The following is a 57,671-nucleotide window of genomic DNA, read 5'->3' as shown; positions in this document are numbered from 1 at the left end:
CGTTTCCCACTCTCAATAAAAATCGGCCCAGCCAGCGTAGCCTGGCTCGAGTCGGAGATTGACGAATGGATTAATTGTAAATTAGCTAACCGCTAAGATAAGAGAGATAACTTATGTTTCCCTTGCTGAATTATTACGTTCTCACGGATGTAATTTATGCATTGAAGGATGGTGACTTATCTTACGGTGAAACACTTGGATTTACTCTTGAAGAAATAAACGAAATCAGTCAGTTACCACTTGATGTACTATTGAGCATCTGCCACTCTCCCGCATCATTTATTACAGTCAAAATTCACCATGACATTTTACGCAAACAGCTGGAAAGAGCACGTACTGAAACCCAGCATCATCAGCAAATTAATCGGGCGATCCGGTTAGGTGGATCTATAGCATTACTAAAGCATTATTTTGGTCTTACTTCCAACGATGTCTGTTTCAACCGCAGATTACAGGGCATCTCTGTACCGTATGGACGCTCACCTCTTCCTGATGAAACCATGGATGCCACAATATGGTGCCGATGGAAGGCGTTAAAAGGGAAAAGTCCTGATGCTAATGAAGCAATTAACATCATGATGCAGATCACCGAAGAGTTAGCCTCAGAGCCCAATCCCCCCTCACTCACTGTTGTGTGTAACCGAATCACATTTTGCGAGCAGGGAAGGACAGACAGGAGGACATGATATGCCTGACGAAGTTGATCGCGACCAGGAATTCAATGAGCAACGTCTGGAGGAAATGATTGAACAAAGCCGTTTCAAACCAGCAGCAACACCTTCCCTGTATCACTGTCAGTTCTGCGGTAGACCAATTCCTGAAAAGCGGAGGCACACTCTGCCAGGAGTAACAACGTGTAGAGAATGCCAGGAATTGCTTGAACGACGTAAACGCTAATGTTAACAGTAAGGCGTGCAGGGAATTAAAACCCCGCACGTCTTTATATTTCACTATTAGTACAAACACAATCATCGATTATATCCCCCTCCCCTTACACTACTAAAATTCATCCCCGAAAAACTCTTAGCATTTCATTTTCACTTTATCATTCCAATTTATATTAATTAAATCCATCCTGATAGTGTTTCTGCTCATCGACCTGACAGTTAGGCATTTATTCAGCCTGGTCGAGCACCGTTCTTTAATAATTTATATCAGGCTATCACACAACCTTAATTCAGTGTGCCGCTGAATGTTCTCGCTGACCCGTTGAAATCGGAATGCAGAATTGGGATGTGACCCATTAATTATTATTTTGATTAGAGACTATCCAGATAAAACCAAGTGACATCATTTTGTCGGTCTTGAATTTTCAACAGACACGCTGAAATAAAACATCTACTGCCAAAACATTAGAGCCGCATTTACCCGAATCAAAAGCCCTGTAAAGAATATCTCATGAAACCCTTTATTATGGCTTCGGAAATCCGGCGCAAAGTGCTCACAATCTCGAAACCACAAATTACCCCTTCAAGTTTCCCTCAGCATGCATGGTTCTTTGGCTATGTACGCTGCCCGCATTCCCGAGGCTACTATGCTTTCCACATCTGCCTTTCTGGCGGTGGCCATGCAGTGTGCCACCAGCATTCATCCGTCCACAGCACTCGACGTCGTAAGGGTGGAGTCCAATTTTAACCCTTATGCGATCGCCGAAATTATCCCAAAGGGCTCAGGCACCTTCGGTCACAATAAAATCATTTCTCATCAGCCCACCAGCCGGGAAAGAGCCGAGCGAATCATAGGTCGCCTTGTGGCGCAGAGCCGCCGTTATTCTGTGGGGCTGATGCAAATTACCAGCACCAATTTCCATCATTACGGTGTGACAGCCTCTGAGCTGCTTGATCCCTGTACCAATTTGTCTGTTTTCGAACACATCCTCAACGACTGTTACCGACGCGGCGGCTCGCTGAAAAGAGCACTGAGTTGCTACTACTCCGGCAATTTCCGTACCGGAGAACAGCCGGAAGCGGCTTTTTCCGGAACCAGCTATGTGCAACGAATCGGTTACGCTGCTGCTCCCCACTATGCCGTACCCGGAACCCACGAGGATAAATTGACACCCCCGCCGTTCCTGAAGCCTACGCCTGCAGGTGACCAGTTACGTCCCTGCGTGATCTGGCCGAAGGGCGTGGTTCGTGGCGTCCCCTCAAAATTCCGCCAGAAGAAAATTGCCATAGAAAAGATCTCTACGCCGTCATTGCGCCGGAGCCTCTCCCTGTCACCCCGTGAGGAGAAAGAATAATGACACTTTGCTGCAAACTTAAGGCCGCTTTCAGTCCTGTTTCCGCATTTGCACTCATCGTTTGTTCTGTACCTCCGGTTTTTGCCGATGGCTTTCAACGCGCAAATACCGTGATGGAAAAAGTCGCCACCGGCCTTAATGGCCTGGCGGCCATCACCATTACCGTGGCCGTGATCTGGGTAGGTTACAAGACACTCTGGAAAGGCGAAAGCCTGTCCCAGTGCGCCTACATCATCATTGGCGGCATCCTGATTGGTGGAGGCAGTGAAATCGGCGCACTGCTGATGAGCTGAGAGGTTATCTATGGCAAAGCTGCTTAAGGCAATGAGACGTCCGGCGGCACTATGGGGAGTGCCGATGGTGTCTCTACTGGCTGTCACGGGTATCACCATCATCATTGCTGTCTGGACCTCCATCGCTTTCCTCGCCCTACTCCCGATTGAATTTCTGCTGATGAAATCGCTTACCAAGAATGAACCCATGCGGTTCAGCCTGATAGCCGTCTGGCTCAGGGCAAGAGGAAAACCTGCGGCAAACCGTCTATTTGGCGCAACAGCATTTATGCCCATTGAGCATGATGCTGTTGATATCACGGAGTTTCTCAACGTCATGAAATTGAATCAGAGTGCCACGCTCAGGAAATACATTCCGTATTCATCGCATATTCATCAACATGTCGTCCGCTCACCCAATAGTGACCTCTACTGTACCTGGGAACTGACGGGCACTCCGTTCGATTGTGAATCAGAAGAAACGCTCAATATTGACCGTAACCAGTTGCACGGAATTATCCGCTCTTTCGAGGGGATGCCGGTCACCTTCTATATCCATAACGTAAGGGAGCCATTTACCGATTCGCTACATAAGGTATCCGGCAACCCTTACGCTGATGAAGTCAGCCGTCTGTATTATGCCTCGCTGGAGGCTAACCCGTTTCGCCGTAACCGCTTGTTCCTGACTGCCTGCTACCGCCCTTTTGCCAGTCTGGAAAAAGCCGGACACCGGCGTATGAAAGACGGCCAGAAACTGAAAGAGCTTGACGGTGCGTTGCAGGGGATGCTGGAAATTAAAGGTACCCTCGATACCGCTCTGTCACGCTACGCCGCACACTCTCTTGGTACTTTCAGCGAAGAACGGGCGGTATTCTCCTCCCAGTTATCCTTTTACGAGTATCTCTTGACGCACCAATGGCGCAGGATCCGCGTCACCCGTGCTCCTGCATATTCCGTCATGGGATCGGCGGCGCTGTTTTTCTCCGGGGAGTCTGGACAGATAAACCATACCGGCGGCACCCAGTATTTCCGGGGTCTGGAAGTTAAAGAGTTCCCTGAAGAAACAGCGACTGGAATGATGGATTCTCTGCTTTATGCCCCCTGTGATTATGTCATCACACAGTCCTACACCTGCATGTCACGGGAAGAAGCCCGGAAGGCCATCAAACGCACCCGACGTCTGTTAATGAGTTCAGATGATGATGCGGTGTCTCAGCGGCTGGATCTGGATGTGGCGCTTGACCTGCTGACATCGGGAAAAATTGCGTATGGAAAACACCATTTTTCCATCATGGTGTTTTCCCAGACGCTGGATAGTCTGGTAGCCGATACCAGCGAAATCAGCAATGCCCTGAACAACCTCGGCATTATATCGGTTCCCGCCGCGCTTTCTCTTTCAGCCGGGTATATGGCGCAACTGCCTGGCAATTATCATTTGCGGCCCCGCAAGGGTGAGCTGAGCAGTCAGAATTTTGTCGAGCTGGCTTCGCTACACAATTTCTATCCCGGCAAGCGCGATAATGCGCCCTGGGGGGATGCGATGGCCTTACTGCGTGCCCCATCAGGGGATGGCTACTATCTGAACCTTCACAATACGCTGGCGGATAAGGATGAATTCAACGAGAAGAATCCAGCCAGTACCTGCATTCTCGGTACCAACGGTTCGGGTAAAACCATGCTCATGACGTTTCTGGAAAACATGCAGCAGAAATATAGCCGTACGGAGAGTTTTTCTCCCGACGCAAAAACCAAACGACTGACAACCGTTTATCTGGATAAGGATCGTGGCGCTGAAATGAATATCCGGGCATTGCGAGGCCGTTATTACCGTATTACACATGGCGAGCCCACCGGGTGGAACCCATTTTCGCTATCGCCCACGAAACGCAATATCAGTTTTATCAGTCAGCTGATGAAACTGCTGTGTACGCGTAACGGTGCGACCATCACGCCCCGCAATGAACGACGTCTAAATGATGCCATACTGGCGGTGATCGGTAATGAACCACAGTACCGTATTCATGGGATCACCCGTTTACTGGAGAATCTTCCGGAGCCTGCGACCCGAGAAGCCCAGGAGAATGGCCTGAGTATTCGCCTGTCGCAGTGGGCGCAGGGTGGCGAGTTTGGCTGGGTGTTTGATAACGCATCAGACACCTTCGATATCAGTCGCTGCGATAACTTTGGCATTGACGGCACAGAGTTTCTTGACGATACGAATATCTGCGCACCGATCTCCTTTTATCTGCTGTACCGCATTACCAGCCTACTCGACGGACGTCGACTGGTTATCTTCATGGATGAGTTCTGGAAATGGCTACGGGATCCGGTTTTTAAGGATTTCGCCTATAACCGACTGAAAACTATCCGCAAGCTAAACGGGATGCTGGTTGTTGGAACACAGTCCCCGGCGGAGATCATCAGGGATGAAATTGCGCCTGCCGTGATTGAGCAGTGCGGCACGCAGATCCTGGCAGCCAACCCCAGTGCTGACAGGGAACACTATGTCGACGGAATGAAGTTTGAGCCGGAAGTGTTCGACGTCGTGAAAGCCCTGGATCCTCAGGCCCGTCAGTATGTAGTGGTAAAAAATCAATTTAGACGTGGCGACATAAAGCGTTTTGCTGCACGTGTGACGCTCGATCTTTCCGGGATCGGCAGGTACACAAAAGTCATGAGCGGCAGCGCCGACAACCTGGAAATCTTCGACTCTCTCTACCGGGAAGGAATGCAGCCCCATGAATGGCTGGGTACTTACCTGGCTCAGGCACTCTGAAAATCCACAGGAGATTCATGATGAAACGGCGTTTTCATGCATTAATTATTGCGTGTGTGATCATCAGCCCGATGGCACACGCAGGTATCCCTGTTCTGGTGGATGCTGACCCACTACGTGAGCTCGAATGGCTGAAAGAGGCACAACGCTGGATACAAACAGCGCAGCATTATGAGAGCCAAATTCAGGCATATAAAGACCAGTTAGCAACGGCCACCGGTGTACGGAATATTGTTGATTTCGTTGATCAGGCGAAGAGTCTTAAATCAGATCTGGAAAAACTGCGTAAGCCGGGCCAGACACTCAACGACCTGCTACTTTCTGGTGGCATCGCCGGGCAGTTCGATGCGCTATACGCAAAGTACCGGGTTTTCGATACGTGCAACGCGGCGCAGTCCGGAAGCTATGCCGATATCTGCAAACAACAGGTTATCAATAAGGCAATTCAGTTTGAGCAGACTGACGAGATCCAGGATCAGGTCAGCCAAACATTGGGTGAGATCAATAATCTTTCAAACCGGATTGCACTCTCTAAAGACTCAAAGGAGTCGCAGGACCTTGCCAACAGTATTCAGTTGAAATCAGTGATGCTGAACACGCTCACTGATCAATGGGAAATGAGTGTGAAGGCGGCAGAAAAACGCGGGAAAGTGCTGGAGGATGAGCGTCTCAAACAGTGGAACCAGCAGCAGTTAACTGCACCAACCTCCGATTTAAACCGTTAAAGGAGTTTCACATGCGTTTATTAACCCTTTCGTTCCTGTCCATTTTATTCCTCATCATTTGCGGCTGCAGAGACGAAACCAAAACTACCCAGTGGTACAAAGATCATCCCGATGAGCTGAAAACAGTATATGAAAAATGCCTGAAAACCGGCGATGCCTCTGAAAACTGTAAAAATGCCAATGAAGCTCATTTTCAGATTCAACAGTTAAATGCCCCCACTCCCAACCTGAATTCATAGTGAGGTTAATATGCCTGGTGGTGTATTTATCGGTGTTGAAAAACACCTGATAGGGGGAGTCACCGACGCAACAAAGGGACTGATGATGTCATACTCCGCCATGATGCTGGGACTGGCGGCAACGTCAGCGACACTTTATATCATGTGGCGTGGATACCAGAGCCTGGCAGGTAAGTTGTCCACACCCATGGAGGACGTCATGTGGGACATCATAAGAATGGCCATCATCCTGTCCTTTGTGGCCAATGTCAGCGGTTATCTCGACGGGGTCATTGACGCTATCAATGGCTTAAAAGACGGCTTTTCCGGCAACGATAATATATGGCAACTACTGGATAGCTTATGGGATAAAGCGAAGGTATTAGGCAAAACGTTACACGACATGGATAATTCAACGTACATAAAAGACGAGGGCATCACAGCTCAATTTTATGTGTGGCTTGGGATATTCGTTTTAATGACTATTACAGCCTTTGTTGCAATGATCGCAGAGGTCATGGTTTTGCTGCTCAGCATCACAGCCCCCGTTTTCATCTTTTGTCTCATGTATGGCTTTTTACGTCCCATGTTTAACAACTGGCTGCAAAATATTTTCGCAGCCATATTAACGGTTCTGTTTTCTGCATTGTCGCTACGAGTGGTCGTAAATTATTTAAACTCCCGCTTAGATATTGCCACACAAATATCTGCACAATCTAATATTGTGGAGCTAGGCGCTCAGGTCTGTCTCGCCGGGGTCTGCGCGGCAATAATGGTATACCTTTCCGCAAAACTGGCCGGAGCACTAGCCGGGGCGGGAGCGACTGTCTCCATGCAGGGACTGTCCGCCGTGGGTATAGGCGCAGCGGCGTTTGGTGCAGGGAAATTAGCCGCAGGAGCCGGGAAGCAGACAAACCGCGCAATTCAGGACAATCTTCAGGGATGGAGAGATGCCAGTACAGATAAACCCGGCAGCGGCCCGGGATACAGAGCTGCTCAGGCACGTAAGTATGCCATTGAGCAAATGATCGCCAGGAACGAGGCCCGGCGGCTGGCAAAATCAAGAGAAACAACCGTTCAGAAATTTCATCGTTAAACTTGTCATCCCTTGCATACTATTTCCGTCAATCCCCCCGGCGCTAACACTACCCTCTATCCAACCCACTGAGGAAACATCCCATGAAACGCTTGATTGCGCTGATTTTACTGTGCGCGCTTTACGGCTGTGCACAGTCACCCCATCCCCTGGCCTTTAGTGGGCATGGCATCCCGGTAAACACGCCTCAGATTATGGCGGAGTTAAACAATCATGAGTGAACAGTCAATCATTGCTGATTCCCACACCTTTGAGCAGAAAATGATTGAGCGGGACAAACGCGCCACGAAGGCGGGATTTATGGTTGGCGGCGCGGGCTTACTCATTGCCATACTGGCACTCACCACTGTGGTGCTGCTATTACCGCTGAAACAGACAGTTATTGAGCTGTATGCTGTAGATAATCATACCGGACGGGTGGAACACGTCACCCGAGCGTCAAAAACGAGTCTGACAGCGGAAGAAGCTTATCAGAAGGCGATGACCTCAAGTTACGTCAGAGTGCGTGAACGTTACATTTACCCTGCCCTACAGGACGATTATTCAACGGTACAGGTTTATAACAGCCCTCAGGTTAATGATGATTACCTGGCACTGTATGCAGGTAAAGACGCCCCGGATAAGGTGTACCAGAATGAGGCCCACACCGTACATATCGACATCCTGTCTAATCAGATCACCGAAGGCACTGCCCCCAATAACGTCGCCACCCTCCGTTACAAAAAAACTATCCGCCGCCTCGCTGATAGTAGTACGCGTACAGAATACTGGGATGCCCATCTGACATTCCACTCCGACCCCAGTAAGGAAATGAGCGATACAGAGCGGGAAGTTAACCCGTTCGGTTTTACGGTGACCAGTTGGCAGGCAGATCGTGAAATCAGAGGAGTTGAATAATGAAAATTATCATCCTTTTCGCACTGGCGATGTGCGGTATAGCCTGGGGTGCTGCAATACCACAAGCAAGCCGCTACGACGCCCGTCTCCAGCAGGTTGTCTATAACCCGTTTAACGTCACTGTCGTCAATACCCGACCCGGTTTCGTAACCACGCTCATCTTTGACAATGACGAAGCGGTTATCAGTGCTAAACCAGGTTTTGAGGACGCATGGGAAGCCACAACAGACGCAAACCGGGTCAGTATCCGCCCGGTAGCACTGATTCAGGGTGCCCCCGGAGTGGACGGTAATACAGCGCAGGTGGTCATTCCTCCCAACAGTCACGACTGGCATACCAACATGCTAATCGTTACCACTCGGCGGCTGTATAACGTCGAGCTAAACGTCATCGATGAAAAATCATCGCAGCAGCCTGCTTTTCAGGTGAGTTATCGCTATCCCGATGAAGCACACGAAAAAGCGGGCCGTGAGGCCACAGCCAAGGCGCGGGAACGGGAGCAGAAACAACAGCAGACCGATATCCAGCAGGCTCTTAACGCCGCGCAGACGCCACGAAACTGGGACTATCTTAAATATCCGGGGAGCAATAGCACGCGTATCGTTCCGGACTTCGCCTATGACGATGGTCGCTTTACGTTCGTGGGCTTCTCCCCGGCCAAATCCATTCCCTCTTTGACGAAAGAGCTAAACGGCCAGGAGCATGTGGTTAACAGCAGTGTCCGCAGGAAAGGCAACTTCACCGTACTGGTTATTCAGGAGGTCACGCCCCGTCTGGTCCTGCGTTCCGGTGGCGCTGTGGTCGGCCTGGAAAATCGTGGTTTCGGCAGGGTTCAAGTCGCAGATGGTGCCACAGTCTCCCCGCAGGTTGAGCGAGTGGAAAAAACCGCAACCCATTAACAGCTGAGGAACTGTACACATGAATGACGAACATCTACATCCTGTGCCAGATGAGTCCAGGTCCTGTCCGACACAGAAGGATGATGATATTGCTGCGCTTGAGCGCGAGGCCCGCGCAAAGCGTGAAGCTGTGCTTCACACCTGGCAGGATGATGACAATAACGATCCCATACAGCCGACTGTCAATAAACTGAAAAAGCGCCAGCGGGGGAACGCCACCTCTTTTCTGGCATTCGCTGCCGTTGCCCTGATTGCACTGGCGTGGGGGGGTAACTGGATATACCACAATCTTCTTTGGCAGCCCGGTGAAGAAAAACCTCAGGAAACAGTGGCCCCGACAGATCGGACCGATTCCCGACAGCGTACCGATCTGGGTACGCACTATATCGACGCGAAAACACCAGAACCGGCGGACAACAACCCTGGTAGTATGACACCCAACGGATCGGAGGCTCTACCCGACTTAGATAAAGCCCGTTTTCTGGTGCGCCGGGAGGGTTCAGGTTCGGCGGTACGAAATCCGGTACGGACCCGGCATCAGGAAATGGCGCAGGTATCCTCTACCGGGCAGCCGTCAGGGACACAATCTTCTGATACCGGTCAGCCGCTAAACACCTCGTCGCCACAGCCGGAATCGTCCCCGACAGCGGTCCGGCGAATTCCTTATAATCCCGATCTGTACGTGCCGGAAAATACCACTATTCCCTGCTCACTGGATTACCGTTTTGTCTCAGATCGGGCTGGGAAAATCCGCTGCACGATCGCCGAAGACATCTGGAGCGCCAGCGGTAATACAAAGCTGATTGAAAAAGGGACCACCGCCACCGGGATGTACCAGACTGGCGCAGAAACAGGAATGACACATGGACAGGGACGCGCATTCATCATCATCACGAAACTGCGTACCCGCCAGCCCCCTTTCCTTGATATTCCGCTGGTCGATACGAGTGCTGCCGGAGAGCTTGGCGAGGCTGGCGTTGATGGCTGGATCGACTCGCATTTCAGAGAGCGATTTGGAGGCGCATTACTGGTCGGTATGATCCCTGATATTGGGGCATGGGCATCCAACAGCGCCGGTCAGAAAGATCGGAATACCGACTATACAGAAAACAGCCGTCAGGCTATGGCGGATATGGCACGTACCACGCTGGAAAACAGCATTAATATCCCACCGACTCTCTACAAAAATCAGGGTGAAATCATCAACCTGGTCACAGGTCAGGATATTGATTTTTCAGGCATCTACACGCTGAGGATGAAGAGTGAATAATCGAAAGTTTTTGTTTGGTGTTACGGCGACAGACGTCATCGTAAGGGACGATTTCAGCAATGCTGTCGTCAACGACTTACTGTCACACCTTACCGGAATCAAAAGAATAGTCATGACATGCTATCGTGCAAGCGGCGCATTGGCAGAGCTCAGTATTGGCTCAGGTGAAGGACAAACGTTCTGTATCACCATAAGTGAAGGCCCTTTGGATGCACCGCCGTTTTCCTCGGACGATATCCGGCTGGCACATAAGCAGATATCGCTGCCTGACGTCACCGATATACTCATTCTTGTGACGACATTAGCCCGCTACGCCGGACTTTCCCCCTCCGTCTCCACCGATGAAGATTCATCTTCTCTGCTGGAGTTCAGTTCGTAGTAAATAGCCAGTTGACGCAGCTTTGATATTTCAAGGTTGATAACGCTTTTTCCTGTGCTGTTTTCCCGTTCGGAAACAACCGGATTGAGTAAAAATATACGGAAATATCTGACGTTTTTAGTGTCCAGAATCTCATCGATATAATGACCAAACCGTCCTTTCGCCATCAGATCTTTACTGACATACAGGCGAACAGGCTTCCCCTCATGTTTATCAAAGAAATTAATCAGAAAACCCCGACCATACCGATGCATTAGGGTCCCACCACCATAGATGACGCCCGAATACGGATTAGCCAATCCACGCTGTATATGCGTTATATATTCATGTAGATAGACCTGATCATGGTGCATGATCCTGAGTCTCAACGCCCGGAACTCATCCTGAGGGAGCGTTTCTTTCGCTTCCTGCCATGTGTCGATAAGTCGCTGAAGCTGGTTGGTTCGCGTGTAGCGACTCCAGCGGGGCTCTTCATTTGTACCCGTTTTATCATCATCCCCGACCGTTTTTCTTGTGTGAACAGGCGTAACAAGCTTCACGGGATCGGATGGTTCGCCATCAGGATCATCTATTGAAGGGTCAAAGCAGTTGATATAGTCCGTCAGCTTTTGCTTTGCTTTTCGTTCTGTGAAATCAGCCTCTGACTCATCTGGACGCCGGTCCTGATCCGCATCCTCGGTGAATTCGAGCCATTCACATCCGAACTTGTGAGGATGAGGTGAACGGAAGTGCGCAGCCTTGAATTTCTCACCATCTTCAGCTTTGACGTGATAGTTAACACCGCTAATGGTGACATCACAGTTGCGATCGCTACATGAAAAAGTGAACCGCTTCCTTTCTTCCGGCTTCCTGGAAAAAAATTCCGTTCGCGCTTCATCAATGGACAAACAGCGCCCGAGTTCATGGCAATAAGCGAACAGTACTTTCGTCTTCGACATACTCCCTCCATAAATGTATCCGATACAAGGATATCACATGAAAAACATCTCTCTCGATCGCTATACACAGCGATTTTTTGGCGATTTTATTGCTCATCCTGGACTAACAGAAATCGCCGTCAACCGCCCGGGCGAGCTATTTACCAAAATTGATGGTATCTGGGAGCTACACAGTGTTTCGCTGGATTATGAGGGGTGCTACAACTTCGCCAGATGCCTGGCAAAGCATCACGGCGACAATATTGAAGATATCAAACCGGGGCTGTCAGCCACGCTGGAATCCGGTGAACGTTGTCAGGTTATTGTCCCTCCGGCCTGTGAGCGCAACACCGTCTCCATAACTATCCGAAAGCCGTCACAGGTACAAATTCCCCACCAGAGCTACATTGATGCCGGTTTTTATAACAGGGTAACAGGCGCAGAAACCACTCAGACACACGACCAGGAATTATTGGGCCTGTATACCGCCAAAGATATCCCGCGTTTCATGGAGAAGTGCGTGGAGTACGGTAAAACTATCGCAGTGGCCGGGGAAACCAGTACCGGGAAGACAACCTACATGAAGATGCTGATTGGTTTTATTCCTCGCCATTTGCGTATTACGACCATTGAAGATAATCCGGAAATCACCTTTTTTGTTCATAAAAACTATGTCCACCTCTTCTATCCGTCCGAATCAGCAGATGAAAAAGGCTCGATTGTGACGCCAGCCAGTCTTCTGCGCTGGAATTATCGCATGAATCCCGACCGTATATTGTTAACCGAAGTGCGCGGTGGTGAAGCCTGGGATTTTCTCAAAATAACCGGCTCCGGCCATGAAGGCAGTATGACTTCCCTTCATGCGGGTTCAGCAATAGAAGCGGTAGACGGTTTTATTACTCGCTGTTATGAAAACCCACAATGCGCCCGGCTGCCCTACACGTTTATATTACGCAAAGTGCTGGACAGTCTGGATGTTATTGTCAGTATTGATTTAGACGGCAACGTCCGCCGGATGAATGATATCTATTTCCGGCCACTGCACCGTAATGCCTTCTTCGAGGAGATGAAAGCATAATGAAAACCATCAATATACTGTTATTTTTAATGGTGCTTACCGGCTGTTCGTCACCACCCCCACCGGTATCTGTTGAATGGGATAAATCGGGCGAGTCAGTGAATATCAATTTATCGCAATGGAATGACACCCCCGTTATTAATCCTTCCCCAGTCGTTAATGGAAATTGGTTATTGTCCGTTCACTCAACGCAGTTTAACGAGACACTCTGGACCCCCGACGTATTTTACGCAGTTGCGCATTCGACGCGTATTGTTGTTGCTGCACCATCAGGCACAGCATTCTTTACTGCAACAAGCTGGCTTCGCCAGCATGGCGCAAAAGGTGTTATTGAATATCAACCTGCAACTCAGTGCCTGACGTGTAGCAATACCTATATTTATTTTTCACATTAAATATACCGATATCCTGGTACAGAAATTATGGTAAGGACTTCATCATGAAATACGCCACCATTGCGACGGTAATGCTGTGCATTGCCATTGTGCCCCCTGTTTATTGCTTCGCCTCTGACCCATGCGAAGTCGTGCTTTGTATGTACGGGAAAGCGACCGGAAACAGTGGAGGGAGTGAGTGCCATTCAGCTGAAAAAACTTTCTTTAATATCGTCAAAAAGAATAAACACGGATTTTTACCCGGTCATACACTGAATGCCAGAAAAGCTTTCCTCGGAGAATGTGCCAATGCCGACCCGGAGGCGGTGAATAAAATCCTGTCCAGATTTGGTAGGCTCAGAGGATAATAAACCTCAGGCCATTATGTTAGTACGTTTTTTGGGGAGAAATAAATATGGATAAAGAAAACCTTTTTATTTCCAACATCCACTCAATGCATCATGACAGAATATCGGTCGGAGCCGTGTACAGAAAGTTCTCTGAGGAAGCGAATCAGGGATGCGGCCTTTACTATGAGATCTATGAAAGTAGACTGATCAGTTTATTGCGACATCATCTTTCGCGTCTTAATGAACAGGATGCTGACAAACTCAGACGATACGCCGAAAATCAGGGAACGAAAGTCGATGATGAAACCTACCGGGAGGTATTAAAGGCTGAACAGGAATGCCGGGCTGAAATATATCGCAAACAGGTGTGAACCACCGGACATTACACTATGCCTCACAGCGCCACAGACTGACAGACGGCGGGGTTGAGGCTGGCTAATTTCTGGCTTCAATTTCGGAGAAATTGTTAAGCCGTGAAATAAGCCAGTGGAACGCGGACAGAAAATTCAATTTCGCAGAAATTGTTAATTTTCAGGTACCGCATCCATCTGCGCACATTCGCCCACAGCGAATTAAGCAGGCCGGGGGAGCCGCAAAAATTTTGCCGCCCCAGCGAGCAGAAAGGCACGCCCACGTGCCGTTTTTTGTGGGGGGCTTGCCCCGCACACCGTCAAGCCAGGTAATATTTCCCGCCCCAGCGGGGATATTACCGATCAGGCGCGACCAACCCCTTTAAAGCAGCGTTCCCGTTTTTTGGAGCTTGCGAGAAAAAAACAGGCGAAACGCGCGTCTTAAAGGGGTTGGTCGCGCGTAGCGGGCGACGGTGTGCCGCCGTTGACCCTGGGGATTTTGGCGCGGCGTTCAGCCACGACATTACCCCCACGCGCCAGGCAATAAGGGCGTCCAGCCCGCATGAACTGGCGCACATCGTTTCGGGCCGGAATGTCTATCTACCGGCACATGGCTGCACCGCAGCCACCTCTGTTTGCCCCTGCTTTCACCCCAGCTTTTCGCCCAACACCGTGGGGCGAATTGAGGGGGCGATGTCGTGGGGCGAATGGCCGATAAAGGAAGCATTATGGTGTTAAATAAGCTGATCGTTTCACTATCACCGATAGTGGACGGCATGCTGGGACTGCTCGTTTTTATGCACCAGCATCAACCTATTTTGGCGCTATTCTCAGGGCTGACCATGCCATTCTTCGCGTCGATGAAAAGCGATGAACGACTCAAAGCCCCTTTATGGAAAAAGCTGGTGATAGTTTTTTCCATACTGTGCTTTTTGTTTGGCACAATAGCGCCCGTGGTGAACGAATTATTTCAATGGATATACCGAATAAAGATAGCCACCAGCAATACTGTCCTCTCCTGGCTGATACTGATTACCTCTACCGCAGCCGGTTTTGTTTTCCATATTCTTCTGCGCAGGGTGTTAACACCTGAACTCGATAAAGTAAAAAGTCGGTTCGTCAGAAAAACCACTCTGGAAAGGGAATTACGTACTGATGTCCGAACGGTGAAATCGCTGCTACCGGAAACATTGCACTATAACCCGGAGGATTATATTAACCTGAGTAAAGGTATTTTTATCGGCATGAACAGAATGAAACAGCCGATGTACCTGCCGTTAAAAGACTGGCAAAAACAACATGCCGATATCATCGGGACCACGGGGGCCGGTAAAGGGGTGGCTACCGGGATATTACTTTATCAGAGTATTTTGGCCGGTGAAGGCGTATTTGTTATGGACCCCAAAGATGATGAGTGGGCCCCACACCTTTACCGGAAAGCCTGCGAGGATGCAGGGAAACCCTTTGCCCTAATTGACCTGAGGAAACAGGCATACCAGCTAAACCTGATTAACGATATCACCGCTGATGAACTGGAAGAACTTTTTGTCGCGGGTTTCAGTCTGGCAGAGAAAGGACAAGAGTCTGACTTTTATCGCATTGACGATCGCAAAGCAGCCCGAATAGCTGCACAATTTGTCGCCCGTAATACGACCTCAACCATTCGGGATGTGTATAACGGGGAATACGTCCAAAGTATCGCTGATAAGATAAAAGCCTTTTTCGGGAAAATTGAGGAGCTGGCCTTACTCAATGCCATCAATGCACCGACAGGATTTTCCCTCAAAACGATATTTGATAAAGGTGGTTGCTGCTATGTGATTGGCTCGATGCGCAATAGCAAAATTATTACCGCTCAGCGCATGCTGCTGGTTCGGCTGTACCAGTTGGCAGAAAGGCGTGACCGGGTAAACCACACACCCCGCCCTATTGCTATTTACCTTTCCGAACTGAAATACCATTTATCCAAGCCTGCACTGGAAGGCCTAGGTGCGGCACGGGATAAAGGTGTACACATTATTATGGACCACCAATCCATTGCCGATTTAAAAGATTGTCCTGCAGATTTGAAAAGCGATGCCGTAGTGGGTGCTGTCGTGGAGAATGCTAAATTCAAGCTGGTTTATCGTGTCATGGACCCTGATACCGCTGAATGGGTGGCAAGGATGTCGGGCACCATATTAGTCGATGATGAGGTCCGCAAAGCGAAAACAGATGCGGTACTGACAGAGACAATCGATAGAGAACGCACCATCAGGCAGGCCGAGCGTTTCTTTATCGACAGTAATATGGTGCTGAACCTGCCTGATTTTGTCAGCTTTATCTTCACCACCAAAGCCCTCCCTTCTGCTTCACTGATTTCTCCCATCAGGGTTAAAAAAAGGGAACTGGCGATCTGTGCCGTATCGCCCACTGTTGCCGCCACCGCCGCAAGAGTCAACATACCCCTGAATTTTGACGAGGAAGAAATGTCATCCGGGCCGTCATCAACATCAGTTATCACGACAACGCAACCCGACCTTTTTTTTGATAAGGTGGACGAGAAACACACAACAACAACGAGTGCAGGTAGAGAGGATGAACCCTCGTCACTGAACTTTTAGAAGGGGGAATGATGCTTATCACCGCATACCGCGAGCGCCAGACCCGACATCGCGAGAAGATAAAACGACTGCTGAAATTCCTGAAAGAAGAAACGTACAGTGATTTTAAAACATTAATGCTGCTGTTCGGCTTCAGGGATCATAAATCACTGTATTCCCTTCTTTCAAAAGTTGTGGAAATGGGGTTAATACAAAAACACGTCCTGGTATCACGTACGAAGAAAATTTCATTGTGGGGAATAACCAACGACGGGCTGGCGGTCGTAATACAGCCTGATGATGAAATTTTCCCGGCCCGGTTTGAGCCTTCAAAACTCACAGGCTGGACGCTGGAACATCACCTTGATAATCAGATGGCGCGGATCATCCTCGAAAAAAAAGGCGCATGCGGCTGGATACATGGCGATCGCACAACTTTCCTGAGCCGTTATCAGGTCAGTCACCGCCCGGACGGGCTAATTGCCCTCCCCAGCGGCAAGGTGATCGCCATCGAGACCGAGCGCCATCTGAAAACCAAAGCCCGCTACCAGTCGATCATCGCCAGTCATTTACTGGCCCGAACACGTAAAGACTGGATCTACGTTTTTTATATTGTGCCAGACTCGCAAAAAAAACGCGGTCTTGAACGGCTGTTTGGCAGCATCCAGTACGTCATCGTGAATCATCAACACATCCAACTGGAAACCCGCCACAGGAATGTGTTCCGCATCTACACGATTGACGAATTGCAACGTCTCGATATCGCTACCTCAATGCAAATTTAAATTTTACTGAAGTCATGATAATAAGGGATAGCTCTCATTTTATGGTTCTGTCATGCGCCTAGTATAAGAAACTATTGCATTCAGGGGTGATCAGGATAGCTCTGGATACCATTCTTCAGATGCAAGAGATCTGAGGGGGCCTGAATTCTCTGAAACAGCATGTGAGAGAAGTTGCTCTACGGTATGGTTATGACTGTAGCCTATTTTTTCTCAGTTTCGTTCATGAAGAGGCCGTTCACTGAACGTATACTCCGGGGGGAAGTGAAGTTTTTTTATGAAAAAATCATATGAATTACTTACAGTTAAATCGATATTTTATAAAAATATCGATTGATTTCACCTGGCATAAAACTGGAACATAAAACTACTTTTAAAGTTATTGAATTGTCGTAATTTTGTTAGTGATATTTTGCAAAATATTATGATTCCTATATTCGGAAATATGGGCATTAAAGGAGCGTTTAGTTTGGGGGTATGAGTCATCAAAAGCTAAAGTGGTTCTTGGTTTACTGGGAATATCTCCGCATGCTGTAGCAAACCACCTGAGATACGTACGCAACCGTATGGAAGAGACTACCACTACTCAGGCTATCCTGGTCGCCCTTGTAACCGGCGAATTCAGGCCCGAGAAAGAGAGTTAACACCAATCAACGAGGAATACGTAATGACAAATGATACAAGTAAACATCCGAAAGTGGATCATGCCGAAGAAAACGCATTTTTCCCCTCGGACTATTCTCTGAGTCAGTTTACCAGCCCCGTATCTGACCTTAGTGACTACGACTATCCCAAACAGTGCATGGGAGGGAAGAAGGTGCTGGTCATCGCTGCGGATGAGCGTTACCTGATGACTGATAGCGGGGCTCTGTTCTCAACGGGAAACCATCCTGTTGAAACGCTTATTCCAATGTATCACCTGCATGCCGCTGGTTTTGATTTTGACATTGCGACAATCTCAGGTTACATGGCCAAGTTCGAATACTGGGCTATGCCGCATAGGGATGAGAAAGTTATGCCATTTTTCAGCCGGTATAGAGACAAGTTCCAAAACCCTGAAAAATTGTCTGATATATTGAATAGCCTGAACAAGCAAAGTGAATATGCTGCCGTGTTTATTCCTGGTGGCCACGGCGCACTGATTGGGCTGCCGGAAAGCAGCGCAGTAGCCGATACTCTTCGCTGGTTCATGAACAATGACCGCTTCGTCATATCCCTTTGCCATGGCCCAGCAGCATTCCTTTCGCTGCGCAATGGTGAAAACCCTCTTAAGGGGTATTCTATTTGCGCTTTTCCAGATTCAGCTGATAAGCAGACGCCTGATATAGGTTATATGCCTGGCCATCTCACATGGTATTTTGGGGAGGCACTTAAGCAAATGGGGATGAATATTGTTAATAATGATATTAAAGGAAGCGTATACAAAGATCGTAAGGTACTGACAGGTGACAGTCCTTTTGCGGCCAACGCACTTGGTCAATTGGCAGCTAAAGAGCTCCTTTCAGTTTATGCCTCCTGAATATTGTTAATTTGAATGCAAAATACAGAAAATGGCGTAATTGATCTGGCAGCGACAGTTTCATTGATACATGTATCTGTCAGATCATAATTTAGTTTTTTGGCACGTGGCGGATTTGGTGGCCCTGCTTTCTGTTCGCTCCGTGCCAGAAGCAGACATTGCTTGATCATACCCACCAATAGTGGACACGCGACTAATACAATTCAGCATTTAGATTCGCATCGGTCAAATTGACTCTATTCTATAAACATTAACTGGAGGTTGAATAATATCATGTTTATCATTACATGTAGTTGAAGATATCTGATTAGCAATGTCAATATTAGGAATAAAAGCCATGGAAGTTTGTAAAAATAGGAGCAAAACAAACGCAAGAAATGTTCTAAGTATAAGTTCATGCGTCATTTTAATACATGTTACCTTACGATTAACCCCGTCTCTATTTTTTCTAACAGCACAAAGATTTTCAACAATTAAATATTTTTTGTATTCATCTCCAGCCCCTCCCCAAATTTTGACTAAATCTATCGTGTCGATTCTATTGGAAGCAGAAACTTTTAAGGTATTAAAAGCCCATAATGCAGCTCTAAGCAAATTAGCAAGTGCATACACAAAAATTGCGAATGACAAAAAATTAACAAAAGCATTATTTTTATCACTACTAATAATACCGGGAACTAACGAGACTAATACAGGGGCAAGAGCAGTGATTGCTGTTAAATATATGGCAGCTTTACTCTCTGCACCTAATCTTCTTTGATTTTCTAATTCATTGAGTTTTTTTGCCTCATCTAGGGCTAGTTCACTTTCATTATTCCAGTCAGTATTTTTAATATTTAAGATATCGTTATCCAGCTTCTCTTGGTCTTGTCTTATTTCTTCAAGATTAAGTTCAACTAAAACTGGCCAAAAGAATTCTCTGATGTATTCAAAATTCATATCTACCGATCCTCATCAGTTCATCGACTATAGAACTAGCAATAGGAAGACCCGTCTGATTTTCTATCCATGCCCATTGACCGTTAGGATTAATTTCTAAAAACCAAAAAACATCATTTTCGTCGCAAATCAAATCTATTGCCCCAAATCGAAGATTAAGTGATTCGACTAAATCTATGCACTTAGAACTCACTGACGGAGGTAGCTCTAAAGATTTATGTTTTAAGTCAATTCGAGAACCCTTGCGCCAGTCTACCTTAGTTTCTTTATGACTTTGGGAGTAAATTGCCACAGAAAAAACTCTTTTTCCAACTACCGTTACTCTGACATCAAACTTTTTTAGTATCTCATGCTGAACTATAATAGGTACCAAAGAAAGTGAACTCGAATCGGCCTCATCTAGCTGACCTAACCTGTTGGTAAATATTATACTTTCAGTATCATCACTTATAAATAGAGCTTGTCGTAAAGGTTTGCCGATCATTTGAGAACTAGTGCTAGATCTTTTTATTTCTTCAAATGAATTAGTGACAATCGACTCTGGAACATTAAAACCCAAACGTTTAGCGACAACCAGTTGCTTTGGTTTATCTTCAGCTAAAATTATATTAGCAGGCGAGCAAAACCAAAAAGAATCAAGTCGCGAATAAAGACTCTTAAGGAAACTATTCCATTCTCCCTGAATGTAATCAGCAATACTAGGATCAGTTATAGAGGCAGGAACTTCGGGATTCCCAGGTCTACGAAAGTAGGCAGCTTTAACATCGATACCTTTTATCGTGTTTCCATTAATAGATATACTCCAATCCATAAATGATGAATCTGACATAGAACTGTATGATCTTGGCAAGTCTTCTGTATTAAGACGGAAGTACTTGATACCTCGTTTCTTTAACTCAACTACGATATAATCCATAGTTATATCGCGCTTATTAGTCACTAATAATATCATTAAATTACACCTTCCCCTTGGTGATCATAAGTATGCATAGAGAAATCCTCATCTCTTTCTACTGCAACAAATGTTTTAATAGATAACTCCAGAAAATTTCCTTTATTCCAGTTATCATCGTCTCGTTCTTGGATTGTATCTGTTTTCGTCATTAACTCTAATAGGTGATTCATACTTGAATCAGCATCATCCCTTTCAAGCTGCGCCTCTGTTTTAGTGGTTAACTCAAGCATAGAAATTGATGAATCATCATCGCTTTCTTGCCTTACTTTAGTTTTAGTTACTGTCTGTGTAAGAGTATATTTAGATATTATTGGGGTTTCTATCCTATCCTCTTCAACTACCCAAAGGTCTTGCTCATACGAGTACCAACCAGGAATGTTTTCCCCCTCGGTTCTCTCGGTAGCGAATCGAGCCAAAAACGGTAAAGCCGAGCTATTACTTTTCATTTTATGCCCCACTGAGATTTAACGAGCCAAAATATTTAAAGAATTCAATAATTGAGTGTCGAGTGTTTCAGTTGCAGGAATTGGTAATCCGTTCGCAATGCGGTAATTTTTCACAGACAGCCTTGTAGATGGCCCCATTATGCCGTCAATATTCCCGTTGTAAAATCCCTTGTCCAGCAATGCGAATTGAACACGCATGATCAAACGCTTACGTTTCTCTGCACCAGAAGTCAGCCCATTACTTGCACGGTTAACTTCTGAAGTTCCAACAGAATTGGTGGTCGTGGTTATGTTATTGTCGTTAGAGCGAAGTGCACGCACAGAGGAAGAGGACGATGAGGAACTTGTACCTGAACTTGAAGAGCCAGATGAGCTTGGTGAGCTGTATGTTTTAGGATAATAGGGTGTACTTCCACCATAGTACCCGCCACCTGATGATGATCTGTGAGAACTATGGCTCCGATGGGAGCTATGACTGCGATGCCCTGCAATATAGAATGGAACTTCGGTGTTAAGTGGGGCTATCACTAAATCATGTTCATTAAGAGTCATACCTGGCAAATCACTCGCTCCGGTAGATGAATCACTTGCCCATACAGAATTATTGAGTGCCAAAAATCCCGGAAGTAAAGCAGCGAAATTAAATTTTTTCATAAAATTGGTCTCGGTGGTTGATGAAAACGGCCTGTTGAGGAGCTGAAATAACCAGCACAGGAAGACTTCTGAGTGCATTCATCACATTCTTTCGGATAGTAATTTTTCCAATCAGAGATCGACTGAGCAGCAAGCTCCCAAGCTCTTTCAGGAAGATGACACAAAGGATAATTAAAAATTGTTAGAGGTATGCCTGACCTGTGTGCAACGTCTATGGCGGAGGTTATTTTCTCACTATAACTGCTGTGCTCAATGAAGATTGTTGACCAGTTCTTTCGTGCCCAACCGATAGATTCCAACCCCATAAGGGAAATCTGATTGATGTTGGAGAACACACGGCCAACGAACTCTACAATATCATCCAATTCTGTATAGTTAGCCAGTGTCGGAATAACTCTAAGTTCGATATTAATCCCTGAGTTTCCTGCATTAATTAACCCCTTAACCGTTTCATTAAATGCGCCATAACTCCCTACAAGATGGTCATGCACAAGTGGTCTTGATGAGTAGAGCGGGATACCAAAGGTGATTTTTATCTTTTTGCTTCGCTTTGCCATTTCCTGAGTAAAGTTCGTATCAGAAAATTTGCGTCCGTTTGTTAAAACATGCAAAGCAGTATCTGGTGAGTTCTCGATGATAAAATCAATGAAATGTAGGAAATCATCTCCATACAGCAGAGGTTCACCACCGCTGACCCCAACAACTCCATTCAAACCAAATGAAGCTATAGCAAGGGCTGATTGGGTAAGCAGCCAATCATCATTTGCTTTCTTTGGTGGCTGGGAACAAAACAGGCACAGGTTATTGCAGCGTTCCGTAACTAATACAGTATTATGATTGGCTCTGCGGGACAGAATAACGCGTATCATATTGCCATTGTTGATTATCCCAATATCTCCATCTTCAATTGACTCAAATAATTCAGTGCTAATAACAGAGTAATCAAAGCATGGTTGAATGGCATCATTATTGCCTTCAGCAACAACCAGTAAATTGGGCAAAAAGAATAAAGGGTTCACTGGTTTTTGTTTGCATAACCGATAGAACCCCGTGGGCACATTCTTTTTTGAAGCAAAATGAAAGATATCGTTCCTGATAACCTCAGACATATGCCCATCCTTTTAGCATCTCAGCCTTCGGACCACCTTCTGAGATGGAGTTCATCAGATACCTGAACATCCCCTTGTGATACTGACAAAACGTCGACCGACTCCTATCACCGACAGGCTCACCTTGTACACTTATGTTCTGGCATGGGTCTGCACCGCAAAATGGTTGATACGCGCATGTATCACAACCTGGCAGAGCAAAATTGAACGATGAACTCAATACTGCGTTATAGTAAGGACTCTTGGAAAATGATAGCGTCTTAACCTCACCTGCACTGAACTCCGTTTCAGGATTCACCTTCTGCAACATACGGCTCTCATCGCTACCATATACTCGACCGTCATAATTGAAAAGAATACTGTTAAGCACGACCCCACTTGGCGACTTCAAATCCGCATAACCACTAAAACCGGGATTGAAGATCCTTTTCAGATGAATGGAGGCCGAATGTTCCACAACCCTTATCCCTTCAATGTTGATCTTAAGGATTTCATCTATCAACGAGGCATAGAAACTTAAGTATTCGTCCATAGAAAAGGTGAACGATGCTTTTTGTGCAAACCCATAGGGACTAACAGGTCGGATAAACATGTCCTTGAGGCCAAGAGACAAGTGAGCCTGGACAATCGATTCAGGATGCCTGATAAGATCTTTAGTAACTGTAGTAACCGTTGCAACGCGACCAGCGCCTAAAGACCGTTTGATAGCCTCTACTCCTGATACTGTTCTACTGTAAGCAAGCCCATGACCAAGAATTCGATTACTGTTGTGAATAACTTCCTCACCATCAAGCGAAACAGAGAACGTTATGTTCCTGTCTCTCGACCATTCAAGCATATCCTCATTCAAGACAGACAGGCTTGATGCTATCACCATCTCAAAATCGTTGCGTCCCAGAGTTTCAGCGCATTGCTCATAGATAGACTGGATTAAATCGAACCGCAAGAGTGGCTCTCCACCCTGTATCTCTATCTTGTAAGGTGGCGTCGAGAGTTTTTTGATAGTAGAAATGATGTCTGGGATGAGATTAGGATTTAGATCATAACCAGAGGCGTTTACGGAAGCTCTACTGACCTGACAATACTTGCAAGTATGGTCGCAACGTAATGTGGGCACAATCATGAAAATTGGCCTGACTGCCAGTTCATTCATCAATCGTTTTGCAAAAGCAGCACTTAAAGCATAGGGGGTTGTGGCAGATGAGCTTTCATTGGTTATGAAAAGCTTACTTTCTAGGACGTTTGATTGTTCCGCACTTATTTGCTCATCAGCCAGATCAAGCAGGCCTTTCTCATCAATGAAGTGATGAAACCCAGCGAGATTGCTTAAAAACACGTGTCCATTGGGCAATCTGTCAAAATTGAAAGGCATCAATTCCATTAAGAAAGCCTTTCATCGACACTGCGAAGCACTTTATGGACAATAGAATCTCTCAACGCCCCTGTTTTATGCTCTAGTTTTTCTCGCAAAGTGTAATCATTCAGCAGCCTCTGGAATTCATAGAGGCATTCGGGGCTATCGCTTTCAAAAGAGATTGTCCAGTAGGATGGATCCTCACGGAGTTTCCATTGAGTAAGTGGAGTCATCCAGTATAGGCTGTTGCGTATAACCCATTCAGAATAAAGTTCTTTTTCAAACATCCTTTCGCACATTTCCATTACCTTCCAATACGAATAATCACTATCAGCAACCGCTTTAAAGCAGATTTTTCCTATGGAAACAATAATACAACATATCCGTTGATATGTTACAGTAACCGTACATAAGTTCCTTCTTTGGATTGTCTTAATTCCACTACAGGAACATGACTGTTTGGTGCTCGCTCTGCTTCACCAATATTACTAACTAAACCTTTACTGGTTTAGCACCCCAGCTCGCAAAGCCGCATTCCTTTACGGCTTTTGCCACTCAGCTTTAATCCATCAAATAGCGATGTGCTTTCGATGCCGCGCTGGCGGCCCTGAAAATATAGCGTTTGTCGTTCCTCAGTGCCTTAAGCCAGGAAGCGATATAACTTTCATGTTGAACTTCTCCAACTATCCCTAGATCCGCCATCAGGAATGCGCTCCCCAGCTCAGCGATCAACTCTTCAAACGCATAGCCCTCGCTGCCAAATTTCCCTTTCATTTCACGGTTCAGCCGACTTTTTGCCCCACTCCAGTGAACGAGCTCATGCAGGCCGGTTGCATAGAAATTGGCAGCATCGGCAAAAAGATACCGTTCCGGTAAGCGGATTTCGTCGGTTGATGGTGTAAAAAAAGCATTCTGTCCTTTTTCAATAATGGTTGCACCGCTACTATGAAAAAGTGCTTCTGCACGTGGTAATGGCTCAAAGGTCTCTGCCGGAAAAATGGCATCATCACTCAGGGGCAAACCGTCAATTTGTTCAACATTAAACACAGTGAATGTTTTCAGCATCGGAATATAGTCAGTTTCTCCGTTATCATTTTCCTTTTCCAGCGTGGTATAGAAAATCGCGGTAGTGCCGTGCTCTCCCTTGCGCACCTGCCCACCCACCGCTTTTGCCTGTTTGTAGGTCATCCAGCGTGAATCACAGAATCCCTGTTTTGACGCGCTGCACCAAAGCAACATGATATTCATTCCGCTGTAAGCCGTACCGGTGGCGTAATTCGACGGTAAACCGGACATACCGGGAGTTCGCTGCCAAGGACACACCCAAGGTTTAACTCCGGTTTCCAGCGCCGAAATTATGCTGTCGGTAACAGTCTGATAAATATCGGTTCTGGCTGTTGAACGTTTCGTTTTTGAGGAGCCTGACAGATCCAGCGAGGATACGCTGGTCGCCGCTGTCGTGTTAGGGGCACTTATCTGGGTATGAAGGGAAATAGTCATGTTTTTTCTCCGTCAGTGGTGTGATTTTCGTCTTCGTATCGCCTGACGGTTCGCTTTCCTTGCATCGTTCCATCCCGCAAGGGCGCAGCATGCGTGCCATTTACCCTTGCGGGACGGGTTGTGCTGGGAAACGATTAACCGGAAGCAGATACATGAACGGAAATCACGCGGGAGAATTAACTTTCCCTGCATAGACGGGTATAGAGCCCCTTACTCGCCAGTGGTGAAATAGGAGTTGGGGGTTGGGGGTTGGGGTTTGAATTTACAGGTATTAATTCAGATCTGAGCTGCCGGTTAATTTGTATGATAAAAACCAAGGCAATTATTTTTAACCTCAATTCGGAGATAGAAACTTGATGTTAATTAATATAATAACGTTTACGGAAGAACCACATAAAACCGGGCAATTTTAATTCAGGAAAACAAATAAAAAGAGTGACAAGCGTATTCTCTGGAGCGATGAATATCATCAGGAGATAAACAATGATTATCCAGAGTCCCCTTTTTGCAAGCATCATGCTCGCTCTGTCAGTGTTCTCTTCAGCACAGTCCATCCCTCTTGCCCGAGCGTTTCATCCTGAGGTTCCCATTCACCACCCTGCCGTCGTCAACTGTTCCGATACCGCAGAATTACCCGATGAGAAAATCGTCCTGCCGGTATCCCTAGCATCACGAATGCATTCCTGAAACACATCTTCCTGAAGATGGGATCTGGGGCAGAAACTGCGGCACCTCTCCCCGGTTTTATCTTCTCGATTTTGATAGCTGGCTATGACTCAACTGCAGCTATTTAGATATGAAGCAGGGTATTTCTTAAGATTCAACCAAGCGTTAAAGAGCGGACAAACTCGATCAGTTCCCTGCTTTTCCTGAATTTCGGCCAGCAAAGCGTTAGGGTCGTTGTGGCCTCGGGACCGTGCAGCAGGCAATAGCAGACATTAGGCAACGTTACAGAACGCTGGGTTTCTGGCACCAGCGTAACTCCTATTCCCATCGACACCATGCCAATAGCCACCGCAACATCGCGAGTAAAATAGATTTTTGGCGGGACAAACCTGGCCATCTCACAGGCATGTAATGCAGACCAGCCTAGCCCGATCCCGGGCGGATCTTTCTGGATCATAAATGTATCCCCGGACAACGTCTCCAGCTCTATTTTACCGGCACCTGCCTGCGGATGCGTGTGCGGTACTGCGGCGATGAGTGACCTGGTGGCGATATCCACGTAGTCCAGGTTGGCAAAATGCGGAACAGGCGATCGTAGCAGCCCCATATCCAGTTGATGGTCGAGCAGGAGGGTGAGCTGTTCGTCAACGTTGTGCTCCTCAATAACAATCTCAACATCCGGTTTAGTCTCGCGAAAACAGGTGATTAACCGTGTCAGGGCGGGATCAAGAATGGAAGATCCGACATAACCCAGTATGAGTTGTCCTTTATAGCCTTTTCGGAGGCTACTCGCACGGCTCAGCATTTTTTCGTAATGACTGACGGCGCTCCGCGCCTCCGCTGCAAGCTGAGTTCCTTCCACAGTCAGCGCCACATGACGACGATCACGCGTAAATAGCACCATGCCAAGCTGATCTTCCAGCACTCTAATCTGACGGCTTAAGGCTGGCTGCGTGATGTTGAGCCGCAGTGCGGCTTTTCCAAAATGCAGTTCTCTGGCAAGCACCACAAATGCATGCAAATACCGATAGTCCACACGTTCCTCCAATCACTATTTTCGATAACAATCCCACATTAAAAACGTCGTTAATGTGATTAGACGGGGATTTATGTTGCCTCACATACTGTCAGTGATGTAACGGCTCGTCCTGTTATTGCCTGCAGGATGAAGATAAAAGCACGCCGGGCAGGCTGTCTCCCGGCGACTTACTGAGGAAAACGTAATGTCTCAAACACAAAAAGTGACTGACCTGCGCAGTGCGCTGGCCGTACTGCACAAGTTTGATGATGAGCTTATCGAAACCGATGAACCCGTTGATCCAAGTGCAGAACTGTCGGGTGTGTACCGCTACATTGGTGCGCACGGTACTGTCATGCGTCCGACCCGTATCGGTCCAGCCATGCTTTTTAACCGGATTAAAGGCTATACCGATATGCGAGTGCTGATAGGCCTTCTCGCCTCGCGAAAACGCGTGGCCCGGCTACTGGATACCACACCCGATAAGCTGGCCTTTTTACTGAAAGACGCGGTAAGCACCCCGATAAGTCCTGTCGTTATTCCGCAGGAAAATGCCGTCTGTCAGGAAGTAGTCCATCTGGCATCCGATCCGGATTTCAGTATCCTCAACATCCTGCCTGCACCCACGAATACGCCGGAGGATGCCGGTCCTTACTTCACTCTCGGTATGTGCTACGCCGCCGATCCACATACCGGCGATCATGACATCACTATTCACCGCCTGTGCGTGCAAAACAGGGATGAAATATCCATGTACTTCGTTCCCGGTCGGCATCTGGATGTGTTCCGTCAGAAGGCAGAGGAAGATGGGGCCCCACTTCCCATCTCGATCAGCATTGGTGTTGACCCAGCCATTGAAATCGGTGCCTGCTTCGAACCGCCCACAACTCCACTTGGTTTTGACGAACTGTCAGTGGCAGGGAGCTTGCGCAAACAGCCTGTCGAGCTGTGCCAGTGTCTGACCGTGAATGCCCGGGCCATTGCGAACGCCGAAGTCGTTATCGAGGGGGAACTCATTCCTAACTATCGGGTCAGGGAAGATCAAAATACCAACAGTGGGAAAGCCATGCCGGAATTCCCCGGCTATACCGGACAGGCACAGCAAATGGTGCCAGTGATTAAAGTGAAAGCTATCACCCATCGCCGTCACCCCATTCTGCAGACCTGCATTGGTCCAAGTGACGAGCATACCAATATGGCGGGGATCCCCACCGAGGCCAGTATTCTGCAACTAGTAGAGCGCGCCCTTCCCGGCTTTGTGCAGAATGTTCACTGCCCGTCACCCGGTACCGGAAAATATCTTGCTGTATTACAGGTTAAAAAACGTCTGGCAAACGATGAAGGTCGTCAGCGTCAGGCGGCTCTTCTGGCCTTCTCTGCATTCTCGGAACTCAAGCATGTGATTCTGGTTGATGACGATGTGGATATTTTCGATCTCAATGACGTGATATGGGCAATGACGACACGCTATCAGGGGGATATCAGCACGGTGTTCATACCCGGTGTAAGGTGCCATCCCCTCGATCCGTCCTCTGACCCGGCTTTTAGCTACTCCGTCCGCGACCATGGGATCGCCTGTAAAACCATTTTCGACTGTACCGTTCCGTTCACGATGAAAGGCCAGTTTCGCCGCTGCGAATTCATGGAGGTCGAGATCAGTCGTTTCCTCCCGGATAACTTCAAGTACTGAGGACGCCATAATGTCGACATCTGAATGTGCTCCTCGCAAGCGCGTCATCATTGGGATCAGTGGTGCATCCGGTTTTTTATATGGAGTGCAGGCCCTGCATTATCTGCGACAACTTCACGTGGAAAGTCACGTTGTGATTTCTCCTGCCGCTCATCTGACCCGCAGTCTGGAAACCACTCTGTCAGAAGACGACGTTCATGGGCTGGCTGATGTAATTTATCCCTTTGATGATATTGCAGCCGACATCGCCAGCGGTTCGTTCAGGGTATCCGGGATGTTGATTGCCCCCTGCTCGATGAACACCCTCGCCGCTGTTGCGGCAGGCTTTACCAGTAATTTGCTGGTGCGGGCAGCCGATGTGACCCTGAAAGAGCGCCGGGGGCTGGTTCTGATGGTCCGGGAAACGCCGCTGCATGCCGGGCACCTTCGTAACATGCTTCAGGTCAGCGAAACCGGTGGCATCATTTTTCCCCCCGTGCCTGCCTGGTATGCACGCCCTGCCAGTACTGAGAACATCATCGCCCATAGTGTTGCGCGGGCGCTGAGTTTACTCGACCTTGATTGCGACACATTGCCGCGCTGGGGTGAAACGCCCAACCTGAATAACAGGAGTAAATCGCTATGATTACAGGCCCATGGTTTAACGGCTCTGCCGTCGTGATCGGCGGGATGGCAGGCGCCATCATTAGCTCACGTCTACCTGAAAGGTTACGTACTTCAATGCCGCTCATTTTTGGTGCGGCCTCCCTGTGTATGGGGATCGTCCTGGTGACAAGTGTCAGCCATATGCCCGTCATGGTTCTCTCGGTCCTTCTCGGCACACTGGTGGGCGAACTCTGCTATCTGGAAAAAGGGATAAGCCACCTGGGCGGAAAAGCCCGTGGGTTGGTGGAGCTCGTCGTGAAAAGCGATCCCGGAGACAAAGACTCACAGGCTCAGTTTTTACAAAACTATGTAGCGATCATCGTCCTTTTTTGTGCCAGTGGCACCGGTATTTTTGGTGCGATGCACGAAGGCATGACCGGGGACTCGAGTATCCTTATCGCGAAAGCGTTCCTGGATTTGCTGACAGCCCTCATTTTTGCCACAACCCTTGGTTACGCCGTGGCATTAGTCGCTGTCCCCCAGCTTATCATCCAGTTAGCTCTCGCATACAGCGCGATACATATATTACCCCTGACCACGCCTGCTATGCAGGCCGACTTTTCAGCTGTGGGTGGCGTTCTAATGGTGGCGACTGGCCTGCGTATTTCCGGTATCAAGGTCTTCCCGGTAGCCAGTATGCTTCCTGCATTGGTACTGGCGATGCCAGTTTCCTCTTTCTGGACAACCTACTTCTGAGATAGAAAAGTACTTCAGTAAAAGTGGTCAACAAAGCGGCGTACCCCGCATTGATTATGTATTTTCTTCATTCCTGAGGGGGTTTGTCATTCATTCCGGGCATCTTCACGGGCTCTTTGCCGCCCGCACCCGCAGCCCCCGGGTGTTACGGGCATCCAATGTCCGAAACATCCGGAGGGTAATTAACACAAAAAATGGAGATTTTATTATGAATAAAAAGATAAAGTGTCGTGCCGAAATTTTTTTATTAGGTTCATAAGTCATTACTGCAGCGCCCCTTGTTACCTGACCATGAGCATTAACGAAAAATCTGAGCACAATATTTCCCGGTGATTATCGGTATGTTGAGATCTATACCTAGCCTTATATATACCGTTCTTCGTTAAAGCTTTATTGAGTCAATCAGGCATATCATAGAATGAACGTAACTTTTGTCTGGAGAATATATGAATGTACTCACCCGCTGCACCCTACTGCCCTTCCTGTGGCTCTGTGCATCTCAGGTGTACGCCATCCAAAGCACACCGCCAGAACAGCCGTTTTCTACAAGGCAATCCGTAAATTCGGAGCAACACATTCAGGAATATAGTTACTCAGACAAACATGAACCGTTGCAAACAACACTCTTAGGGGGCTGTAATGCTAGCCCGATTCCTGGATGTAATTATCCTACGCAATCAGATTCCGATTTTCACCAGAAGTAATGAGTGTCATGTTTACTAAAAAAATCTAAAGAACTCCTTCAGGTCCTGAGTATACCATCATCATTAATGCTCTGATTTAAATCGAATGATGTCATCTACGTTAACATTCAGAGAGTGAGATTCCGCATCACCGCCCCCCAATATTATGTCCAGGATCACATGCAGAGATGGAAGGCGTAGTTGCAGGGTTATTTTCTATTGGCTCCCAACCAACAAAGACATGGGCACCTTTCTTGAACCGTTATACGTCCAATTTGGCATATCCTGGACGGGGCATAGCACTAAAGCGCCGCTGCGAGCGAGGTGCTGACGTTTAGAGCAGTGTCTCCATTTTAATCTCTTTTGATTGCTATAGACGACAACATATATTATTGATGGCAAATTGATATTACTCAGGCTTTCAAGGACGGCCCATGTACATCCAGCACATAGAGATATCTAATTTCCGAAAACTACTTTCTGTGCGAATTGACTTCGCTAATGAGACCACGCTGCTTGTAGGTGCAAACAACAGCGGCAAATCCTCTGCCATGCTGGCACTTCGGAGATTTTTGGTTTCTAAGGCTTCAGCTTTTCGGCTCCAGGATCTGACTCTTTGCCATCTCGCCAAGCTGGATGAGATTGGTAAAGTGTGGGAGAACGCGCCGGAAAACTTTGAAATACCTACAGCCAAGGACTGGGCTGACTGGCTCCCTGGTCTGGATATCTGGGTGTCGGCAGATCAAGGGGAGTTCCACTACATCCGGGATCTCATACCCAACTTTGCGTGGCGCGGGGGGCTAGTGGGAATGCGTTTTCTGCTTGAACCTGATGATATGAATACGCTGTACACGGACTATCGTAAGGAGCGCATGAGGGTTGTAGAGCTTGAGGGTGCTCTAGAGAAGGAAGATCCACCCGGTAGGCCGCTGAAGCTATGGCCGCAGAGCCTACATGATTACCTGAGCCGTCGGCTGGGAGATAAATTCAAAATACGTTGGTACCGCCTAGATCCGCAACAACTTAAAAAGCCTGACAAGTCGACTAGAATGGCGCAAATGCAGCAATTGAGCCCTACTGCCCAGCCCTTGGAAAGCAATCCTCTCAGTGGATTAATTCGAGTACATGAAATCAATGCACAGCGGGGATTCGGCGACCATTCGGACGACAAACAAGGAGAGCACACTAGACCTAGCGGCGCTCAAAAACTCTCGGAACAACTCAGATCTTATTACTCCCGACACCTTGACCCAGGTGACAGCCCAGATGTTTCAGACCTCGAAGCGTTGCGGGCGATAGAAGCAGCCCAGTCGGCATTCGATACGAAGCTAGGTAGCAGCTTCGAACCTGCTATTAGAGAGGTCGAGGGATTGGGCTACCCCGGCCGTAATGATCCACGCATCAAAGTCGCAAGTCGCCTAGCAACAACTGACGGCATGAACCATGAAGCGGCCGTCCTTTTTGAGTTGGATTCAATCCAGGGTACTCCAGGAGCCCCTCCTCTTCATTTACCAGAGACCGCTAATGGGTTGGGATATCAAAACCTGATATCTATGATTTTCCGGCTGATGGGCTTCAGGGACGAGTGGCTGAGAAAAACCAGAGCCGCCAGCACGGAAGTAATAGACCGTGTCGAGCCCATCCACCTCGTGCTCATTGAAGAACCTGAAGCCCACCTTCATGTTCAAGTGCAGCAAGTGTTCGTGCGGCACGCCTATCAAGTTCTATGCCGAGACGCTTTGCTTGAACGCTACCCAAATCTGAAGACTCAGCTTTTGGTAAGCACTCACTCCAGCCATGTAACACATGAAGTGGAGTACCAGAACCTTAGGTATTTCAGGCGACTTCCAGCCGGAATGTATGGTATCGGTGTACCGGTGTCGACGGTTTCTAATCTCTCTAACGTGTTCGGCGAGGGAACAAAGACGAAGGAATTCGTAACTAGGTATCTGCGGGCACAGCATGCAGACATATTCTTCGCCGATGCCGTCATCTTGGTAGAGGGTTCAGCAGAGCGAATGATGCTGCCGCATTTTTTGCGAAATAAGTTTCCATTCCTTGACCGCTGCTACATCACAACCCTCGATATCGGTGGCAGTCACGCACACCGATTAAGGCCTTTAATTGACGCCCTTGGCATCCTCACCCTAGTTATTACAGACCTCGATGCAGGGCTTAATAAAGCTGCAAAACCGGTGCAAAGAAATTCAGATCAGATTACGAACAATCCGACATTGCGGAGCTGGATGAAACTGATGCATCTGGGCAGCACAGTGGATGAACTGCTTGAGTTACCAGCGAACCAAAAAGAGCACAAAATCGACGACCTGTACTCGGTACGCATCGCCTATCAAACTCCTATTTCCACCCATCTGCCCGCTACTGGTGAAGCAATACAAGCTCTTCCAAATACCTTTGAAGACAGCTTTGTGCTTAGCAACGCTGGTTACTTTGCGGAAAAGACAAACGGTACTGGTCTGATGAAGGCTTTCATAAAAGTTTTGAATGAGGCGCAAACATCAGAAGCCATAGGGGAAGGGTTTTTCAACGAATTACGCGAAGGAAAGAAAGCAGAGTTTGTGTTGCTCGTTTTGGGCGACAAAAACTTTCCCAGCCTCGAAATTCCTGAGTACATCCTTGAAGGCCTCAACTGGCTTGAGTCCAAATTGCGAAGCAAGCAAAAAGAGCTTCTGGTAATTCCGCCCGAGGGCGCAGAGGTGACGTCATGAACGAAGCAGTTGTCGCCGATGCCGACACCATTATGCAGGCTTGCCTGAATCTGGCAGATCCAAAAAGTTTTTTTCTTTACGCAGGTGCGGGGTCAGGAAAAACCCACTCACTCGTCGAGGCTATCCGCGAACTCAAAAGTCGCGAGCGAGAACGCCTGACGTTCGAAGGGCGGCGCATTGCGGTGATTACCTATACAAACGCAGCCTGCGAGGAGATTCTTCGAAGGCTAGAGTTTGATCCACTCGTGGAAGTCTCAACCATTCACGCGTTCGCCTGGCGCCTAATCCAAGGATTCGACAACGAGATCAGAGAGTGGCTAAGGATCAAACTTGCCCTGGACATTGAGAAGATAGAGGGCGAGCTAGCACGCTCGAGAGGCGACAATAAAACATCTCGAGCAAACCGACGGAAGCTACAAAGCAAAATACGCAGACTTGAGACTCTCGACGAGATTACCAAGTTCATCTATAGCCCTACAAGTAACAACAGAGAACGACAAGCACTCAATCACGATGAGGTCATCAAGTTGACCGCAGCATTCGCTCCCAAGCGCCCTTTGTTAGATGTTCTAGTAGACCGCTACCCAGTTGTATTGATCGACGAAAGCCAAGACACCCACGCGCCAGTAATGGAGGCTTTTCTGAAAGTCCAGCAATTGGCGCAGACACGCTTCTGCCTGGGGCTACTCGGCGACACCATGCAACAAATTTACGGCCATGGAGTAACGCACCTTGATAAAGCAATACCAGGTGACTGGCGGAAACCTGAAAAGGTCGTTAATTGCCGCTGTCCTCGTAGAGTGGTAGACCTTATCAACGTGATTCGAAGCACCGTAGACAATCATCAGCAGACCCCAAAGCCTGATGCCATTCAAGGTGTAGTGCGCATGTACTGCATTAGTCAAAACCAAGATCAGGCACCAAATCTTGAGGAAGGCATAGCTCATTCAATGGCTGCAATCACCGACGACGGAGAATGGGCTACCGGCCCTGAAGGCCGAAAGACCTTGATTCTCGAACACAAGATGGCTGGACGGCGGATGGGGTTCGAGAAGCTTTTCACGCCCCTCTACGCGGTTGAGCACCTTCAAACAGGCTTGTTGGATGGAACCCTGCCCGCACTTCGCGTTTTCAGCGAAGGCGTTCTTCCCATCCTTACCGCAAAGGACGATCATTTCCTTCTGCTTGAAGCAGTACGCTCTCGCTCCTCCTTGCTCAGCAAGGATTCTATGCAATCAACAGTGGATCAATCGGCCCACATGCAGCGTGTAGAAGACGCTACGCACGCCCTGCTCTCTCTTTTCGAAAGAAACGATCCAACACTGAGCGAAGTCGCAACGCTTCTGTTGCAAACTCAACTGCTTGATGTCCCAGAAAATCTGGTTGAGGCAATGGTGTTGGGATCTCCTGGTGAGGCGCCCGATCTTGAAGATACGAACGCGATAACCAATTACGCCTATCAGCTATTTCTTGAGCGCCCATTTTCGGAGCTGGCAGCTTTTGCGACTTATACAGATGGCCTTTCACCCTATGGTACGCACCAAGGTGTAAAGGGACTCGAGTACCCGCGAGTTATGGTTGTCATCAACGATGATGAGGCAGACGGTTTTTTGTTCAGCTACGACAAATTGCTGGGTGTGAAAGAACCAACAAAAACTGATCGAGACAATGAGCGTGATGGCAAGGATCACGCACTGGCTCGTACTCGCAGGCTTCTCTACGTAACGTGTAGTCGTGCTGAAAATAGCTTAGCGATTGTCGTATACACACCTCAGCCGGCACTGGTCAAGCGAAACGTGGTTGCTGCTGGCTGGCTCCAAGATAGCGAGATCGAAATCCTATGAGGCTTCCTCCTTGGTCTGATTAGCCCCTGACTTTGTAGATGTTGCAAACATCCGTTTCTGGCACGCAGCGGATATGGCCAACAGTATTCTGTATGAATCAACGGGGAGCAGGTCACTGCGACTTCCGCTATGGACAAAGTCGCTTACTTGGCTTCCCTGTTTCGATGTTGCAACTCACATATTCTTAACTATCAGAATGTGTTACCCAATAGTTCGTGCTAATGCTACTATTTGTATTCAATCGGATTAATGACGTTATTACGCGAGTCCATTGAACTAGACATAAGGGAGTATATGGGTTTAGCTGAAACTTTGGTTAGTATTCCGCAGTCTGAAAGAGGCGGTGAGATTGCTCAACGTGGGTTTGACTATCAAACTTGCTGGGCTTTATCTCAAATGCTGGAATATGAACTAGATGAAAAGAACTATGTGTTTATCTTCGAATATCATGATGATGTTCTTATTCTTGATGACGAAGTTTCTCCAACACAACTAACATTTGCTCAAGTAAAAACAAGAGAGAAACACTGGACTGCATCCACTCTGAGTAATAGCACCAAGAAGAAACCCGTATCTATCATCGGTAAGTTATTTATTCATCATAAGAATTTCGCCGTATATTCACCTAAGCTCCTTTTTGTTACTAATGCTTCTTTCAATCTATGTGAGGAAAACGGTGGTAAGTCTTGTTTTGGTGCAAATGAAGTCAAAGTGGAGTATCAGACGAGCTTTAAGAAAGCAATCAAAGATCAAGTAAAGCTTGATGACTCTAGTATCGATCTTTCTGTAATGCGATTCGTTCAATCCTCATTAAGCCTAGATGACCACATTACGCATCTAAAAGGTAAGCTATGCGATTTCCTTAGCAAGAAGTTTGGCGATAGCATTAGCCTGAGTATCAATGCATTAGCATCTTTGCTTGAACAGGCGTGTCGAGAAAAATCCAAGGTAAAATCCGCAGATATTATTAATTTTCCTGAACTTATCTCACGAAAAGGTTTCTCATCAGAAGCATTGAACGGTGTGCTTGATTCCTTGAATGTAAGTAATAGTTTAAAGCCTGATTGGGACAAAGCTAGTCCTCTATTCAATGATCTTGGCAAAACATCGCTTCAGCTCATTATCCTGCAAGCCATATTCTCACAAGTTTGCATCGACCTTAACCAAAAAACAAAAAATCCTTCGACTGTATATCTAGAATATGCAATTAGCCTTTACGATGAGGCGAGTGTTCACTCGGATTTGAAACTATACTTAACTGAGACCATGCACAAAATTGATGCACTTTGTACAGATTACGCATTGACTTTAAAGTCAGGGAAGAAAGAATGTATCGTTATTTACTCAATAATCCAGAAACTATTTGAGGGAGGTGAATAATGAAAAGCATATACTTTAAAAGTGCTCACATACTATCCCTTCGCGATAAGAAAGGATTCTCTTTCAAGTTCTCACCTGATATCAATATCATCACAGGTGAGAACGACACAGGTAAATCTAGTTTTATTAAGAGTTTATATCATACATTAGGTGCCGATGTTCGGCTGGATAAAAAGTGGAAAGAAGACAACTTTGTTTCAAAAGTTGTTATTTGTGTCAGTAATCGTGACTATGCGTTTCTTCGCCACGAAAAACGTATTTCCATTTTCGATATAACAGAAGGACAAGAGCATCACTTAGTGACCTCTAGCTCTCGTACAGAGATTGCATTAACTGTACGTGATATCTTTGATTTCAATTTGGAGCTTGTGACTAAAAGTAATTTGGTTCAGGGACAAGCACAACCAGCAAGTCTTTATCTCCCTTACTATATTGATCAAGATAACGGTTGGGGGAAAGTTTTAGATTCATTCAGCAGTTTGGCAATGTATAAGGACTGGCAAAACAATATCTTGAATTTTCATGCTGGTGTAAAACCAAAGGAGTATTACACTTTACAAGGAAAGATTAATTTAATTGATATCGATCTTGTTGAAATCCGAACGACGTTAAAAGCTTTAAAGAGAGCTAAGAAGCGATTTGAAGAGTCATTTGGAAGAGTACTTTTCGATGTGGATGTAAAATATTATGAAGAGCTGCTGGAGCGTTTCCTTCGTAAGTGCCAAGACCTACATCAAGAAGAGACAGAATACAGAATTAAGCTAATAAAAGTCTTATCTCTACGAGATGAATTAGTAGCAGAAATCGAGGAGTCAAAAAGACAGCTCGATGAAAATGATATAGATTCTTTGCTACCATCAGCAAGCTTAGAAGCGAAATATGTAGTACTTGAGAACAAAGAAAAGCTATTGCAAATCATACCAAAGTTGTATGAGGAAAAATCTGTATATGATGATCAAATCACTAAAATCAAAGAAGATTTGAAAAATGCTAAAAGCCTAAGCTCAGAACTCAAAGACATGCTTCAGGAAGTTAAAGAGCAATTGTCTCTTCAAGACGTTATTAAGTCTCAAGCAAGTAAGCAGGTTGAGGTAACTTTCGATGAGCAAATTAATGAATTACTGCTAAAGATTGGTGAATTGGATGTTGCTAGAACTCAGCTTTCAAAAGAAATAGTAAAGTTCGAAGATAAAAACCGAGCAAAAGAAATCAATGATAAGTTTAAAGAGTCACTGAAGTTTGCACAAACTGAGTTAGGTATCAAAGATCCTAAAGTTGGAACTATTCTTCAATATGGTCCGATTTCCAAGAGCGAAACAGGTAGCCGTGCTCCAAGATCAATATTGGCTTATCACTATGCTCTTCTCAAAACAATAGAAGATAAATCTACAAGCCCTATGCTTCCAGTAGTAATTGACTCGCCTAAACAGCAAGATCCAGATCCGCGCACAACGAAAAAGTTATTCGATTTATGCATTGATGGTTTATCAACTAATAGTCAACTAATTATCGGCTCAGTTTCATTTGAAAGAGAAACGAATCAGTTTAAAACACTTATTATGACTGAAAAATACAGTCTGCTAAAATCAGAGCTTTACAATCAGGTTTATCAAGAAATCATGCCTCTTTATCAACAAGCTGCGCTATCATAATCTGATCATTAATATGGGAACACGCTCATCGCTAATGAGTGTGTCTCCTCATAGTCACACTAGCTCTCAATTAAATTAGCCTATTCAATTGATCAGCTCCCCGTTGATCAACACTAAGTGCTGTTAGCTACTTCAGCTTCTGGCACGAAGCGGACCTACCAGTTGGTCCTCAGGTCCGCTATGAGCGAGGAGCGGAAGTTCAAAATTTTTCATAACGACTGATGAGAACAACACTAATTATCGAACTTACGGGTACAAAAAATTTCCATAATCTTATAAAAAGTGGGAGAGTCAGTATGGTTCAATATTTGAAATACTACTTGTTTATGTTGAGAAAATTTTAAGCTAGACCAGATTACAGCTGATCAACACCTAGACATCGACACTTAGAGTTACCTCTGCTTTCAGGCATACTTAGAGGTCTATGTCTAAACCACCCGCTATGCAGGTGGTTAATTTACCTAATTCGGCCTTGCTTGAATAGCAGACTCTATAGCTGCTCGGAATTCTGGGGCATCAGTTCTTAATCGATAATCATCAAGGCTATTGAATATTTCTAGAAGTTCTCTACGATAATGCGGCGGTGCCGAATTACCTTCGCCTCTAGTGGTGAAAATTAATAATGACTCAGCGACGTCTTTTGATTTTTTATTCCTTTTCAATCTAATATAACAAGATATAACTATATCAAGAATACATTTTCTAGATTTCAAGGTGAGTTTTTTATTAGGCATAACCAACTGCAGCATAGCACCAAGTAATTTGGTAGCCTCTTTTGAAATATAATGAAGATCGAAATTATCTGTTTCTTTATTTTCTTGAGGAATCTCCTTTTCATCTATCCATTCGCATTGTTCTGCCCAATCTGTAGCGATGCTAAATAAGTGACAGAGAAGGAAGTGAAAAGGTGTTTCCCATTCACCACTATATTCATCCGATTGCCTATTCATATTCTTTATAATTTTCCTTGCAAAATATGAATAGTAATGCAACCATAAATGATCCTGAAGACCCTGGTGAATACCTTCATGAACCATGATTTCAAACAGCGTGACCCCTGAGTAAATAGGACATTTATACTTTGAAACATCGTAATAGGAACCTAAAGACTTATTAAGTGCAGCAATGATTTTTTCATCTTCATCTAACCTCCAGTAGAGATAGTCACCGATATCACGGTATATTGCTGAATCAGCTGCAAACTTAGCATTGGAAAAGAAAAAATGTAATATACGGTTGTTTTTTGGAATCAATAAACGATGTCCTCGACTAACGTTAAGATTATTTTTAAGCTCAACATATAGACGACTGTTAGGTGAACTAAGTAATGCACTGATAAAATTAGAAGTAAAGTCAGAACGAACTATTGGCTCGATCTTGATTAACTCAAGGCAGAGGGATGGGTGCGCAAGTGCAAAGTGATTGGTAAGTTCAGGTGATGAGACAATACTTAACAATGCTTCATGTGCATATTCAGCAGCTGTCTCGCGATTAGAGATGCGGAGATTGTTAGCTATCTTATCACAAAGTCGATTCTTCACAGGTCTATCAATTATTGATATTAATTTTTCTAGTTGAGGTGCCAACAATTGTGCCAGATCGTCGTATCGTTTAGTAAGGTGCAAATTCTCCACTAACTCTAGAAAGATCCCTGTTCTTCCAATTGAGAGTTTAGGATTTTTTAAGCGAAATAAAATGTAAATAGCAACTGCGAGTGATATCAGGTATACGGCACTTGAACTATCTAATCCCCATTTCCAGGGGCCAAAGCTAAAATATAAGTCTAGCGATTTTAAAGCCGGTGCAAACACCAAATAATTGCTTAGTAAGAATGCAAAACCAACAATTACCCAATCCCACCACGCTAGGCAGAACCTTAAACGTAGTCGAGCGTTTGGCGTAATAAGGGCCCATACAGCAGCAATAACGCCCAGTATGGTAAGTAGACTTGATGTATCAATTTTGGTTGGCGGTGTCATAATTTCTCTTGTAATCATGGTTTGACGTACATCGGAATGGCTTCACATGATAAGGCTCTGTGTAAGATAAATCAGAACATTATGCACGTTTAAGAATACCCTCAAAATGGCATTAAATGGACACTATTTGTCCACATAAGTTTTTTTTCAGTCGGCTTTTCCCGACTAACGTTTGGGGTGTCCTATTGAAACTACGCTCCTTATAAAAGCAATACTGCAGCTGTATGTTTATCAAAGGGGTTGTGCTAACCAAATTACTGGAGCCTAAGGTCCGCTCCTGGCACAGAGCGGACTTTTTGATGCTCACTCTAGCTTCCCATCCTTCATATGTAGAGTTCACCAAAGAACAATCTACACATGAAGCGAAGCGTATAAGCCTGCTTTAAGTAAAACGGCAAGGATGGGTGGTCATTTTAGCGGTCTTGACAGAAAGGAAATTCAGGTCTAGCTTACTTATTAGCCAGTTATTGGCTAAGGCGATCCCAGTCAGAGGAGCCAATTTTAAGAAAAGCAGACGTTCAGCGACGTCTGCTTTTTTGCTTTCCACTCTCTTCTGTTCGTTCGCTTCATCCACAGACATCAAACATAACGACTAAACCTGCTGAGCACCGTCGAAATGACTATTCCTTCCAGCGTTTACGCGCCAACAGGAATAGCAAGGTTTACTGTCTTCGTGGTAGCATAGAATCAAGTTAGTCTGAAATATTTAGATACTTTGAGAAAATATTTTTAACACACATATACCAGGATTAAATACATGGATAGATCATTATTATTTTTTTATTGCCTGTGTGGGTTTTTCCTGACTTACTTTTTATTTAAATTTGCAAAAGAAAAATATAAATTACAAAGCTTAACATTTATCTTTTCGTTAATAATAAGTTTAGTTATCGCATCTTCTTTTTCGGTTTTATCAACAGGAGAATGGTTTTTAGTAGTAATAGCATCAACGGTTACCCTTTTATTTTTATTAGGATTCTTCACGGCTCTACTAAAACAATTTGTAATGTACCGATACATTCTTCGTTGTGTTGATAATTTGAAACGTCTATCCCCTGCCGAAATGGTTGAATCTTTAATTAACAACCATAATAAAAAACAGTGGTACGTTTTATATTTTCCTGTAGAAGGCGTCATTGAGATTGGCGTTAATTTATTCGCTGAAAACCCTATTGTTGGCAGAAGATTATACATTAGAACTATGACAAACCGCCAAATGTACATTATTCCTGAGAACATCTCCAGCACTATAGATTTACAATCTAATATAGCTTGTACGTTACATGAATTTTACACCCTCGCCCCGCAAACTAAGAGTTTAATTGAAGATTATTTAACCAGAATTAAAAATGGTCATTTGCAGCCATGGCGGCTAAATGCAGAACCCGATGAAAAATAATCCATTCACGTCTCAAGTTACACCTGTATTGTAGGCTGGTGTATCCGAATGACGATTGTACTCTCATCGTCTAAATGACTCTTTAATGCAACTGCGGAATAGAGTGTTTTCCGGATCCACTTGTGAGTCTTCCCGCTTTTTTACTGCTTAAATCTTCGCTTAAGTGCTGAAAAAATCGCTGCCATTGATGATTTTACCAGCGAACAATCGCAAATGACGCAATCTCCTTTGACAACCCGTCACTCACTCGTTAACATGCGCCTCGTTCACACAATTCCTCTGTAGTTCAGTCGGTAGAACGGCGGACTGTTAATCCGTATGTCACTGGTTCGAGTCCAGTCAGAGGAGCCAAATTCAGAAAAGCCTGCTTTCGAGCAGGCTTTTTGCTTTTCTATTATGACAAGCCGGGTACCGGCGTTGCTCTAAACGCATTGACCGCTTTATCAAGCACAACCTGATCGTCGCTTCCGGAATCAAGTATGGTATTACGTTGAGATGCTGCATCGACCTGTACGGTCGTCACGTCGAGAACTTCCAACCCCTTTAATGCCAGCAGCGCTCTAACTTGTGTAGAGAAACAAGATTCTGCATGACCTTTTAACGATGATGTATCGGTGGTAGCAACAATATGATTGTCAGAAATATAGTTACTATCTCCTGATGCCAACCGTATTATCACAGGTGTAGCGCCAACGGGAACGATATACTGTTTATCAATCGATTCAGAAATATGGTTAGCAATGATCGAATTATTCTCACCCTCTATATATAGCAACCCATACAAGTCATCTAAACCATTACTATACGCCTGCATAGGTTCCCAAGGTTCATGTTCACGGAAAAAGTGGTTTGCCGTCACCAGGTTTTCTGAACAGCTTTTCTCAAAAACCAACATCCCTGGATAGAATGAATGAAACCTGTTGCCGCTAACTGCAGAACGGACGACACCAGAAAAATGAATACTGCTTTTACCGCGGGGAAAAATGTTGTTTGCTGTAACCAGAAGGCCACCAAAGTTCTCTGCATAAATAGAATATCCTCTATAACCGGCACCTATCAAATTATCAGTTACTTTTGAAGCCTGTCCCGATCCGCGGAGTTCTATACAATTACCGCACTCGGCAATAAAGTTATTATGTATCGCCAATGCATCGGCATTATATATAGTGATGCCGTGTTCAAGATATACAAATCCCATTCCACTAATACGGAATGAGTCCTGTGCACTGGCAATATAAATACCCGTTTTACCATTGAGGTAGGTGTTTTCAGGGTCGTTATTTCCCGAACCATCATCTACAAAATGTAACCCATCAATGCAAAAATCAGCAAACTCAACTGAGCTTATTCTTGGGTCACCGCTACGCTCAATATAAAAAGCCGCCCCTTCCGCTTCCGGAGTCGTAGCTGATGGTGTTATATCAACAAGTATACGGCTACCGCCTGGCCACAATTCATGCCAACTTGCCCACTCATTTTCCGGGGTATTAAAACGGATACTTGAAGAGGTAAACCCATGTCCGTCCCCTTTAATTTTCAAATAACTGACGTCTATTACTACCTGAGTGAGCAAATGATAGTCTCCAGGTGGAATAAAGATCACGGCCCCCGGCTTCCCGCCATCATTAACATCTGTGTCAGTCTGCCGTTTTTTAATATCAGCAATAATACTATTAATCACAAAACCGATATCTTCAAAAGGGTTACCTTCACTCCACTCTGTTACATCATAATAATTATTACTCGACATGCGTTATTTCCCTCTACATTATTAGGATAGATAGATATTATGGTTCTAGTGACCTTCTGAACATTATAATAAGTAACACCTCCCCTGATTTCTTTCAGAAGAATTTTCACTAATGATTAACCACTGTGGTCGTATCTCGCCCGATGTCATGATGCGGTGAAGAACCGTTATTAAGTTCACGCTTAGCGAGTTCCACTTTAATTTGCTCAAGAAAGTGGTTATTCAATTTAAAGTATCTAACTACAAATGCACTAAGAAAATAGGTAATCATTGGCAGTAAAGAAAACATAATAATGATACCTTCGATAGTCTCTGTGTTTTGTTGAGGTTTATTAGCGATGTAACCCGTTAATGATAATATCCACGCAACAATCGCACCAGCAACTGCCAGGCCCATTTTTAACATAAACAAATTACCGGCAAATGAAATACCGGTAAGGCGTTTACCGTATTTCCAGTCACCGTAGTCATCAACGTCGGACATCATAGCCCATAATATTGGGCCTGATTGAATTAAATGCAGGATGTTAATGATGATAAAGAGTGTAAGTAGTGGCAGCAAAGACCTGGGATCGACAAACCATAGAGCTAAAGAAAGGAAGCCAAGAACGATATTAATCGAACGGAACAGCTTAATTTTATCAAAACGATCGGTGAGTGGTTTCGCTATAACACTACCTAGCATGTTACATGCAACACCAAGAGCCAAAAAAAACGTAGTAAATCCGACGGAGGCTTGCATAACATAGGTAGCATAATAAATAGTCACTGCACCACGAATAAATGCCGGAAAAACATTAAGGAAAGTAATACATATCATCAATAACCATTGATCGTTTTTGATGATATCTTTTAGATCATTTATTAAAGAGTCATTAACTTTAATTGCAGTAACACGTTCTTTGATACTGGCAAAACAAAAGAAGAACATTAGTGTCGCAGCGCCTCCCATGATTACCATAGTCAACTGAAAACCAGCCGCTCTGTTACCGTTACCTAACCAGTCTGTTAAGGGTAAAATTGAAGAAGAGACAATTAGCGTCGCCAATCCATTGAGGAAAAATCGCCATGACAAACAGCCTAAACGCTCTTTCTGGTTTAGCGTGATCACACCAGCTACTGAGCAATATGGAATATTGATAGCAGTATAAATCAATGACATCATAAGATATGTCACCCAGGCATAAACAATTTTTCCATTCATACTTAAATCGGGCGTTGTGAACATCAGTACTGCTCCCAAACCAAATGGCAATGCCATCCATAATAACCATGGTCGGAATTTACCCCATCGGCTACGAGTACGATCGCAAATCGCCCCCATAACCGGATCGCTAAAGGCATCAAAAATACGAATGACCAGAAACAAGGTACCGACAACACCGGGAGCTAAGCCATAAACATCTGTGTAGAACCATGTTAGATATAACGCCAGTACACTCCAAATCATACAAGAACCAGCATCTCCCATTCCATAACCAATTTTTTCTTTTAAACGCAGTTTGCCGTAAACACCTTGCCTTTCGATTGAGTTTGCAGACATAGAAAACCTCTAGAGTATACAGTCATAAGTGTTCAACAGAGGTTAGTAAACCAATGTTAGTTTATATTTATAAGTTAATAATGGCGTATATAGATTAAAACAAAGTAATATTAATACTCACGCTACTCTCCCGAATAATTAACCGAGAGACAATTTCGTGCATTTCAATACTGCCTTGCTTCGTTTCGTTGTTAATCATTTGAAATGCCAGATGGGCGATTTCACTTATCGGTTGCGCCACACTGGTAATTTTTTTAGTTTGTGCCAGTAAAGTATTATCAAAACTAGCGATGGCAATATCTTTAGGCACAGATATTCCTTTTTCTTTTAACCCATCAATAATATAACTAGCAGCCACATCGTTATAAACCCAGAGAGATGAGCAATGATTTATTCTCGCGGCTAGCCTGACAATAATATCATCGAGTATACTAATATGCCCTGACGTTTTCTCACCCTCACCTTTCGCTATCCAAAACTGATTTTCTTTATCTATAGACAATCCCTGGCCGGTAATTCGTTTTGCCCATGAAAAAACCTTTCGGTTATCCGCGCCTTCCTGCGCTACAAATCCAAACGTGGTATGACCGGTCTGAATAAAATGCTCAGCTATAACTTCCGCCCCTTTACTTTGATCGATAGAAACAGAATTGAAAAATCGCGATACCAGCGTAACCACGGCAACGGGGATATTAGTTGCGATGAGCCATTCTGCAAGTTCGCTTTCGGCTTCTGTTGGTACCCATAGCAAACTGTCAATACCCATACTAATAAGCGTATATATAATTTGCTTATCTAGCTGCGGTTGATTCTGATGAGTTTTGACGATAACCGTTTTACCGATGTATCTTGCCTCTTCTTCAAATGTCGCCAGCAGTTCACAAAAATGTGGGTTGACAAGGTTTGGCAGAACAACAGCAATCAGCCCAGAACATTTCCCACTCAATTGAAACGCACTCTTGCTGGGCACATAGCATAAGAAATCCATTGCTTCACGAACTGCTTTGCGAGTTTCTGGAGCCACGCTGGGATGATTATTCAGCACGCGTGAGACCGTAGCGGTGGATACTCCAGCTTTTATTGCTACGTCTTTAATGGATGCCATAGTAAATAACTGCGTCGACCAAGAATGACGTAACTATAAAGTGTGATGAAAGTCAAAAATGTAAGCCACTTCACATGTTGTCACGTTACATAAAACAGCGATTTTTCTCTCAATTCTGCTGTCACCAAAATGACTAAGTGTTCACGACTTATATTTAATGGATTCACTGACAAATAGAGGAGTATGGGCACCACGCCAAAACCAAAGTCGTCGTGGTGTTACGCTTGCGTAGATGATAGGTAGGATTTGCCATGGTCAATAACTGGCCGATTTACGACATTTCCTGCTGCCTAATTTTCACCAGCACCGCTCCCAGCAATGCCAGATCCACCAGGACCGCCAGTGCGTAGACAAAACCTCCCTTTCCCGAATCCGCATAGTGATTGGTTAGCAGAGTCGCCAGGATAATAATAACGATACCTGCTATCATCGGGATGTTCGCCATCATTCCCGACGAATATCTTGCTGTAGCATTGTTTTGCCAGACGATGCCCGGACCTAATCCACCAAAGGCGATCCCCGGCATTTGAGATAGCCAACCGTGTCCGCTATTCCACAGCACCAGTAACATTAACCAGCCCATAGCGGACAGCACAAAGGCGTAGCACGATACCCTAACGCTAAAACGTGCTGGCCACGGCTGCCAACGCGCGATTGCATAGCCAACGGCAAAAGCTCCCACCAGCGTCAGCAGAGACGCCAGAGTACCGATAGCGCCAATCATGGAGGAAACGCTCAATAGCAGCGCCCCCGCCGCGAATACGCCACTTAGCGCGATAGCTTGCGTGAACGGGACTACGCAAATTATTGCCCCACCGGCGTGCTGATTAGAATAGATACTCATTATTCACTCCTGATAATGGCAAACGCTGATGAATTAAACTCAGCGTCTATTTCACATATCAGTAGGCTACCGCCTGTATAATGAGTACAGCAAACGCATAGATTTCAGCCATAGATGAGAAAAATTCAGCCATGAGAAAAACCCGCCTTCCTCCGCTGGGCGCGCTGCGCGCCTTTCATGCCGTGGCCCGCTGCCGCAGTTTTAAACGCGCCGCCGATATGCTCGGAGTGAGCGCTACTGCGGTGAGTCATCAGATAAAACTTCTGGAATCTGTGCTGGAGTGCCGGGTCTGTGAACGCAACGCCATGGGCGTCAGCCTGACCGACAGCGGCGAAATCCTCTACGCAGGCACGCAACGCGCCTTTAGCGCGCTGGAAGAAGCGACTACGCAAATTGTTCGCTCACACCAGCCGCCGTCGCTCACCGTCACCACCACCTCCAACTTTTTGACCCACTGGCTGGTACCGCGGCTGGCAGCATTTAAAGCGGAATTTCCCGCCATCGACCTGCGGCTCCATACCAGCGTCGAGCGTGTGGATCTCAACTTGCGCAGCGTCGACGTCGCGATTCGCTATCGTGAAACGCCGGAGCGCGAACTGCACTGCACCTTGCTACATGAAGACCGCTTTATCGTCGTCGCCAGCCCAGCGCTGGGTATTACACGGCTGGAGGATTTGCGTCACGCTACCCTGTTCCACGTTGAACATCGTCACGTTCCGGCAGATTCGCCAGACTGGGAGAACTGGCTGCGCCACTACGGGCCATCACAACTGAATACCGGCGCAGGGTTAACCTTCAGCGACGAGACGCATGCGCTCCAGGCGGCTGTGGCGGGACAAGGCGTGGTTATTGCCAGCGAACTGCTGGCGCGCGATCTGCTGCAACGCCGGGTTCTGGTAGCGCCATTTGAGATGTCCTTACCCGGAGCGAACTATTATCTGGTGGCGACACCAGAGATAGCCCAGCGCGGCGATATCAACGCGTTGCGGAACTGGCTACTGCGGCAGATCGCGCTTAGTTGAAGCCTGTGAAAAGGCAGATATCGGGCGATATCTGCCAGACGGCGTATTACCAGCCACAGACGTTAGTCTCTTCGTCAGACTCATAGCCGCGCACAATATTGATGAGCTCTTTCACCGCGTCAGCGGCGATCTGCGGGTCCTGTAAGGAGTCAAGCGAGTCAAAGTCTTTATCCACCGACACGCCATTATTATTATTCGTTACCGTCAGACTAACCCCTTTACCCTGTAAATTATCGCTCGAAATCCCAGAGAGTAATTCTGCTACGGCCTGAGCCGCGATATCAGGAACATAGAGCGCCAGCGGCTTTAAATAAACTTTCTCATATTTTTCGTGATTGTTGCCATTGACTATCGCTAATGAATAACCTTTATTTTCACTGTTCATAGACATAGCTTATCCCTCAATCAGAATTTTAGGGTCAACGTAAAAATCGACATTAAATACGGTATCGTCAGATAATGCCTCAATGCAGTGCCACTTTTCCGCAGGGAAGACACCAAACTGCCCCGCTTCGATAGTCATCGTTTCAACAGGGTCTGGGCTCGTTTCATCGGCATAACCATAATAGCGTATTGCCCCCTGCATCACCGACAGACGCGGATAGACGCCCTGTCGCGTGCCGGCATCAAGATGGCGTTTCCAGATAGACGCGGGTGCGGTCTCTTTGGTCCACATAGGGGTGGAACGGGTCTGAACATAATGGGTAGGTATAATGATTCGCTGCATGATTTGCCTCTCTTTCCGCGCCGTGAAATAACGCCGCGAATGGAACGATATATTGCATATCATATACCCCTTTTAATTGCTAAGGGTATTATTTTTTCGAATCTATTGCTTCTACCCCTATTTATACCCATTCCGGATTAGCTTTATTTAAAATATAAAAAAGCGCCTGCGATAGTTCACAGGCGCCAGTTTATAGACCGAAGATGTTCTTTTTTCAGTTGTTATTTAACAGCCCCGGCTTCCCAATTAAATAACCCTGGACGAGATCGCAACCTAATTGTTGCAGCGAAGTTAACTGTTCCTCGGTTTCAACGCCTTCGGCGACGATGCGCATATGCAAGCTTTTCCCCATACTGATGATCAGGCGCACAATATCAAGGTCATCTTTTTGCATAGGTATATTGACCACAAACGAGCGATCAATTTTGATCTTATCGAAAGGGAAATAACTCAGCCGCGACAATGACGAATAGCCGGTGCCAAAATCGTCAATAGAGATCTGAATCCCCTGCTCGCGCAACTGGCTGAGGATCTCCAGCGAGCGCGTATTTTCGTTAAACACATCAGATTCCGTAATCTCAAGATCAAGGCGTCGCGGGTCGAGTCCGGTCTTCTTTAGCACCGCTGCCACCGTCTCGGTAAGCGAAGTATTAATAAGTTGAATCGGTGAGACGTTAACCGAAACCTTCAGCGGCTGTTCCCAGCGGGCAGCCTCCTCACAGGCGGTTTTCAGCACCCACTCGCCAAGTTGGTTAATCAGGCCGGTTTTCTCCGCCACCGGAATAAACTCAACGGGCGGTACCATACCGCGTAGCGGATGGAACCAGCGTACCAGCGCCTCGTAGCCGTAGATTTCACGTGACACCGTGTCGGCAATTGGCTGGTAGTAAACCTTGAACTGGTCGTTTTCCAGCGCATGGAGCAGGTCGTCCTCAAAGGATTTGTTTTCCTGTAAACGTTGCAACATGCCAGGACGGAAAATCTCCACGTGGCCCGCACCAGACTTTTTCGCTTCATACAGCGCCAGATCGGCACATTTGTATAAGTAATCGGTACGACTTTCACCATCGGAGATAACGATGCCGATGCAAGCGCCGATGTTAATCAATGAATCGTAGATATAGTACGGCTGGCTGATTTTCTCGCGGATCACATCCGCCCGCTCCAGCGCCATTTCTTCGCTCAGATCCTGCGAGACCAGGGCAAACTCGTCGCCGCCAAGCCGGTACAGCGTCTCTGATGTTTTACGGAAGAACGACAGGCGGCTGGCGAGCTCCTGCAGCAGTTTGTCACCCGCATCATGTCCCAGGGTATCGTTAACATCTTTAAAATTATCCAGGTCGAACAACATAACCACAGCGCAACCATTATAAGGTTTTACGTGATTAACCACTTCCTGCAGCCTCTGCCAGAAAGAGAGGCGGTTAGGCATGCCTGTTAACGAATCGTGATAAGCGTCATATTGCAAACGGCGGTTTTGTACCTGCAGTTTCTCTTTCGACAGCTGCAAATCGTTAGCTAACAACTTCATGCGCACATGCGCTCGACGCAAGTTATTATTTTGCCGAAGCATCAATAAACCCAGAGAGATACACATCGTAATCAGTAAGATTGAAATCACCGAATAGATGTAATAAAGATGCTGAATCTTATCGTGCGTAAGATTAACGACATCAAAGTCCTGCGCCAGGGTCATGGAGGCCAGTGAGGTCATCGGGCCATCCAACTTACTCATGGTATGCAACAGAGTCACCATCTGCTCAGGCGTCATGGTGTCCAGTTGCCGATCGAGTTGATCGAGGATCTGAATCAGACTGGTAACCGTGGCCTGCCGCTGCTCGCTTTTTCTGATGAACTGGCCAAGATCGCCCTGCTGTAGCAGCTCGATCTGGCTCATCATTATTTCCAGGCGCAGGCGTACCTCATCGCGGTCGGTCCCCTTCACGTTCAGCGCCAGGGCGCTTAAACGAGCCTCCAGACGCATGTATTCGGAGACCATCTGGGATACGGACCACGAGTCGGTGTAACGTGTTAATTTTTGCAGCTCACTCTGCCGCTCATGCACCAGATAGGTAATGTATCCGGTGACGATAAAAAGCGACAAAATAATGGCAGTGAGTATTCGATTCAAGATCAGAGCCTTACTCAATTATAATCTTTGAAACCTGCCATGCCGAGCGGGAATAATAGATTTGGTTCTGTAACTCCGCGCTACTATCGTAGGGATAAACAATAAAAAGCGGCCCTTTGTCACGAATGCGCATATATTCGCCATTCATCTTCAGCGCGAGGATCACCGGGAATTTATGAAAATCCTCCACCGGCACCTCGGTTGTATAATCATTCAGAGCCATCACTTTCGCCGTCTTACCTTGCGCACCCACTAAGTCCATAAGTTTGCTAAGTGAAATACCGTCAAAGCGCACTTTTCCTGAATACCAGGGTGTGGTTGTGATCACTGTCTCATTGCCCAATTTTTCTAACGCGGCAACGTCAAATACGGCGGTATCGCCTTCGTTTGTATTGGTAATCTTTCCTGAAATGGTTAAAACGGGTTTGCCCGTTGGCGCAGGCAGTTTTTCTGCGAAAGCATTAGGTAAAACTAAAACATAAAATAAAACTGCAAAAATTAGACGCATATCACCCACCATATCCAGCGTTGGAGATAGTAATTGTAAACCATTTACGTGAATTCTTAAAAGCTGTCCCAGTGGGGCGACAAAAATAAAATAGCAGTCATGGTCAACAGTTAACCCGCGCCAGCGGTGGAAATTAAATGTTCGATTTAGACATTTTTTACTTTATTGTCTTTCCTGCAGGTAAAAAACTTTTCAGTTGCGCTTGTGCGCGGTAATCTCCCTAACGGCGCGAAGATAAGAAAACGTCTCATTCAAATAATAACAAATTAGCAACAAACAGGACAGACATGGACTCAACGCTTATTTCACCCGACTCCGGCAAGGGGGTTGGTTCTCTTAATCGCGCTCGTCGCGCGGCATGGGGCAGCTTTGCCGGCGCCGTCGTCGACTGGTACGATTTTCTGTTGTACGGCATCACCGCCGCACTGGTGTTCAACCGCGAATTTTTCCCACAAATTGGCCCGGCGATGGGCACGCTGGCAGCCTTCGCGACTTTCGGCGTCGGCTTCCTCTTCCGCCCGCTCGGCGGCATTATCTTCGGCCATTTTGGCGACCGTTTAGGCCGTAAGCGCATGCTAATGATGACCGTGTGGATGATGGGGATCGCCACCGCTTGTATCGGCCTACTGCCTTCCTTTAACCAGATTGGCTGGTGGGCGCCGGTTTTGCTGGTGATTTTGCGCGCGGTGCAGGGCTTCGCCGTCGGGGGCGAATGGGGCGGCGCGGCGTTGCTGTCGGTTGAAAGCGCGCCGAAAAACAAAAAAGCGTTCTATAGCAGCGGCGTGCAGGTGGGTTACGGCGTCGGTCTGCTGCTCTCTACTGGGCTGGTATCGCTTGTCAGCAGTTTCACCACCGATGAGCAGTTCCTGAGCTGGGGCTGGCGCCTGCCGTTCCTGTTTAGCGTAGTGCTGGTACTGGCGGCACTGTGGATCCGCAACGGCATGGCCGAGTCGGCGGAGTTTGAACAGCAGTTGCAGAAAACGCCCGCCGCGGAGAAAAAACGCCTGCCGGTACTGGAAGCGTTGGTACGCCATCCGGGTGCCTTCTTATTAATCATCGCCCTGCGCCTGTGTGAACTGTTAACGATGTATATCGTGACCGCATTCGCCCTCAACTACTCGACGCAAAACCTCGGCCTGCCGCGTGAACTGTTCCTCAATATCGGGTTGCTGGTGGGCGGTATTAGCTGTTTTACCATTCCCTGCTTTGCGTGGCTGGCGGATAGGTTTGGCCGCCGTCGGATCTATATTACCGGGGCGCTGATCGGGACATTAAGCGGCTTCCCCTTCTTTATGGCGCTGGAGCAGCACTCGCTGTTCTGGATCCTGTTTTTTGCCCTGATGCTGGCCAACATCGCCCATGATATGGTGGTCTGCGTGCAGCAACCGATGTTTACCGAAATGTTTGGCGCCAGCTATCGCTATAGCGGCGCAGGCGTCGGATACCAGGTGGCCAGCGTGGTCGGCGGCGGTTTCACGCCCTTCATCGCCGCCGCGCTGGTCACTTTCTCTGGCGGCTCGTGGCACAGCGTGGCGATTTATCTGACGGTCGGCTGCCTGATCTCTGCCGTCACGGCGATGTTGATGAAAAATCGACATCCGGCATAAAAAGGGGGCTTCGTGATAACAGCACAGAATACGGAATGCTGGCCTGACGGGTTCAACGCCGACGAATTGCCCATTGTCCGCTGCAATGATCCAACGCTCGCCGAACAGCCTTTGTTCGAGCGCGCACGCCGCGGTGAAGCCGTCGCTCAGCTCTGGCAGGCGCCGCAGGGGTTCGTAGTACCCGGCAGTTACCGGAAATTCGCCAATCTGCCCGAGGTCAGCGAAGCCTTTGCCGCCCGCGGCTGGCCGATATGGATCCGTCGCTCCGGCGGCGGGCTGGTGCCGCAGGGGCCGGGGATCCTCAACCTGAGTCTTGCCTGGCCGGTAACCCAGCCGTTAGGCGAAGCCGCCGAACCTATTTATCTGTTGTTGTGTGGAATATTGCAACGCACGCTGGCGACCTTTGGCGTCGAAAGCCAATTTCAGGCCGTCAACGGTTCCTTCTGCGACGGGCGCTATAACCTTGCCTGCGGCGAGGGAGAGAACGCGCGCAAGATTGCCGGTACCGCTCAGTACTGGCGGCCCGTAGCCGAAAGCCAGGGGCACATCGTTCTGGCCCATGCGGTGATATTACTGGATACCGACCTGAAGGCAGCGCATCAGGCGGCCAACAGTATTGAGGCGCAGCTCGGTAGCGGCAAGGTCTATGGCGCGGACAAAACGATTACGCTTGCCGAATTATTGCCGGGTGAAACCGACCTCATCGAGCGATTCAGGCTGGCGCTCGCTAAGACGCTGCAACGAGTGGGTTAACAGCGTCACTAGCGCGCTTTTTGATCGGCGGCAAGACGCAACCGAGCCTGCTGTTCGATATTCTCCAGTAGCTCCTGAACATCGTCCTCATCGATATCGAGGAATTGCCCCTCCAGCAGCGCGGCATGAATATCTGCACGAGTGACTGTAATCCCCATCGGTACCGCATTCGGCTTCACTTCTTCCGCAGCCAGCGGATGCGGGTAGCGGCGACCGACCAGGTTATTGAAGACAATCGCCAGCAGCGCCAGCATCATGGAGTTCAGGAGCACCGGCGTCAGTACAAACTGGTAGCCTTCACTGTGTACGCCGGCGCCGCCAAGAATAGCCGTGAGCGCCACCGCGCCGCCAGGTGGATGCAGGCAACGCAAAAAGTACATCCCGGCGATCGCCAGCGCCGCCGCCAGGCCGCAGGCGATCGCCGTATCCGGCACTAACAGCCCCACCGTGACGCCGATCAGCGCTGAAAGCACGTTGCCGCCAACGATAGACCAGGGCTGAGCAAGCGGGCTGCTGGGCGCGCCAAATAGCAATACCGCCGAGGCGCCCATCGGCGCAATAAACCACAGATTCACCTCGCCAAGCAGCCAGTGGCTGAACATGCTGGTGACGGCAAGACCCGTTCCGGCGCCGATTGAGCCCAATAAAATATGCTTTTTCGCAACGGGTAAAGCGTGGGGTTTTAAACGGCCGAGGAAAATACGCGCGCGGGAAAATAGCGGGCGCTGTAAAACGCGTAACATCGAACGAATCGCTCACATCATAGGAAGAAATTATATTTCATTGTCTTTATTTAACTCTTCATTAACAACCATGTATTTATGATGCCTATTATTTGCAACTTTATCGGGCAGTGCGGGTTATGTGATTTTTACATGCTGCGTTAGAATCATCTTCCCCTCCGGGGTTAAACCCACTCTACGGATTAAAGGTCACAATACGGTGAATAATAAGACAAATTTAACGAAAGAAGTGGCATGGGCCAGCCAGAATATGCCGCGTACCCTGCGCCAGGTGGCGGCCCTTCCCGACCTCAGCCATGTACGCCTGGCCTGCTGTATGCATCTGGATATGAAAATGATCCCGCTGGTGCAGGGGCTCCTGGAGAAAGGGGCGAAAGTCTTTTTGACCACCTGTAACCCAACCACCGTGCAGGATGAGGTCGTCGCCTGGCTAGTAGAACGTGGCGCGGAAGCTTGCGCCTGGCGCAATATGAGCGATGCCGACTGGCAGCAATCATGGGAAAAAGCCATCGCCTGGGGGCCAACTCACCTTTGTGAGATGGGCGCAGATATCACCACCCTGCTCCACCAGCGCGGCGAGTTCGGCAATGTCGTCGCCGGCCTTGAAGCCACCGGCTCCGGCGTCAATCGTCTCGGTGATATCCGCCCCGGCTATCCAATTTTTAACTGGGATGATCTGCCGGTCAAAGAAGGGCTACATAACCGCCATATGGTTGGCCTGACGGCCTGGCACACCTTCTTCCAGACCACTCACCTTACCCTACATGAGAAAAAAGTGCTGGTGATCGGCTACGGCCTGGTCGGGCAAGGCGTCGCGGCGGCGGCAAAAGCCTTCGGCGGCCAGGTCATGGTGGCGGAAATCGATCCGGCGCGCCGTTTACAGGCCGCTTATGACGGCTGGCATGTCGTGGATTTACAGGATGCAATCGCATCAGCCGACGTCGTAGCCACCGCCACCGGCGGCAAGAAAGTGGTCAACAGCCTGGCGCTGGACAGCGCTAAAGATGGCGTGTTTATTCTCAACGTCGGCCACGTGGCGGAAGAGATTGACTGCGAACACCTGCGCCAGTTCCCGCATGAAGAGGTTATGCCCTATATCAACGCTTATCGGCTGCCGGAGAAAACAATCTATCTGATGGCCGATGGCTCAATGCTCAACCTTACCGCCGGTTTTGGCGATAGCCTGAATGCGTTTGATGTCACCCTTGCGGTGATGGCCAGCGGCATTCGTCATATCGTCACCGACGGCATGCAAGCAGAAGCGGATGTTTATCTGCTGCCGCAAAGCGTGTGGCAGCAGACGCTGTAAGCACTATTTTGGGGGGCCGGTCGGCGCCCCGAAGCCGGTTAACGGGTTTCCGGCAGCACGATATTGCTCTCCGCCAGCGTCCCCATATCGTTGAACATTGCCCCTGCCGCCTCGACCAGATGCATCGCTAACGCCGCGCCGCTGCCTTCGCCTAAGCGCATCCCCATATCCAGATAAGGGTTCAACTGCAGATGCTCCAGCGCAATATGTGCCCCCTTCTCCGCCGACAGATGCGACGGGATCAGATACGGATGCAACTGTGGGGCAATCCGGCAGGCCGCCAGTGCCGACGCGTATGATAAGAAACCATCAAGTATCACCGGCAATCCGCAGGAAGCGGCGCCCAGCATGACCCCGGCCATCCCGAGCAAGTCAAAACCGCCCACTTTTGCCAGCACGTCGAGACCATCTTCGGATGAAGGCTGGTTGACCGCTATCGCCCGGCGTACGACTTCCGCCTTGTGCGCCAGCTGCGATACTGGAAGGTTCGCGCCGATGCCCACAACATCGCCGGCATCATGATCGGTCAGCACGCTGACTACTGCCGCAGCGGGGGTCGTGTTAGCCATTCCTAATTCGCCCACGCCGAACAGACGCACGCCCTGCTCCGCAAGCTGACGGGTGTAGCGCATGCTCGCCAGCAGCAGCGTTTCGGCCTGCTCCCGGCTCATCGCCGCGGTGCAGGCAATATTGCCGCTACCGCGCGCCACTTTCATATTCACCAACCCCGGGATCGGTTCGGCGTCAATCCCGACGTCAATCACCTGAACATCAGCCCCCGCCTGCGCTGCCAGCACGCAAACACCGGTATTCTTACGGGTCATATTGACCGCCTGAATCGCGGTCACCGCCTGTGGCGAGACGGTAACGCCTTCATGCCAGACGCCGTGGTCGGCGCACATAACCACAATAGTTTTACGTGGAAAACGTAACGCGCCCTGTAGACCCGGCATGCCTGCCAACTGAATCGCCAGCGATTCCAGACGCCCCAGGCTACCAGGCGGTTTCAACAAGCCGTCAATATGCTCACCTGCGCGCGACATCGCGCTTTCGTCCAGTCGCGGGATGGCTGCTAACCATTCAGTTAATGTATTCATATGCTTCCTGTCAGCGCGGTATATGCTCTATAGCAACGCCAGTAAAAAGATAACTTCGCCCAGTTCAATGGCCGCCCCAAGCGTATCGCCGGTTTGCCCGCCCAGCGTGCGCTTCAGCGCCTGACCAAGCGCCGATATCACCAGCAGCGTTATCACCGCAGCCAGCAGGCCATGCAGGCCCAGCAGCAGCGTTGCCAGCGCCAATGATAGCGCCAGGGTAATGACGGTCTGTCGGAAAGTCACCTTGCCAATAAATACGTTACCAAGCCCCTGCTCCCGGGCATAGCGCTGGCGGTACATCAACAGCACCGACATCCCACGCGCCACGGCGCAGGCGGCAGCCAACGTCGCCAGCATCGAGGTACCGCGCAGCGCCAGTTCGCTAATGACGAAGACCTTCGCCACCAGCACAAAGATCAGCGCTAGTCCGCCGTGCGTCCCCAACCGGCTATCGCGCATGATCTCCAG

General features: G+C 47.4%; 55 protein-coding genes and 1 tRNA gene (2 of these 56 only partly in view). 34 read left to right on the top strand and 22 right to left on the bottom strand.

All coding sequences use genetic code 11. The features are described from left to right. From ABLV78_RS08720 to virB10, 13 genes are all read left to right on the top strand, one after another. On the top strand, positions 1 to 96 hold the 3' portion of the coding sequence (locus ABLV78_RS08720; RefSeq protein WP_122079780.1) for an AlpA family transcriptional regulator. It extends 90 nt beyond the left edge of the window; only the last 96 of its 186 coding nucleotides appear in the window; the start codon falls outside the window, past its left edge; it ends in the stop codon at positions 94 to 96. Positions 97 to 113: 17 nt separating this feature from the next. Then, positions 114 to 686 carry a DUF2857 domain-containing protein gene (locus ABLV78_RS08715; RefSeq protein ID WP_206159629.1) on the top strand — a complete coding sequence of 191 codons (573 nt, stop codon included), beginning with the start codon at positions 114 to 116 and terminating at the stop codon, positions 684 to 686. A gap of 1 nt (position 687) precedes the next feature. Further along, positions 688 to 897: a TraR/DksA family transcriptional regulator gene (locus ABLV78_RS08710; RefSeq protein WP_206159630.1), complete on the top strand. Its 210-nt coding sequence runs from the start codon at positions 688 to 690 to the stop codon at positions 895 to 897. 637 nt (positions 898 to 1,534) lie between these two features. Further along, positions 1,535 to 2,242, top strand: a complete 708-nt coding sequence (locus ABLV78_RS08705; protein ID WP_206159631.1) for a lytic transglycosylase domain-containing protein — start codon at positions 1,535 to 1,537, stop codon at positions 2,240 to 2,242. Beyond that, positions 2,242 to 2,535 (top strand): TrbC/VirB2 family protein, encoded by a 294-nt coding sequence (locus ABLV78_RS08700; protein WP_149227865.1) that lies wholly within the window; start codon positions 2,242 to 2,244, stop codon positions 2,533 to 2,535. Before ABLV78_RS08705 ends, ABLV78_RS08700 begins: the two co-directional genes overlap by 1 nt. Before the next feature lie 10 nt (positions 2,536 to 2,545). Beyond that, positions 2,546 to 5,290: a VirB4 family type IV secretion/conjugal transfer ATPase gene (locus tag ABLV78_RS08695; protein ID WP_348865389.1), complete on the top strand. Its 2,745-nt coding sequence runs from the start codon at positions 2,546 to 2,548 to the stop codon at positions 5,288 to 5,290. Between the two features lie 20 nt (positions 5,291 to 5,310). Continuing rightward, positions 5,311 to 6,015, top strand: coding sequence for a TrbJ/VirB5 family protein (locus ABLV78_RS08690; RefSeq protein ID WP_100194240.1), 705 nt, complete (start codon positions 5,311 to 5,313; stop codon positions 6,013 to 6,015). Positions 6,016 to 6,026: 11 nt separating this feature from the next. Continuing rightward, entirely contained in the window at positions 6,027 to 6,254 is a 228-nt protein-coding gene (locus ABLV78_RS08685) for an EexN family lipoprotein (protein WP_057067596.1), read from the top strand. Between the two features lie 10 nt (positions 6,255 to 6,264). Further along, entirely contained in the window at positions 6,265 to 7,329 is a 1,065-nt protein-coding gene (locus ABLV78_RS08680; RefSeq protein ID WP_206159633.1) for a TrbL/VirB6 family protein, read from the top strand. Positions 7,330 to 7,412: 83 nt separating this feature from the next. Continuing rightward, positions 7,413 to 7,550, top strand: coding sequence for a hypothetical protein (locus tag ABLV78_RS08675; protein ID WP_044711701.1), 138 nt, complete (start codon positions 7,413 to 7,415; stop codon positions 7,548 to 7,550). Beyond that, the gene (locus ABLV78_RS08670; protein ID WP_348865391.1) at positions 7,543 to 8,226 is read left to right on the top strand and encodes a VirB8 family type IV secretion system protein; all 684 of its coding nucleotides are present in this window, start codon (positions 7,543 to 7,545) and stop codon (positions 8,224 to 8,226) included. Before ABLV78_RS08675 ends, ABLV78_RS08670 begins: the two co-directional genes overlap by 8 nt. After that, entirely contained in the window at positions 8,226 to 9,125 is a 900-nt protein-coding gene (gene virB9, locus ABLV78_RS08665) for a P-type conjugative transfer protein VirB9 (RefSeq protein WP_157787654.1), read from the top strand. The genes ABLV78_RS08670 and virB9 overlap by 1 nt, the downstream gene beginning before the upstream one ends. A gap of 19 nt (positions 9,126 to 9,144) precedes the next feature. Beyond that, positions 9,145 to 10,395 carry a VirB10/TraB/TrbI family type IV secretion system protein gene (gene virB10 / locus ABLV78_RS08660; protein ID WP_348865392.1) on the top strand — a complete coding sequence of 417 codons (1,251 nt, stop codon included), beginning with the start codon at positions 9,145 to 9,147 and terminating at the stop codon, positions 10,393 to 10,395. 309 nt (positions 10,396 to 10,704) lie between these two features. Here the strand turns inward: virB10 and ABLV78_RS08655 are convergent, their stop codons facing one another. Beyond that, positions 10,705 to 11,712, bottom strand: a complete 1,008-nt coding sequence (locus tag ABLV78_RS08655) for a hypothetical protein (protein ID WP_100194234.1) — start codon at positions 11,710 to 11,712, stop codon at positions 10,705 to 10,707. A 37-nt stretch (positions 11,713 to 11,749) separates the two neighbouring features. Between ABLV78_RS08655 and virB11 the strand changes: the two genes are divergently transcribed. From virB11 to hchA, 7 genes are all read left to right on the top strand, one after another. Continuing rightward, positions 11,750 to 12,769, top strand: a complete 1,020-nt coding sequence (virB11, locus tag ABLV78_RS08650) for a P-type DNA transfer ATPase VirB11 (protein ID WP_100194233.1) — start codon at positions 11,750 to 11,752, stop codon at positions 12,767 to 12,769. Next, a complete protein-coding gene (locus ABLV78_RS08645; RefSeq protein WP_206159783.1) occupies positions 12,766 to 13,164 on the top strand; it encodes a cag pathogenicity island Cag12 family protein in 399 nt (132 codons plus the stop codon). The genes virB11 and ABLV78_RS08645 overlap by 4 nt, the downstream gene beginning before the upstream one ends. Positions 13,165 to 13,208: 44 nt before the next feature. Next, positions 13,209 to 13,511 carry a TrbM/KikA/MpfK family conjugal transfer protein gene (locus tag ABLV78_RS08640; RefSeq protein WP_206159636.1) on the top strand — a complete coding sequence of 101 codons (303 nt, stop codon included), beginning with the start codon at positions 13,209 to 13,211 and terminating at the stop codon, positions 13,509 to 13,511. A gap of 47 nt (positions 13,512 to 13,558) precedes the next feature. Continuing rightward, a complete protein-coding gene (locus tag ABLV78_RS08635; protein WP_057067605.1) occupies positions 13,559 to 13,864 on the top strand; it encodes a hypothetical protein in 306 nt (101 codons plus the stop codon). Positions 13,865 to 14,571: 707 nt separating this feature from the next. Next, positions 14,572 to 16,446, top strand: coding sequence for a type IV secretory system conjugative DNA transfer family protein (locus ABLV78_RS08630; RefSeq protein ID WP_206159637.1), 1,875 nt, complete (start codon positions 14,572 to 14,574; stop codon positions 16,444 to 16,446). A gap of 11 nt (positions 16,447 to 16,457) precedes the next feature. Then, positions 16,458 to 17,210 (top strand): MobC family replication-relaxation protein, encoded by a 753-nt coding sequence (gene mobC / locus ABLV78_RS08625; protein WP_206159784.1) that lies wholly within the window; start codon positions 16,458 to 16,460, stop codon positions 17,208 to 17,210. Between the two features lie 664 nt (positions 17,211 to 17,874). Next, positions 17,875 to 18,726 (top strand): glyoxalase III HchA, encoded by an 852-nt coding sequence (hchA, locus tag ABLV78_RS08620; protein WP_206159638.1) that lies wholly within the window; start codon positions 17,875 to 17,877, stop codon positions 18,724 to 18,726. Between the two features lie 225 nt (positions 18,727 to 18,951). On the opposite strand, the gene ABLV78_RS08615 is transcribed toward hchA, so the two are convergent. The 9 genes from ABLV78_RS08615 to ABLV78_RS08575 form a co-directional block, all read right to left on the bottom strand. Continuing rightward, the gene (locus ABLV78_RS08615) at positions 18,952 to 19,665 is read right to left on the bottom strand and encodes a hypothetical protein (protein ID WP_206159639.1); all 714 of its coding nucleotides are present in this window, start codon (positions 19,663 to 19,665) and stop codon (positions 18,952 to 18,954) included. Next, complete coding sequence (locus ABLV78_RS08610; RefSeq protein WP_206159640.1) at positions 19,655 to 20,617, bottom strand: MvdC/MvdD family ATP grasp protein; 963 nt, start codon at positions 20,615 to 20,617, stop codon at positions 19,655 to 19,657. The genes ABLV78_RS08615 and ABLV78_RS08610 overlap by 11 nt, the downstream gene beginning before the upstream one ends. Further along, complete coding sequence (locus ABLV78_RS08605; RefSeq protein ID WP_206159641.1) at positions 20,617 to 21,066, bottom strand: hypothetical protein; 450 nt, start codon at positions 21,064 to 21,066, stop codon at positions 20,617 to 20,619. Before ABLV78_RS08605 ends, ABLV78_RS08610 begins: the two co-directional genes overlap by 1 nt. Before the next feature lie 18 nt (positions 21,067 to 21,084). Beyond that, entirely contained in the window at positions 21,085 to 21,720 is a 636-nt protein-coding gene (gene hxsA / locus ABLV78_RS08600) for a His-Xaa-Ser repeat protein HxsA (protein WP_199962833.1), read from the bottom strand. Then, on the bottom strand, positions 21,717 to 22,829 hold the full coding sequence (hxsC, locus tag ABLV78_RS08595) for a His-Xaa-Ser system radical SAM maturase HxsC (RefSeq protein ID WP_206159642.1): 1,113 nt from the start codon (positions 22,827 to 22,829) through the stop codon (positions 21,717 to 21,719). The genes hxsA and hxsC overlap by 4 nt, the downstream gene beginning before the upstream one ends. Next, positions 22,822 to 24,210 (bottom strand): His-Xaa-Ser system radical SAM maturase HxsB, encoded by a 1,389-nt coding sequence (gene hxsB / locus ABLV78_RS08590; RefSeq protein WP_206159643.1) that lies wholly within the window; start codon positions 24,208 to 24,210, stop codon positions 22,822 to 22,824. Before hxsB ends, hxsC begins: the two co-directional genes overlap by 8 nt. Continuing rightward, a complete protein-coding gene (gene hxsD / locus ABLV78_RS08585; protein ID WP_370552109.1) occupies positions 24,210 to 24,488 on the bottom strand; it encodes a His-Xaa-Ser system protein HxsD in 279 nt (92 codons plus the stop codon). The genes hxsB and hxsD overlap by 1 nt, the downstream gene beginning before the upstream one ends. Positions 24,489 to 24,744: 256 nt before the next feature. Continuing rightward, the gene (locus tag ABLV78_RS08580) at positions 24,745 to 25,683 is read right to left on the bottom strand and encodes an ArdC family protein (RefSeq protein ID WP_206159644.1); all 939 of its coding nucleotides are present in this window, start codon (positions 25,681 to 25,683) and stop codon (positions 24,745 to 24,747) included. A gap of 820 nt (positions 25,684 to 26,503) precedes the next feature. Continuing rightward, on the bottom strand, positions 26,504 to 27,385 hold the full coding sequence (locus ABLV78_RS08575; protein ID WP_206159645.1) for a LysR substrate-binding domain-containing protein: 882 nt from the start codon (positions 27,383 to 27,385) through the stop codon (positions 26,504 to 26,506). A 187-nt stretch (positions 27,386 to 27,572) separates the two neighbouring features. Between ABLV78_RS08575 and ABLV78_RS08570 the strand changes: the two genes are divergently transcribed. From ABLV78_RS08570 to ABLV78_RS08540, 7 genes are all read left to right on the top strand, one after another. Then, positions 27,573 to 29,057 (top strand): UbiD family decarboxylase, encoded by a 1,485-nt coding sequence (locus ABLV78_RS08570; protein WP_206159646.1) that lies wholly within the window; start codon positions 27,573 to 27,575, stop codon positions 29,055 to 29,057. Between the two features lie 10 nt (positions 29,058 to 29,067). Continuing rightward, positions 29,068 to 29,682 (top strand): UbiX family flavin prenyltransferase, encoded by a 615-nt coding sequence (locus ABLV78_RS08565; protein WP_277201530.1) that lies wholly within the window; start codon positions 29,068 to 29,070, stop codon positions 29,680 to 29,682. Continuing rightward, positions 29,679 to 30,398 carry a DUF554 domain-containing protein gene (locus ABLV78_RS08560; protein WP_206159648.1) on the top strand — a complete coding sequence of 240 codons (720 nt, stop codon included), beginning with the start codon at positions 29,679 to 29,681 and terminating at the stop codon, positions 30,396 to 30,398. Before ABLV78_RS08565 ends, ABLV78_RS08560 begins: the two co-directional genes overlap by 4 nt. A gap of 1,117 nt (positions 30,399 to 31,515) precedes the next feature. Then, the gene (locus tag ABLV78_RS08555) at positions 31,516 to 33,810 is read left to right on the top strand and encodes an AAA family ATPase (protein ID WP_206159650.1); all 2,295 of its coding nucleotides are present in this window, start codon (positions 31,516 to 31,518) and stop codon (positions 33,808 to 33,810) included. Beyond that, entirely contained in the window at positions 33,807 to 35,654 is a 1,848-nt protein-coding gene (locus ABLV78_RS08550; protein WP_206159652.1) for a UvrD-helicase domain-containing protein, read from the top strand. The genes ABLV78_RS08555 and ABLV78_RS08550 overlap by 4 nt, the downstream gene beginning before the upstream one ends. A gap of 294 nt (positions 35,655 to 35,948) precedes the next feature. Then, entirely contained in the window at positions 35,949 to 37,034 is a 1,086-nt protein-coding gene (locus ABLV78_RS08545) for a DUF4297 domain-containing protein (RefSeq protein ID WP_241020893.1), read from the top strand. Next, entirely contained in the window at positions 37,034 to 38,686 is a 1,653-nt protein-coding gene (locus tag ABLV78_RS08540; protein WP_206159655.1) for a coiled-coil domain-containing protein, read from the top strand. The genes ABLV78_RS08545 and ABLV78_RS08540 overlap by 1 nt, the downstream gene beginning before the upstream one ends. Positions 38,687 to 39,147: 461 nt before the next feature. Here ABLV78_RS08540 and ABLV78_RS08535 read toward each other — a convergent pair whose 3' ends face one another. Further along, positions 39,148 to 40,665, bottom strand: coding sequence for a hypothetical protein (locus tag ABLV78_RS08535; protein WP_206159656.1), 1,518 nt, complete (start codon positions 40,663 to 40,665; stop codon positions 39,148 to 39,150). Positions 40,666 to 41,069: 404 nt separating this feature from the next. Here ABLV78_RS08535 and ABLV78_RS08530 point away from each other — a divergent pair, with 404 nt between their 5' ends. The 3 genes from ABLV78_RS08530 (at position 41,070) to ABLV78_RS08520 (ending at position 42,415) form a co-directional block, all read left to right on the top strand. Further along, positions 41,070 to 41,261, top strand: coding sequence for a hypothetical protein (locus ABLV78_RS08530; protein WP_348865393.1), 192 nt, complete (start codon positions 41,070 to 41,072; stop codon positions 41,259 to 41,261). Positions 41,262 to 41,422: 161 nt separating this feature from the next. Continuing rightward, positions 41,423 to 42,064 (top strand): hypothetical protein, encoded by a 642-nt coding sequence (locus ABLV78_RS08525; protein ID WP_047045889.1) that lies wholly within the window; start codon positions 41,423 to 41,425, stop codon positions 42,062 to 42,064. 275 nt (positions 42,065 to 42,339) lie between these two features. Further along, positions 42,340 to 42,415: transfer RNA gene (locus ABLV78_RS08520), tRNA-Asn, on the top strand. Between the two features lie 43 nt (positions 42,416 to 42,458). On the opposite strand, the gene ABLV78_RS08515 is transcribed toward ABLV78_RS08520, so the two are convergent. From ABLV78_RS08515 to ABLV78_RS08500, 4 genes are all read right to left on the bottom strand, one after another. Next, on the bottom strand, positions 42,459 to 43,814 hold the full coding sequence (locus tag ABLV78_RS08515) for a NosD domain-containing protein (RefSeq protein ID WP_088389867.1): 1,356 nt from the start codon (positions 43,812 to 43,814) through the stop codon (positions 42,459 to 42,461). Between the two features lie 109 nt (positions 43,815 to 43,923). Next, positions 43,924 to 45,357 carry a glycoside-pentoside-hexuronide (GPH):cation symporter gene (locus ABLV78_RS08510; RefSeq protein WP_047045893.1) on the bottom strand — a complete coding sequence of 478 codons (1,434 nt, stop codon included), beginning with the start codon at positions 45,355 to 45,357 and terminating at the stop codon, positions 43,924 to 43,926. A 94-nt stretch (positions 45,358 to 45,451) separates the two neighbouring features. After that, positions 45,452 to 46,462, bottom strand: a complete 1,011-nt coding sequence (locus ABLV78_RS08505) for a LacI family DNA-binding transcriptional regulator (RefSeq protein ID WP_045391623.1) — start codon at positions 46,460 to 46,462, stop codon at positions 45,452 to 45,454. Positions 46,463 to 46,733: 271 nt separating this feature from the next. Then, positions 46,734 to 47,306 (bottom strand): hypothetical protein, encoded by a 573-nt coding sequence (locus ABLV78_RS08500; protein WP_047045897.1) that lies wholly within the window; start codon positions 47,304 to 47,306, stop codon positions 46,734 to 46,736. A gap of 131 nt (positions 47,307 to 47,437) precedes the next feature. Between ABLV78_RS08500 and ABLV78_RS08495 the strand changes: the two genes are divergently transcribed. Continuing rightward, a complete protein-coding gene (locus ABLV78_RS08495) occupies positions 47,438 to 48,328 on the top strand; it encodes a LysR substrate-binding domain-containing protein (protein ID WP_047045900.1) in 891 nt (296 codons plus the stop codon). Between the two features lie 46 nt (positions 48,329 to 48,374). On the opposite strand, the gene ABLV78_RS08490 is transcribed toward ABLV78_RS08495, so the two are convergent. From ABLV78_RS08490 to ABLV78_RS08475, 4 genes are all read right to left on the bottom strand, one after another. Next, positions 48,375 to 48,713, bottom strand: coding sequence for a DUF1869 domain-containing protein (locus ABLV78_RS08490; protein WP_047045974.1), 339 nt, complete (start codon positions 48,711 to 48,713; stop codon positions 48,375 to 48,377). A 9-nt stretch (positions 48,714 to 48,722) separates the two neighbouring features. Further along, entirely contained in the window at positions 48,723 to 49,055 is a 333-nt protein-coding gene (locus tag ABLV78_RS08485; RefSeq protein WP_045391632.1) for a TehB family protein, read from the bottom strand. A 214-nt stretch (positions 49,056 to 49,269) separates the two neighbouring features. Next, entirely contained in the window at positions 49,270 to 51,186 is a 1,917-nt protein-coding gene (locus ABLV78_RS08480; protein WP_045391635.1) for a putative bifunctional diguanylate cyclase/phosphodiesterase, read from the bottom strand. Positions 51,187 to 51,196: 10 nt separating this feature from the next. Further along, positions 51,197 to 51,694, bottom strand: coding sequence for a putative pterin-binding protein (locus tag ABLV78_RS08475; RefSeq protein ID WP_045391638.1), 498 nt, complete (start codon positions 51,692 to 51,694; stop codon positions 51,197 to 51,199). A 287-nt stretch (positions 51,695 to 51,981) separates the two neighbouring features. Between ABLV78_RS08475 and shiA the strand changes: the two genes are divergently transcribed. Together shiA and ABLV78_RS08465 are read left to right on the top strand one after the other, a co-directional pair. Next, positions 51,982 to 53,301, top strand: a complete 1,320-nt coding sequence (gene shiA / locus ABLV78_RS08470; RefSeq protein ID WP_047045903.1) for a shikimate transporter — start codon at positions 51,982 to 51,984, stop codon at positions 53,299 to 53,301. Between the two features lie 12 nt (positions 53,302 to 53,313). Then, positions 53,314 to 54,054 carry a lipoyl protein ligase domain-containing protein gene (locus ABLV78_RS08465; RefSeq protein WP_072251582.1) on the top strand — a complete coding sequence of 247 codons (741 nt, stop codon included), beginning with the start codon at positions 53,314 to 53,316 and terminating at the stop codon, positions 54,052 to 54,054. Positions 54,055 to 54,062: 8 nt separating this feature from the next. Here ABLV78_RS08465 and ABLV78_RS08460 read toward each other — a convergent pair whose 3' ends face one another. Next, a complete protein-coding gene (locus ABLV78_RS08460) occupies positions 54,063 to 54,797 on the bottom strand; it encodes an HPP family protein (protein WP_047045907.1) in 735 nt (244 codons plus the stop codon). A 199-nt stretch (positions 54,798 to 54,996) separates the two neighbouring features. On the opposite strand from ABLV78_RS08460, the gene ABLV78_RS08455 reads away from it, so the two are divergent. Then, positions 54,997 to 56,106, top strand: a complete 1,110-nt coding sequence (locus ABLV78_RS08455; RefSeq protein WP_047045910.1) for an adenosylhomocysteinase — start codon at positions 54,997 to 54,999, stop codon at positions 56,104 to 56,106. A 38-nt stretch (positions 56,107 to 56,144) separates the two neighbouring features. On the opposite strand, the gene cobT is transcribed toward ABLV78_RS08455, so the two are convergent. Both cobT and cobS read right to left on the bottom strand, forming a co-directional pair. Next, positions 56,145 to 57,203, bottom strand: a complete 1,059-nt coding sequence (cobT, locus tag ABLV78_RS08450) for a nicotinate-nucleotide--dimethylbenzimidazole phosphoribosyltransferase (RefSeq protein WP_047045913.1) — start codon at positions 57,201 to 57,203, stop codon at positions 56,145 to 56,147. 27 nt (positions 57,204 to 57,230) lie between these two features. Continuing rightward, on the bottom strand, positions 57,231 to 57,671 hold the 3' portion of the coding sequence (cobS, locus tag ABLV78_RS08445) for an adenosylcobinamide-GDP ribazoletransferase (protein WP_047045915.1). 300 nt of this gene lie beyond the right edge of the window; only the last 441 of its 741 coding nucleotides appear in the window; its start codon lies beyond the right edge, outside the window; it ends in the stop codon at positions 57,231 to 57,233.

This window comes from Klebsiella sp. CN_Kp075 (genome assembly GCF_040065055.2).
GTDB classification, from domain to species: domain Bacteria; phylum Pseudomonadota; class Gammaproteobacteria; order Enterobacterales; family Enterobacteriaceae; genus Klebsiella; species Klebsiella aerogenes.
Note: the sequence above shows the minus strand (reverse complement) of the source record. Positions and strands in the feature narration are given on the sequence as shown.

Excerpts from the sequence above, each read along its gene's own strand:
- ABLV78_RS08715 (WP_206159629.1), top strand. The coding sequence starts at position 114 with ATGTTTCCCTTGCTGAATTATTACGTTCTCACGGATGTAATTTATGCA.
- ABLV78_RS08710 (WP_206159630.1), top strand. The coding sequence starts at position 688 with ATGCCTGACGAAGTTGATCGCGACCAGGAATTCAATGAGCAACGTCTG.
- ABLV78_RS08705 (WP_206159631.1), top strand. The coding sequence starts at position 1,535 with ATGCTTTCCACATCTGCCTTTCTGGCGGTGGCCATGCAGTGTGCCACC.
- ABLV78_RS08700 (WP_149227865.1), top strand. The coding sequence starts at position 2,242 with ATGACACTTTGCTGCAAACTTAAGGCCGCTTTCAGTCCTGTTTCCGCA.
- ABLV78_RS08695 (WP_348865389.1), top strand. The coding sequence starts at position 2,546 with ATGGCAAAGCTGCTTAAGGCAATGAGACGTCCGGCGGCACTATGGGGA.
- ABLV78_RS08690 (WP_100194240.1), top strand. The coding sequence starts at position 5,311 with ATGAAACGGCGTTTTCATGCATTAATTATTGCGTGTGTGATCATCAGC.
- ABLV78_RS08685 (WP_057067596.1), top strand. The coding sequence starts at position 6,027 with ATGCGTTTATTAACCCTTTCGTTCCTGTCCATTTTATTCCTCATCATT.
- ABLV78_RS08680 (WP_206159633.1), top strand. The coding sequence starts at position 6,265 with ATGCCTGGTGGTGTATTTATCGGTGTTGAAAAACACCTGATAGGGGGA.
- ABLV78_RS08675 (WP_044711701.1), top strand. The coding sequence starts at position 7,413 with ATGAAACGCTTGATTGCGCTGATTTTACTGTGCGCGCTTTACGGCTGT.
- ABLV78_RS08670 (WP_348865391.1), top strand. The coding sequence starts at position 7,543 with ATGAGTGAACAGTCAATCATTGCTGATTCCCACACCTTTGAGCAGAAA.
- virB9 (WP_157787654.1), top strand. The coding sequence starts at position 8,226 with ATGAAAATTATCATCCTTTTCGCACTGGCGATGTGCGGTATAGCCTGG.
- virB10 (WP_348865392.1), top strand. The coding sequence starts at position 9,145 with ATGAATGACGAACATCTACATCCTGTGCCAGATGAGTCCAGGTCCTGT.
- ABLV78_RS08655 (WP_100194234.1), bottom strand. The coding sequence starts at position 11,712 with ATGTCGAAGACGAAAGTACTGTTCGCTTATTGCCATGAACTCGGGCGC.
- virB11 (WP_100194233.1), top strand. The coding sequence starts at position 11,750 with ATGAAAAACATCTCTCTCGATCGCTATACACAGCGATTTTTTGGCGAT.
- ABLV78_RS08640 (WP_206159636.1), top strand. The coding sequence starts at position 13,209 with ATGAAATACGCCACCATTGCGACGGTAATGCTGTGCATTGCCATTGTG.
- ABLV78_RS08635 (WP_057067605.1), top strand. The coding sequence starts at position 13,559 with ATGGATAAAGAAAACCTTTTTATTTCCAACATCCACTCAATGCATCAT.
- ABLV78_RS08630 (WP_206159637.1), top strand. The coding sequence starts at position 14,572 with ATGGTGTTAAATAAGCTGATCGTTTCACTATCACCGATAGTGGACGGC.
- mobC (WP_206159784.1), top strand. The coding sequence starts at position 16,458 with ATGCTTATCACCGCATACCGCGAGCGCCAGACCCGACATCGCGAGAAG.
- hchA (WP_206159638.1), top strand. The coding sequence starts at position 17,875 with ATGACAAATGATACAAGTAAACATCCGAAAGTGGATCATGCCGAAGAA.
- ABLV78_RS08615 (WP_206159639.1), bottom strand. The coding sequence starts at position 19,665 with ATGAATTTTGAATACATCAGAGAATTCTTTTGGCCAGTTTTAGTTGAA.
- ABLV78_RS08610 (WP_206159640.1), bottom strand. The coding sequence starts at position 20,617 with ATGATATTATTAGTGACTAATAAGCGCGATATAACTATGGATTATATC.
- ABLV78_RS08605 (WP_206159641.1), bottom strand. The coding sequence starts at position 21,066 with ATGAAAAGTAATAGCTCGGCTTTACCGTTTTTGGCTCGATTCGCTACC.
- hxsA (WP_199962833.1), bottom strand. The coding sequence starts at position 21,720 with ATGAAAAAATTTAATTTCGCTGCTTTACTTCCGGGATTTTTGGCACTC.
- hxsC (WP_206159642.1), bottom strand. The coding sequence starts at position 22,829 with ATGTCTGAGGTTATCAGGAACGATATCTTTCATTTTGCTTCAAAAAAG.
- hxsB (WP_206159643.1), bottom strand. The coding sequence starts at position 24,210 with ATGGAATTGATGCCTTTCAATTTTGACAGATTGCCCAATGGACACGTG.
- hxsD (WP_370552109.1), bottom strand. The coding sequence starts at position 24,488 with ATGGAAATGTGCGAAAGGATGTTTGAAAAAGAACTTTATTCTGAATGG.
- ABLV78_RS08580 (WP_206159644.1), bottom strand. The coding sequence starts at position 25,683 with ATGACTATTTCCCTTCATACCCAGATAAGTGCCCCTAACACGACAGCG.
- ABLV78_RS08570 (WP_206159646.1), top strand. The coding sequence starts at position 27,573 with ATGTCTCAAACACAAAAAGTGACTGACCTGCGCAGTGCGCTGGCCGTA.
- ABLV78_RS08565 (WP_277201530.1), top strand. The coding sequence starts at position 29,068 with ATGTCGACATCTGAATGTGCTCCTCGCAAGCGCGTCATCATTGGGATC.
- ABLV78_RS08560 (WP_206159648.1), top strand. The coding sequence starts at position 29,679 with ATGATTACAGGCCCATGGTTTAACGGCTCTGCCGTCGTGATCGGCGGG.
- ABLV78_RS08555 (WP_206159650.1), top strand. The coding sequence starts at position 31,516 with ATGTACATCCAGCACATAGAGATATCTAATTTCCGAAAACTACTTTCT.
- ABLV78_RS08550 (WP_206159652.1), top strand. The coding sequence starts at position 33,807 with ATGAACGAAGCAGTTGTCGCCGATGCCGACACCATTATGCAGGCTTGC.
- ABLV78_RS08545 (WP_241020893.1), top strand. The coding sequence starts at position 35,949 with ATGGGTTTAGCTGAAACTTTGGTTAGTATTCCGCAGTCTGAAAGAGGC.
- ABLV78_RS08540 (WP_206159655.1), top strand. The coding sequence starts at position 37,034 with ATGAAAAGCATATACTTTAAAAGTGCTCACATACTATCCCTTCGCGAT.
- ABLV78_RS08535 (WP_206159656.1), bottom strand. The coding sequence starts at position 40,665 with ATGACACCGCCAACCAAAATTGATACATCAAGTCTACTTACCATACTG.
- ABLV78_RS08525 (WP_047045889.1), top strand. The coding sequence starts at position 41,423 with ATGGATAGATCATTATTATTTTTTTATTGCCTGTGTGGGTTTTTCCTG.
- ABLV78_RS08515 (WP_088389867.1), bottom strand. The coding sequence starts at position 43,814 with ATGTCGAGTAATAATTATTATGATGTAACAGAGTGGAGTGAAGGTAAC.
- ABLV78_RS08510 (WP_047045893.1), bottom strand. The coding sequence starts at position 45,357 with ATGTCTGCAAACTCAATCGAAAGGCAAGGTGTTTACGGCAAACTGCGT.
- ABLV78_RS08505 (WP_045391623.1), bottom strand. The coding sequence starts at position 46,462 with ATGGCATCCATTAAAGACGTAGCAATAAAAGCTGGAGTATCCACCGCT.
- ABLV78_RS08500 (WP_047045897.1), bottom strand. The coding sequence starts at position 47,306 with ATGAGTATCTATTCTAATCAGCACGCCGGTGGGGCAATAATTTGCGTA.
- ABLV78_RS08495 (WP_047045900.1), top strand. The coding sequence starts at position 47,438 with ATGAGAAAAACCCGCCTTCCTCCGCTGGGCGCGCTGCGCGCCTTTCAT.
- ABLV78_RS08490 (WP_047045974.1), bottom strand. The coding sequence starts at position 48,713 with ATGAACAGTGAAAATAAAGGTTATTCATTAGCGATAGTCAATGGCAAC.
- ABLV78_RS08485 (WP_045391632.1), bottom strand. The coding sequence starts at position 49,055 with ATGCAGCGAATCATTATACCTACCCATTATGTTCAGACCCGTTCCACC.
- ABLV78_RS08475 (WP_045391638.1), bottom strand. The coding sequence starts at position 51,694 with ATGCGTCTAATTTTTGCAGTTTTATTTTATGTTTTAGTTTTACCTAAT.
- shiA (WP_047045903.1), top strand. The coding sequence starts at position 51,982 with ATGGACTCAACGCTTATTTCACCCGACTCCGGCAAGGGGGTTGGTTCT.
- ABLV78_RS08460 (WP_047045907.1), bottom strand. The coding sequence starts at position 54,797 with ATGTTACGCGTTTTACAGCGCCCGCTATTTTCCCGCGCGCGTATTTTC.
- cobT (WP_047045913.1), bottom strand. The coding sequence starts at position 57,203 with ATGAATACATTAACTGAATGGTTAGCAGCCATCCCGCGACTGGACGAA.